Genomic DNA, 57,671 nt, shown 5'->3' with positions numbered 1-57,671 from the left:
TGCGCGAGCGCGACATCCTCACGCCGGAGACCGCAAACACGCCCGCCAAGCTCGTCTATCTGGCGGTCCAGCTCATGTATATCTCGCCGGATCCGCAGACCCAGCACGGCACCTATTTCAACCTCGTGCGGGACATCGTCACCGCGGTGCCGAGTGCCTGGCCGATCATCGAAGGCATCAACAACAACATCCTGAACGGCGACCTCTACCGGGCGCTGAAGGATGCCCGCAAGCTGATCGCCTATGAGGAAAAGCTGCGAGGCCAGTACGAAGCCACGCATCCCAAGGCGGAAGCGGACAAGGACGACGTCAGCACCGCTGCCTGACCACGCGCGTTCGCGCGAACGACAACGCCGCGCCAACGACAACGGCCCCGGATCGCCTCCGGGGCCGTTGTCGTTTCAGCCATGCATCGATGCTACTGCGCCGCGAGCGGCGGCGCCTCGATCTCGATCACTCCCTCGCCGACCCGCCGTGCGCCAAAATCAAGTATGGCCGCAATCAGCGCATCGATGTCCGTCTCGTCGGTGCGGTGATTGACGATCGCGGCGCGGATCGCGAACTTGCCGTCGAGCGTGGTGCCTGATGGCGCAGCGATGCCGGACTCATGGACATCGGCGACGATCTCGCGATTGAAGGCATCATCGGCGCGGTAACGGAAGCAGACGATGTTGAGGTTTACCGGCGCCAGCAATTCCAGCCGCGGCTCGGCGAGCACGCGCGCTTCCAGATATTTTGCCAGCGCGCAGCTTCGCGCGATCCCCGCACCCAGCCGGTCGGTGCCGAATGTCTTCAGCGTGAACCAGGTCTTCAGCGCGCGGAAGCCGCGCGACAAATCGGGACCGAGATCGCAGGGCCAGACCGCGCCTGCGGCAAGCCCCCTCGCCTCGCGGCTCAGATAGGCAGCCGGCTGCGCAAAGGCCTGCCGATGCTGCTCGCCGTCGCGCACCAGCAGGAAGCCGGCATCGTAGGGCACCTGTCCCCATTTGTGGAAATCGAGCGCAATGGAATCCGCAAGCTCGATGCCGCCAAGCACCGGCGCAAGCTCGGGCGCCAGGATCGCGAGCGCACCGAACGCGCCGTCGACGTGAAACCAGATTCCCTCCTCGCGGCACAGCTCCGCGATGGCCTTGAGGTCGTCGATCGCGCCGATATCGACCGTGCCTGCGGAGGCGACGACGAGGAACGGCTTGAAGCCGACCTCGCGATCGACCGCAATCTGCGCACGCAGCGCAGCGACGTCGATGCGATGATCGGCATCGACGTCGATCTTGCGCAGCGCATCGGTGCCGAGCCCGGCAATGTCCATCGCCCGCGAGACGCAACCGTGCGCGGCACGTGACGTGTAGGCGGTCAGCAGCGCGCCGTCGTTGCCGATGCCGTATTGTCGCGCCAGCGTGCCGAGCGCGCTGGTACGCGCCACCAGCACCGCCATCAGGTTGGCCATCGACGTGCCCGTGACGAAGATGCCGCTCGCACTCTCCGGGAAGGCGAAAAGGCGGCGCATCCAGTCGACGATCTGACGCTCGACCTCGATCGGCATGTGGTCGCGCCCGCCGAGATTGGCGTTGAGGCCGGCGGCGAGCATTTCCGCGAGCATGCCGACCGCAGTGCCGCCGCCATGCACCCAGCCCATGAAGCCGGGGTGGACGTTGCCGGTCGCATAAGGCGCGACATGCTCGGCGAATTCGCGATAGACATCGGCGAGATCGCTTGCCTCGCGTGGCACGTCGGCCTTGAATGCGGCGCGAACGTCATCGGGGATCGGCTGCCACACCGGACGCGCACGAATGTTGGCGATGCCGTCGATCGTCTCGTCGAGCATGCGATGGGCGAGCGCGCGAAACGCGTTCCAGTCCTGCGGATCGAGCGAGGTGTCGGTGGCGGCGGCTTGCGTCTTGCGGACCATCTCGTTCATGCGGCACTCCCCTCGCCGGCTTCTGCGTGTCGCGACAGCATCGCGGTGAATGCGGCAAAGATCTTGCGCATCTGTGGCGGCTTGTAGGGAAACACGGCGGGCGGATCCATGTTGTGGACGACGGCGGTGTTGTCGGCCTCGAACACCAGCAGCTCGCCGTCCCGGTTCTCGGCGCAATCGACGATGAAATAGTCGAGGCCGACACGCTTGCTCATTTCGTCGAGCGCGTTGCGATGACGCGCGGCGAAAGCGCTGTCGAAGTCGAGCATGAAGGCGGCTTCTTCAGCTCGCTTCTCTTCGCTGAACGCCATGTAGGCGTTGAGATACCAGATGTCCCAGCGGTCGGCGATCGCCATGTGGCAGGCGTAGGGCTTGCCGTCGACCATGGTGAGACGATATTTGCGGTAAAGCCCGTCGGGGCTCGCATAGTCGACGAAGCGCGCGACGAAGAAATCCTGCTCTTTCCGTTCGGCAAGGTAGGCCGCAAGTGCCGGCGCATCGCCGATCTTGGCGAGCCCGACGCCCGCATGCGTGCCACGCGGCCGCACGATCATCGGAAAGCGCAATTCGCCCGCGACGTCGTGGCAGGCGATCTTACCTTCCGAAAGATCCAGCAATTGCGCACGCGTCGCATGGACGGTCGCTGGAATGTCGAGACCGGGAATGCCCGCCAGCAGCCGGTACAGCTTGTCGCGATCGAGGTTGCCGATGAGATGGGGGCGATTGAGCAACGGCCGCGGCCAGTGCGGCGCGGCCTGTTCGATGACAGCGAGCGCCTGCCGGCATTCCTCCGAATCGGACGCGACCACGATCGCGACGTCGTGCTCGGGCAACGTCTCCGGCAGACCGACGCCCTTGACCACATAGAGCGTCAGCAATTCGATGTCGGAGCCTTCGAGCAGGAATTCGATCGGGGTATTGCCGCCCATATCGATATCGGCCGCGAGCGCGAGCACGCGCAGGCCGGGTTTCGGAGCCGCGCAAGGCGTGCGAAACAATTGGTGGAAGGCGAGCACCTCGGTCTGGATCACGAGCCCGGCCTCCTTCTCGCCGAGAAGCTGGGCAATCAGCGACAGATCCAGGCCTTCGCCCGCCTCGGCCGTCCCCTCTTCGATCCGCGCCAGGAGCTTCTCGCGCAACGGATGCAGATTGCCGCCCTCGAAGGCGCGGCGCGTCAGTTGCGCAAAGCCGATGCGATCGGAATAATTCGGCGCGGTCGCGCCGCTCGGCGCTGAAACAGGATGCAGCATCTTAGACCTCGAGCACAGACTTTCCCGGCGCAGCCGCGGCACGGTCGAGCAGCAGCTCGATCTTCACCAGCACGTGGGCGATGCGATCGAGGATATGCTGCAAATTGCGTTGCGCCTGGGCGGCGTCCGCCGACCAGGCTTCGGTGACGAGCCGCGCGCCGACGCACAGCCGCAGCGCGGCCTGCGGCTTGCCGTCCGGCTGGTCAAATCGTACTGGCTGGCCGACGAGGCAGCGTTGCGCGGCAACCTGCCGGTCCGCCGCACTGCCGTCGATGTCGCCGTTCATGTCCTGCGCCAGGGCGCGATGCACGGCGCTGGTCTCGGCGATGGAAACCGGCTTGCCGTCGCGCAGCAGTGTGAACGGAAAGATCGTAGCGTGCGCGAATTCCTCGTCGTCCGTCCCGGACGCTTCGATCACGGCCGGAACAGCCCGAAGCGACGGAGACAGCGCGATCATGCTGTCGATGCCGGCCGCAAGCTCGGCCAGCGCCTTGGCGCGAAATGCACCGGACACGGCATAATAGCTGCCGATCTCGCTGAGCGCTGCCTCCCAGCGCAGCCATTGACCGAAATTCGGCCGGCGCTCGAAGCGCGAGCGCAGCCCCGTCCAGGCTTTCGGCCAGTCGCTGCGGCCGGCATAATCGAAGAAGCCCGGCGCGATCTCGCCGATCCGGCCGAGCGAGCGCGACAGGCCTTTCGGCACTAGCAGCGCGCCGCTGAAGGCGGGGCCGCCGAAGAACTTCGAGCCCGTCATCAGCACCATATAGCCGCGATCGAGATAGGAACGCAGCCGGCGACGGCCGAGCCGCGCCTGGCAGGCATCGACGACAACTTGGACTTTCCCGGGCCAGCGTCGCGCGATCTCGTCGAGGCAGGCCACGCTCGGCGCGCGCCAGCCGAGTTTCGAAGAATCCATGATCTGCAACAGAACCCGTCGACCTTGCGCGAGGCTGGTCTCGACCGCGCGCAGCACCGCTTCATCCGCATCCGGGCGCATCGCAATGCCGGGCGCCGCGTCGAGCAGCGGCACCGCGACGCTGTCGCCGGCGAGCCCGGCCACCGCGCCGTCCTTGCGCACCGCAAGGCCGCTCGCCGTCATCGTGCTGAAATGGTGCCCGCGTGCGGTATGGGGCGTCCCGCTTCCGGTCTGATCCGTGCCGACCACGATCGTCACCGGCACTGCGCCGAGCACCGCGCGCGCCAGGAACAAGGCGTGAAGCTGGGAGTCGGTGCCGGACGGCGAGAACACGACATCGACGCGCGGCGCGAGCTGGAGATGTCCGCGCAGCTCGTCACGCATGTCCTCGCAACGCGTGTCGAAGGCGACCTCGACCTCGTCGAACAGGCACTTGTGCATCAGCTCTTCGCGCGCCAGCGCGACGCGGTCATAGGCCGCTTGCGAGATCACGGACGCGGTCGAGGAAGCGAAATTCCAGATCTCCGGCTCCGGCGAGGCCGCGCAGCCATAGGCGTTGACGCGGTCCTTCGGATCGAGCGTCAGGCGCGAGTCTCCGCCGGAGACCAGCAGCGTGTCGAGCGGCGTGAACAGATCGCGCAGGCGGTAGCGCGAGCCGCCGTCGGGCGCTCGCCCCAGCTCTGGCAGACGGGATGCGCCGACGCTCATCCCGAAAGGCTCACGCCGCATCGGCCGCCGCCGCGGGCGCCGGCGCGAATTGCGAGGCGATATCGCCGTGGAATACCGACGGCCCGACATGGTCGAGCGAGCTCTGGATGTCGGCCCAGATCTCGCCGCCGATATCGGTCCAGCGCTTGCAGAAGGCGAAGTCCTCGGAGAGATACGTGCCGGTCGCCGGATCGATCATGCATTCGAACAGCGCGAACCGGTTCCGGCTCGCTGCCAGCGTATCATGCGAATGCTCGCGGAAGAATTGCAGGCTGGCGTAGTCCGGATGGCGGCACATCGCCTCCAGCACGTGGCGCCGGATCATCAGGAAGCCGGTGCCGGCGTAGCGCACGCGGGTAAAGCCGTTGACCACCACGATGCGGTCGGGGTCCTCGATCTCGAGCACGTAGTCGAGCGAGGCGGCCGGCACATCCGCCCGACCCGACTGGATCGCACGCGCGGCCTTGTCCCAGTTGACCCGCTTGATCGGATAGCAGCCGGCGACGACGTCGGCGCCGCATTCGATCAGCCGGAACACCTGCTCCGGCTTGAACCCGATATCGGCATCGATGAACAGGAAATGCGTCGCCTTGGGATCGTCCAGGAACATCGCGGCCAGGTTGGCCCGGGCGCGCGTGATCAGGGCGTCGCCGTCGCGCAGCAGCACCTTGAGCTCGAGATTGGACATGCCGTGCACGGCGCGCTGGAGCGCGAAGATCGAGCTCGCATAGATGCTCGACACCTGCCCGCCGAAGCAAGGCGTTGCCACCACCAGTTGCATCTTGTCCGACATCGAAAGCTCCGCCCCGCTCCAATCCTCACCAAGAGGTAAAGAGGCATGGTTAACGGCGCCTTAACGCATCCTTACAGGAACTTGACGAGCGAAAGCTGGGCAAGGTTCGAGGTCACCTGGTAGGACGCCTGCAGCGCATTCTGGAGCGACAGGATCTCGCTCGCGACCTGGTCGGGCGAGGCCGATTCCGCCTGGTCGATGATGGTCTGGAGCTGCGCCTTGGCCTGGGTCTGGCGCGTGCTCGCGTCCTTCATCGTGTTCTGGGCCATCGCAATGTCGGTCTGGATGTCCTCGATCCGCTGCTGCCCCGGCTGCTGGGTCAGCGCCTGCGTCACCCGCAGGCTCAGCGCCGAGACCTGCCCGCCCGAATACTGCCCGGTCGGCGAGGTCGAGAACGTCCCGAACACGGCGACCGCCTGCAACTGCCGCCGGATCGCATTCTCGTCGGCCTGCGCGCCATATTGCACCGTGACGGAATCGTCGACCCGCGCCATCGCGGTGGAGCGCGCCGAACCGGGCCCGTCATTGCCCTGGTACCATTTCACGGTGTTGGCCGAGCCGTTCACCAGCGTCGTCGCCGAGCTTGCCGGCGAAGAGCCGACGCGCAGCGGCGGCTGCGTCGCGGTGACCGGCGTTGCGCTGAAACCGAGCGAGCCCAGCGCACCCGTATTCGAGCTGGTGATGTTCAGGCTCGCCGCATCGTCCGTGTTGATCGTGATCGAGCCGCCATGGATGGTCGACGGCTTCGAAGTCCCCGTGATCGCGTCGATCTTGCTCAGCAGGGTCTGGATGCTGTCGCCGACATTGAGCTGGTTGCCGGTCGCGCCCGAGGCGACGAAAGTGAGCGTGGTGCCGTTGACGGTGATGGTGTTGCCGGCGACGAAGCCCGGCGAGATCGAGTCCGAGGGGCTCGCGCCGGACAGCGCCGTCGCACCGCTGATCGGTGCGGGTGGAACCGCCTGGTTGCTCTTGGGAGCGCCGATCGCCGAGCTGGCCGTGTTGAAGAAATTGTCGCCGGCGGTTACGGCGGACGCCGCCACCAGCGAGGTGTTGGCAAGCTTCTTGATCGCGGTGTTCAGCGTGGTGTTGAGATTCGCAGCGGTATTGTTCGGGTTGACCGGGACGCTTGCATCGATCGCAAAGCTGCCCAGCGGCGTCGGCGTCGCCGTCGACGCGGTCAGATTGATCTGCTCGGTCGTACCGTCCGGCAGCGTGAACTGGACGCTCAGCTTGTCGCCATTGCCGGGATTGGTCCCGTTGAGATCGACCGAGAAGGACACCGGCGAGCCGCTCGGGCCGGTGATGGTCGCGCCCGTCAACGTCGAGGAGACCGCCTTGATCTTGAGCCCGAACGGCGATCCCGCGACGTCTTCCGACACCTGCACCGAGCTGGGCGTCGGCTGCGTCTGCACCAGCCGGCCCATGCCGCTCGCGCCGAGATCGGCGGCCTGGCGCTCCGCCATGACGGTCTTGAAGCCCGCCTGCGTCGTGGTGCCGTTGATGATGTCGCCCGCATCCGCGACCGACTGCGTGTTGAAGGCGGTTCCGGAGAACAGGTAGCGGTTGCCCGACTGCGTGTTGAGAACGCCGACCATCGAGCCGAATTGCGCGGCCGCGGTGTTCTGCGCGACCGTCTGTCCGTTGACGTTGAGATCCTGCGCGGTGTTGGCGGAGCCCGTCTGCACCGTGTTGCGGATCGTCGTCAGCGCCTGGAGCGCGGTATTGGCGAGGTTGATGTTGACGTTGACGTTGGTGATCGTGTCGGTGTAGGCGGCGATGTTGGAGAGCTGCGCGCGCCCGGCGATCGCAAAGCCCTCGTTGGTGCCCATGCCGGAATAGTTCTGCGACAGCTTGCCGGTCGAGAGCTGCGTCGACAGGTCGGTGAGCTGCTGATTGATGTTGCGGATCTGCGAGCCGAGAACCGACGAGGAGTAGTTGATGCTGCTGATCGACATGTTTCAGAGCCCTGTACTGGTTACACTTGAGCCTGGAGCAACGTGTTCATCATGCCCTGCACCACCGACATCACGTGGGCGTTGGCGGCATAGGCATTCTGAAGCTGGATCAGGTTCGACATCTCCGAGTCCAGGTTGACGCTGGAGGTCGAGTTGAATTTAGCCTGGAGCGTCGAGACCACGACGCTCTGGCCCTGCTGGAGCTGGGTGGCCTGGGTCGAGGCGTTGGCCTGGATACTCAGGAACTGCTGCAGGTAGTTCGAGACGCTGCCGGTGAAGGGCTGGTTGGCCGAGCCGAGGCCGGTCGTCGGCGAATAGGAGAACACCGCGTTGGTGAGTTGCGAATAGAGATAGTCCGAACGCGTGGTGTCGCCCGCGGGCGTCACCGGCGAGGTGTTGTAGACCGACAGCCGCGTGGGATCGCTGGCCAGCTGCGTGTTCACCGCGATGCGCCCGGCAAGGCCGGTCATCTGCGAGCCCGACGCCGTGATCGCGCCGGTGTAGAGCGCCTGCCCGCCGTCGGTGAAGACCGCCAGTTGCGGGTTGCCCGAGGTCAGCGACGAGATCGTCTTGGTGGTCGAGGCCGAATTGACCTTGGCAAGGCCGGTGTTGTCGTCGGTCACCCGCAGCGTCGTGGCGGTTGCCGGCGCAGGAGCCGCGGAGAACGTCAGGTGCGAGCCTGACAGCGCGGAGTTGAGCGCGGAGGCAATCGCGGCCACGCCGCCGGAGAAGTTGACGCCCACCCGCATCGGATTGGCGTTGGTGGCATTCTGGAGCGGCAGCGCCGCCGGATCGGTCACGTTGACCAGCGTGACCTGGCGCTGGGTGTTGGTGGTCGTGTCCGTATAGGTGATGTTGACCGTATTGCCCGGTTGCGCGCCGGCAACGTCCAGGTCGAACCCGGCCGGCGGGCCCGAGACCGTGCTGCCGGCCGTGGTCTTGTCCGACAGCGCGCTCGACATCGTCGCGGCGAGCTGGTCGATCTGGGTCTGCGCCTGCACCAGCGTCTGGTCGCGCAGCTTCAGATCGGCCGCGATCTGGCCCGAGGAAACCACGTTGTTGGCGACGACGTCGACCTTCGAGCCGTTCGGCAGGACGATGTTGAACGCGCCGACGCCCGACTTGGCCGGATCGATGTTGTAGAGCGAGGTCGCCGACAGCGCGCCGGCGGACGCAAAGGAGAATTGCGAGGCGAGCCCGGCGCCAACGAGCTGAATGCCGGTCGTGGTGTAGATGTTGGCCTGGTTCGAGCCGTCGGTGGTGACGCGGACGTCGACATATTTCGACAGCGTGTTGATGGCCTGGTCGCGCTGGTCCATCAGCGTCGCGGCGGACGGGTCGGTGGCCGACAGGCCCTGGAGCTTGGTGTTGATGTCGGCGATCTGGTTCATCGCCGCGTTGGCCTGCTGCGCCGAGGTGCCGAGATCCTGCTCGACGTTGGAGCGCAGCGACTGGATGCCCTTGGTGGTGACGTTGAGCTGCTGCGCCAGAGCCTGCGCCGCGCCGAGGGCAACCGTCTGCGCCGACGACGAGCCCGCGCTGGTCGACAGCGCCTGCAACGCCGTGGTGAAATTGTTCAGCGAAGTTTCGAGCGTGCCGCTGTTGCCGGGCGTGCCATAGACATTCTGAAGCTGCTTCAGGATGTTGGCCATCTGGTCGGCGTAGCCGCTGCCGCCGGTCTCGGTGCGCAGCTGGTTCAGCACAAAGCTGTCGAGCTCGCGGCTGACGCCGGTCGTCATCGCCGTCGAGCCGAAGTCGCCGGTGGTGACCTCGATCTGGTTCGGCGTTTGGACGATGTAACCCGGCGTCTGCGAATTCGCGACGTTCGAGGAGACGATCGAGAGCGCGGCCTGGTTGGCACGCAGACCGCTCATCGCACTGGCGAGGGCTGAACTCAAACCCATATCACTGGCCGCCTTTGGTTACGTCACGCGCCGATCAGCGCAACACGTTGAGGAGGTCCTGCACCATCGAATTCGCCGTCGTGATCACCTTGGTGTTGGCCGAATAGGCCTGCTGGGTCACGATCAGCTTGGTGAACTCGTCGGCGATGTCGGTGTTCGAACCTTCCAGCGACGAGCCGCTGATGGAGCCCGAAGCGCCGTCGATCGCGGGCCCCGACTGTTCGGTCGCGGCATAGGCGCCGCCGTCGAGGGCCTTGAGATAGTTGGTGCCGTTGAAGTGCGACAGCGAGACCTGTGCGAGGTCGAGGTTCTGGCCGTTGGAGAAGGTGCCGACCACCAGGCCGTTGTTGTTGACGGCGACCGAGCGGAGCTGACCCGCGGCATAGCCGTTCTGGGTGATGGTGTTGATGGTCACCGCGCCGCTGGTGCTGGCATATTGCGTCAGCCCGCCGGAGGAGATGTTGAGGGAGAGCGAGCCGAGCGACTGGCCGCTGACGCTGACATTGTTGATGGTGATGCCCGAGCCGCTCGGCGAGGTCAGCGAGCCGTCGGCAGCGAAGGTGAAGGCCTGCCCGGTATTGACCCAGCCGACCGTCGTGCCCGTCGCATTCGGATCGGTCTGGTAGAACAGGTTCCAGGTATCGGAATGGCCGGTACCCAGCGAGGCGCTGTCAGTCTTGGCCCAACGCATCTGCAGGTTCACCGGCGTGCCGGCGGCGTTGTAGGCGGTGACCGCACCGCCACTGATCGATTCCTTGGTGAACGTGGCGATGTCGTTGCCGATCACGCCGCCAGTGCCGGCCGTGCCGCCACCGCCGCGGTTCTTGGAAATGGATGACGTGAAGCCGAGCGCAGCGAAGGCGCTGCTGTTGTTGCTGGTCACCGTCAAGGTGGGATTGGCGATACCGGTATTCAGCGTGATCACGCCGTTGCTGACCGAAGAGCCGCTCGCACCGCTGAGGTTGTCGATCTTCTGGAGCAAGGTCGCGATGTCGTCAGTAACGTTGACCAGGTTCGGGGTCGCACTAGTAGCGCCGGAGTTCACGAAGGTGATCGTATTGGCGCCTGCCGTGCCGTTGACCTGGATCGTGTTGCCGGCCACGAAGGGCGTCGAGAGGACCTCCGCCAGGCCGGGCTGCGCGGTGCCGCCGAGCTGTGTCGCACCCGTAATCGCGGGGGTGGACAGCACGTTACCGCCGCGCGTCACGCTGCTGATACCGAGCAAGCTTGCCGCAGTGCCGCCGATCGTGACGTCGGATGTGGTGTTGGTCGTGATCTGGATGTTACCGCCCGCGGTCATTGTCGCGGTGGCGGCGCCACCACCGGCGCCCAGGGTGATCGCATTCAGGATGTCCGACATCTTTGCGCCGGTCGGCGAGAGCAGGCCGATCGTGGTGGTGCTGCCGCTCGTCGAGGCGCCGGAAACGGTGGCGTCGAAGTTGATGGTCTGGCCGTTGACCGTCAACGACTTGCCGGCCAGGTTGGTGAGAAGGCTGGTGTTGAGATGCGGGGACACGCCGGAATCGAGAGACGTGGTACCGCTTGCCGCCGCCGAGGCGCTGTCCAGCAGCGCCACCGTGCCGGTCGCGGTCGTCGCCGTATAGGCCGAGCGCAGATTGCCGGTCGCGGCAGCGCCGGAGATCGTCGCATTCGTATAGGGCGGCGGCGGTGTGCCGACGATCATCGGGTTGGCGGCGAAATCCGACGGGTTCAGGCCGCCGGCGGCCAGCAGCGTGCCGCTCGCCGCGGTCGAGCTCGCCGCCGTGTTCGGCACGCTCGGCAGGTTCGCGGCGTACTGGATCGAGGTGGTCGCCTGGGCCGGGATGAAGTTGTTCTGGAATTTCAGGACTGTCGCCACGTTACCGGTCGGGTTGCCGGTCTTGGGATCGACCGTGGTGCCCATCAGATAATAGCCGGCGCCGTTGACCAGATTGCCATTGGCATTGAGCTGGAAGTCGCCGCGGCGGGTGTAGTAGGTGACGCCGCTGAACACCGGAACGTTGTCGACGACGCCGGTCGCCTTCTGGATCGAGAAGAAGCCGTCGCCGGTGATCGCCATGTTGGTGGCAACGGTGGAGGACGAGATCGTGCCCTGCGTGGTGATGGTGGCCTTCGCATTGGCCGTCACGCCGCCGGCGACCTGCTTGCTCGGCACCGAGGCGTCGGGAATGAGATCGACGAAGCTGGTGCCGATGCCCTTGTAACCGGTGGTGGATGAGTTCGCGATGTTGCCGGAGATGTTCTGAAGCGCGTAGGACTGCGCCTGCAGGCCACCCACCGAGGTGTTCATTGCATCGAAGATACCCATAACTTTGTCTCCAAATCCGATCTCGGCGGCCGGTCGACCAGGGCCGCAGTCGGAGGAGACAGTCGCAAGGGCTATGCCAATGCGGGTTTCTTCAGAAAATCAATGACTTAAACGAATAGGCCCCGGTCGGATGACCGGGGCACAATTGCCGGGCCGGCAACAATTGCCGGGCCACATCGTCGTTCCGGAGCGATGCGTTAGCATCGAATCCGGAACCTCGAGATTCTCAGGTGCGCAATTGCGCACCATAGTTCGGTCCTGCGGACCGCCCCGGAATGACGGCGAAAAAGACCTACGTCGCGGACGCGGCGGCCGGATGGAAAACCAGCCCGAACCCGTCGATGCAGTAGCGCAGTCCGGTCGGCTTCGGACCGTCGTCGAAGACATGGCCGAGATGGCCGCCGCAGCGCCGGCAATGCACCTCGGTGCGGAGCATGCCGAAGGTGCGGTCCTCGGTCTTGCCGACATTGCCCTCGATCGGCTGGTAGAAGCTCGGCCAACCCGTGCCGCTCTCGAACTTGGTATCGGACGCAAACAGCGGCAGGTCGCAGCCGGCACAGGCGAAGATCCCCTTGCGGTGCTCCTTCAACAGCGGGCTGGAGCCCGGCCGCTCGGTGCCGTGATTGCGCAGGATCTCATATTGCTGCGGCGTGAGCTGGGCACGCCACTCGGCCTCCGTCTTCACGATCTCGAACTTTTCCGCGGCCCTCTCGCCGGCCTCGGCAGGCGTTCCTCTCAGCCAGCGGAAGGCCGAAACGCCGAACAGGCCGGCGACAGTCGTTAGCAGGATGCGGCGGTCAAACATCTCATTCTCCGTGCGGGAGGAGTCCACGCCCTGAGATACGGGTTCTAACGGCCGACGTTACACGTCCGGGCGGAGTTTTTCTCAACTTATTGCGAGATGCCGCCGTTGTGCGAGGCCGGTTCCAGGGCTTCAGTCGCGGGTTTCGGCGGCGGGGCCGGCCGCGGCCGCACACCGGGCGGCGGCCGGCGGGGACCGGTGCCGGCGGCCCGGTTGGCTTCGGCCAGCCGCGCCTCGCGTTCCCTGTCCTTGACCCTGGCACGCTCGCGGTAGCGGGCGAGCGTGCCTGCGGCGGCGGAGCTCGTCCTGCCCCAGATCCCGACCAATTGGCCCGCGACCCGTCCGGTGGCGCCGCCCGCCCAGACCAGCTCGAACGGCGAAAACAGCCGCCAGCGCTCGTCGCCCCACAGGATGCTGCGCGCGATCATCTGCCCGGCCATGGCCGAGGTGTTCATGCCCTGGCGGCCGAACCCGCTCGCCACCCACAGGCCTTTGCGCAACTGGCCGATCTGCGGCATGCCGTGCACGGTCTGGCCGGTGGCGCCGCCGAACGTGTCGGTGATCTCGACATCGCCGAGCTGGGGGAAGATCGACCGGATCCGTCGCTTGACGCCGCCTGCAAAGCGCTGCGGCCGCGCGGCCCAGGTGGTCTCCGGGCTCTCCCACATCAGCCGGTCGCCGTCGACGATACGAAAATGATCGACGCCGTCGGAATCCATCACCGATCCCTTGAAGGCGATGATCTCGTGCACGCGCTCGCCGAGCGGCGCGGTGATGCCGGCATAGCGCCAGACCGGCAGCAGCGTCTCCGACAGGCGCCTCAACGGCGCGCCGAGATGAATGTTGCCGGCAAGCACGATGTGCGTCGCGCGCAGCCGCGCCGAGGGCGTGACGATCCGCTTGCGGATGCCGGAATGGTCGATGCTGACCACCGGCGTATCCTCGAAGATGCGGGCGCCGGCCCGCCGCGCCAGCGTCGCAAGGCCGTGCACATATTTGCGGCCGTCGACCTGGAATGCCCTGGGATAGTAGACGCCGTGGAAGTAGCGATCGGTCTTGAGCACCTCGCGGACGCGATCGACCTGCCAGCCCTCGACCTCGGTGTCGAAATCCTCGTGCAGCATCTGCAACCGGCTGATCAACCGGTCGCCGGTATCGACGTTGGAGACCTCGAGCACGCCGTCGCTCGGGGCGATTCCCGGCATGTTCTCTTCGGTGGCGTTGACGCGGACGAACTCGGCGCCCTCCTTCGACAGCGTCCACAATTCGCGCGCGTCCTCGAAGCCGATGCGCTCGATCAGCTCGGTGAGCGGCAGCGCAAAGCCCGGCATCACGGTGCCGAGCTGGTTGCCGGAGGCGTTCCAGCCGATATGCCGGCCCTCGAGCACCGCGACGCTGGCCCCGAGCCGGGCCGCCTCCAGTGCGACGGAGAGCCCGGCAAGCCCTGCCCCGATCACGCAGATGTCGGCGTCGAGATCGAACGACAGCCGCGTACGTTCGCGAAAGCCGGCTTCTTCCTGGGGCACGCTTGTGAAAGTCTCGCTCATATCGTTTTCTTAGAGCATGATCCGGAAAAGTGTGCAGCGGTTTTCCGAAAAGATCATGCTCAAGACAAAATTTAAAGCGCGATAAGGGTTTGTCCAAATCTCATCGCGCTTTAAAGGACCGATCGGGCGCTTGTCACCTTGTCCTCAAGCGGTGCCTGTAGATTATTCTGGACGTGTAACGATTCGAGAGTGCCATGCGCCGTTTGATGCTGCTGCGTCACGCCAAGACCGAGACCGACGCGCCGAGCGGCCGTGACCAGGATCGCCGGCTCGACGACCGCGGCCACAAGGATGCCGCCGAGATCGGCGACTGGATCGCCTCCCATCCCCCCTTCCCCGACACCGTGCTGGTGTCGCATGCCGTCCGGGCACGGCAGACCTGGGACATCGCCTGGCAGACGATGAAGGGCCGCGTCGCCGCGCCCGAGGTCGAGGTCCTGCCGGAACTGTACGGTGCTGACCCCGCGCAGATCCTGGAATCCATTCGCACTGCAACCAACCCGGGCAACCCGAAGCGGCTGCTGCTGGTCGGCCACAATCCCGGCATGCACGAGGCCGCCTTGATGCTGATGGGCGGCGGCGATCCGGCCGGCGCCAAGGCGCTCGCCCACAATCTGCCCACCGCGGGGCTTGCGATCTTCGACTTTGACGTGAAGGATTGGGGGGACGTGGCCTACCGCCGCGGCAAGCTGGTGCTGTTCGTCAGCCCCAAGCTGCTTCGATCGGGATGAGACGCGCGGGCGCCGTCTCGACCGGTCGACGCAGCCTGATCACGGGCTGACTGGAAGATTTGGAGGCGCAGATGTTCAAGTCCATCCTCGTGCCCATCGACCTCGCCGACACCGATCTGGCCAAGCCGGCGATCGCAACCGCGGCAACGCTGTCGCAGACCTGGAGCGGCACGGTGCGTCTGCTCAACGTGCTGCCGATGACGCCGGTGATGCTGGCAGAATACGTGCCGGCCGACTTCGACGAACAGCAGCGCCAGACCTCGGAGGAAGCGCTCGCCATCGTCGCGCGCGAATCCGGCATCGAGGCTTCCCACATCTCCAGCGTGGTTCGCCAGGGCGGCATCTACCACGAGATCCTGGAGGAAGCCGTGCACATGAAGGCCGACCTGATCGTGATGACCTCGCACCGGCCGGCGATGCGCACCTATTTCCTCGGCTCCAATGCCGGCCACGTCGTGCGCTACGCGAAGTGCTCAGTGCTGGTGGTAAGGCACTGAGCTCGGAGCAATGTCGTGAAGCAATGGTGGCGGAGATGGACTTACGAGGTCCCGCTCGCGATCGGCGATGCATTATGGGAGGTGCTCGTCGTGCAACTGGCCGCGCTGCTGGACAGACTGACGGTGCGGAAGGTGATTGCCTTCATCCCCGTCGTGATCCTTGTGCTGGCCTACTACCACAGGATCCCGATTCCGCCGGAACTGGTGCTCATCGGCGACTTCCTCGCCTATATCGACATCTTCTCGGTGCTGATCCTGCTCGGCATGCTGAGCCGCGTCACGACGATCCTGTTCGTCGTCAAACAGGCCGCCGCGCGCATCGCCACGTTCGTGGGCAATGCGGCTGCGCAACTGCGGCGCCTGGATATCCGGCATCGGCGCCAACGCGGCGCCGCGACAAGGCCTCACCGCACGCCCGACCGCTCCGACGACGATCGAGCTCCCCACGGAGCGTGGGGCCAGGCCGCCTTCGCCTGATCCATCCAAGAGCTTGAAGCTCGTAGCCCGGGTGAGCGAAGCGATACCCGGGACCGCTCGATCTCGTAGGGTGGGTTAGCCGAAGGCGTAACCCACCACTGTCTCTCTCCGCGGAAGCAGAAGAGGTGGATTACGCCTTCGGCTAATCCACCCTACGCATCTACAATCCCTTGCGTTGCCCGTCGGGCAAGACACGCAAGATGCCGGTCAACGCGCGGCCGCTAAAATATTCCACTTTACCGAAATTCGGAATTGGCGGATAGTGCGCGCACTCCGGCCCAAGGAAGAGGGGCGTATCGCGATCGTCACGAACGCGGGCCGGGCGGCGGTGGACGCAGGTCACATCGGCGCGAAAGGCATCGCAGGGCGGGCAACCGTGAGCGAGACCATCGCGCGCACGACCGGTGTGATCGGCGTACGGCCAAATCGTGTCGTCCTGGCGCCCGGGGTCTGTGCGCCAAGTCTTGCGGTGATGGGTGTGGCCCGACCGGACCGCGCGCATCAGCCATCCGCAAGGCGACGGGGGCAATAGTGCATCGCTCCCCGGGGAGAGCACGACATAAGCCGTTCCAACCATCGCGCAGGGAAGGCCGGGATGTCCCCGGTTGCCCTGTTTCCCCGCTGTGCATCGTAGCCCAATCCGCGTTTGGCATGGCGGCCAATGGGAGCCAACCGGCTCCCGGCCTTCCCTGCGCCCTCTTTCATCTGAGGGTGAGGCGACGAAGCAAAGCTCGGGCGAGATGAGCCGCGAGGATGTGAAGGTGTGTCTGTCGCTCAGAAACCGAATACCGAATGCTGCCGCAAGCACTATCCAAGACCGTCACCCTGAGGTGCGAACCATGCGACGCCCCCGCGTCGCGTGGAGAGCCTCGAAGGGCGACGGCCCGGCTGCATGTCGGCCGTTCATCCTTCGAGGCTCGACTTGCGATGCCTTCGCATCGCAAATCTCGCACCTCAGGATGACGGAATGGACATGGTCGCCGCGGCGCGACTCTGGATTGCTTCGCTGCGCTCGCAATGACGATGCGGAGATATTGTGCGTCCATCGCGAGGTCACCGCGCCCAGATCTACCGGGCGCGGCGGACGTCAAAACACGTTACAGATACCGCGACAGCTCGGCTTTGAACTGGCCGTAGACCGCGTCCTCGATCTGGCTGCGGTTGATCCCGATGTCGCGCAGGGCGCGGTCGTCGAGTTCGTTCAGCGTCTTGACGGCGGAGCGGCGCTCCAGGCGGTCGAACAGCGCTTGGGTGGCGCCGGCGAGCGCACGGAAAAATCCGCTCGACGAGGATGGGCGTAAACTCCGCCCGGCAGTCTGCGAGATCGTGGTCATTTTTCTTCTCCGGACTTCTGTCCACGCGGCGAAACGGATGCCGTTGGCGCAGACGCTGGGAGCGCCTGCACCTCATTTGCCATCGGATTGCTCTCGCTCTCCTCGGCTCAAACGCGGACCTTGATGGAACTTAAATGCTCCAGTACATTACTCGGAGCAAGGAAAACATTGCTCTCGGTGCAATAATGTCCAAGTTCGAGTACGTGAAGCTTGCCGATGCCATTGCCTCGGATATCTCTAACGGCACGTTAAGGCCCGGCGACCGGCTGCCGCCGCAGCGCAATTTTGCCTATGACCGCGGCATTGCGGTCTCGACCGCGAGCCGGGTTTATACGGAGTTGCTCCGCCGCGGCCTCGTGGTCGGCGAGGTCGGCCGCGGCACCTTCATCTCCGGCGACATCAGGCGCGAGGTCGAGGCGCTGAGCGAGCCGCGCGACGCGCGGATCGACTTCGAGGTCAATTATCCGCTGCTGCCGCAGCAATGGGCCATGATCGCCAAGAGTCTTGCGGGGCTCGAGCGCGTCGACGCGCTGGAATCCGCGCTGCGCGTCTCGACCAGCACCGGCACCAAGAGCGCGCGCAATGCGGCCGCCGCCTATCTCGCGCGCAAGGATTTTGCGCCGCAGGCCGAGCAGATCGTCTTCACCGCCAACGGCAAGCAATCGCTCGCGGCCGCCCTCGCCGCGCTCGTCCCAACCGGCGGCCGCTGCGGCGTCGAGGCGCTGACCTATCCATACGTCAAGAGCATCGCGGCGCGGCTCGGCGTGACGCTGGTCCCGATTCCGATGGACGAGCACGGCGCGCGGCCCGACGCGATCCAGAAGGCGCATCGCGAGGCGCATCTGTCGGCGCTGTATCTCCAGCCCATCATCCAGAACCCGCTCGGCGTCACCATGAACGCGACGCGGCGCGCCGACATCATGCGCGTCGCCGAGAAGCTCGATCTCACCATCATCGAGGACGCCGTCTACGGCTTCCTCGCCGACGACACGCCGCTGGCCGCACTCGGGCCGGACCGCTGCATCGTGATCGACAGCCTGTCCAAGAAGGTCGCGCCGGGCCTTGCGCTCGGCATCCTCGTCACCCCGCCGCATCTGCGCGAGGGCGTGATGAGCGCGGTCCGCACAGGCGGCTGGATCGCCTCCGGCCATGCACTCGCATCCGGGCAGCGGCTGATGGCCGACGGCACCGTCGCCGAGCTGACGCGCCTGAAGCGCATCGACGCCGCGCGCCGCCAGCAGACCGCGGCAAGGCTGCTGGCCGGCTACCAGTTCGCCGCCGACCCGCGCTCCTATCATCTCTGGCTCACGCTGCCGCCACACTGGCGCTCGCAGACCTTCGTTGCCGCCGCCGCCCGGCGCGGCATCGCGCTGACGCCGTCCTCGACTTTTGCAATCGCGCATGGGCACGCGCCGAATGCAGTGCGGCTCGCGCTCGCCCCGCCCACGTTCGAGCAGCTCGATTCGGGCCTGCGCACCCTCGTCTCGCTGCTCGGCACCAAGGAAGAGGATTTTGACTCGACGGAGTAGCCAGAGCGTTTTCGAGCGAAGTGGATACCGGTTCGCGCAAGAAAACACGTCAAAACCGGAGTCCTGCCCGTCAGCCCTGCGGCCATTCCGCAATAAAGCCCCTCGCCTTGTACGGCTCGATCTTGTCCCATTCATGCAGGACACGACGACGAAATTCGACATCGGTGTGCCAGAGCGCGCGCGGCGTCGCAAAGCTATCGACGGTGAGCAGCATCTTCTCGACCTCGGGCCAGTGCCGGTGCAGCGTCATCGGGTAGCGACGCGCGGTCCAGGTGTTGCCGAGGCAGATCACGCTGCGGAGATTTTGCAGCCCAAGCGCCGCATCGATCACCGGCAGCGAGAAGATCACGTTCTCGCCGGTGTTCGTCGCGCCATGTTCCTCGAGGATCCGGTCCGCCGGAATGCCCGCCGCGGCCATCGCCGCCTTGATGATGGTGCACTCAGATTGCTCCGAGCCCGGGGTCACGCCGCCGCTGACAATCGACCAGCGGAACAAGCCCTCGCGCCACAGCCTTGCGGCGGTGTCGGCGCGGAGTGCGACGTCCTCGCGGGTGCCGAACATGAACAGGAGGTCGGCCGGCCGGAGGGCCGTGTCGACCAGATGCGTGCGGTTGATCCTGGCGATCTCGTCCGCCGCAGGCAGACGCGTGCTGCGATCCGGGGCTGGCATGGCAGCACGATGCGACACCGCCGCCGGGGCGCGAAGTCACGTTTGATTGCGGCCGATTGCAGCTAAGGCAACAAGGATCTCGGCACGCGATCGAAGCTGTAGCTCTGCGGCTGGTTGCGCCGCACGAAGCCGCCGACCTGCCAGGCGAACAGCGCGGCAAAGCCGAGGATGAACAGCGCGCCGGCGAACGCGCCGATCATGAGCGCGCGGACCAGGAGCCCGGTCATCGCCACCGTCAGCACCGCCATGAACGCCAGCACCGCGGCATAGGTGTTGCGGCCGAGGCCCGCGGTCAGCACCGCGCGGCTGCCTGCTTTCGCCATCCGCGCATGGAGCTCGATGATGAAATCGCGAAAGCCATTGTCCTGCGGCGCCATCAGCGCCGCGGTCTGCCAGCTCGTCGACAGGATCGCGATGCGGCCGCCACCGCTGTGGCTGACATCGGCGCGAAAGCGATGCTGCTGCATCGACACCGGGCGGAACGACAACCTGACAGCGCTGATCTCGTCATAGCGCCACAGGCCGGAACGGCCGCCGATGTGCCAGGACAGCCCGGCATCGGTCAGCTCGAAACGATGCGCCGAGCCGATCAGCGACGCCTTGTAGGCATAGCTCGCACCTGGGGCGCCTTGCGTGTCCGAAACCTGCATCTCGACAATCGACCCCGTCCGCGCAATCCCGCCTGCGACCCGCTTGCGCGGTCGCCCTCGCCCATCCTACAAGCGGGGCATGGCTGAGACGACCTTTTTTCCGCGCCGCCTGATTCTCGGTGCAGCCGTGATCTGCGGCGTGCTGCTCGCGCTCGCGGTGCACATGCTGGGCGCGCGCTACGGGCTCGACCTTGGCGGCCTCTGGCGCTCCGACACGCATGAGTTCATTCCGGCCGGCGCTGCGATCGCCTGGTGGCTCATCGCTACCGTCGGCTTTTCCGGCGGCTATTTCACGGCGACATTGATGCAGAGCGCCGCGGACGGCCAGATCCCGCAACGGATGCGGCAATTCCTGATCGCGGTCGGCGTGCTCCTGCTTGCGGGTGCCGGCCAGGTGGCCTCGGCCCCGAGCCCGATCCCGACGGTCTCGGGCGTGCTCGCCGGGCTCGCCGCGCTGTGCCTTGGCGCCGTGATGGCATTCTGCGGCGCGCATTTCGCCCTGCGCCGCGGCTGACCTTTCTACGCCGACGCGCGCAGCCGCGGGCGCTCCAGCATCAACGCCACGTCCGAGGCAGGCCGCGGCTTGCTGAACAGGTAGCCCTGCGCCTGGGTACAGCCCTCGCGCCTGAGCAGCTCGAGCTGCGCGTCGTTCTCGACGCCTTCGGCGGTGGTCACGATGCCGAGGCTGCGGCCGAGCCCGGTCACGGCGCGGATGATCGCCATGGAATCCTCGCGCGTCGCGAGCTCCGACACGAAGGAGCGGTCGATCTTGATCTTGTCGAACGGAAAGCTGCGCAAATAGCTCAGCGACGAATAGCCGGTGCCGAAATCGTCGAGCGAGATGCGCACGCCCATGGCGCGCAGCTCGTGCAGGGTGGTCAGCGTCGCCTCGCTATTCTGGAGCAGCACCGATTCGGTGATCTCGAGTTCGAGCCGGCGCGCCGCCAGTCCCGAGGCGATCAGCGCCTCAGTCACGGATGCGATCAGGTTCGGGTTCTTGAACTGCACCGGCGACAGGTTGACCGCGACATCGATATCGTCCGGCCAGGTGGCCGCGTCGGCGCAGGCGGAGCGCAGCATGAATTCGCCGAGCTGGACAATGAGTCCGGTCTCCTCGGCCAGCGGAATGAAGTTGATGGGAGCGATCAGGCCGCGCTGCGGATGGTTCCAGCGCAGCAACGCCTCGAAGGCGACCACGCCACCACTGGCGACGTCGCGGATCGGCTGATAGTACGGCTGGAATTCCTCACGTTGCAGCGCCGCGCGCAAATCCATCTCCAACAGACGCCGCGCCTGCGCGCGCGCATCCATGCCGGTCTCGAAGAAACGGTAGGTGCCGCGGCCATCCGCCTTGGCGCGGTACAGCGCGAGGTCGGCATTCTTCAAAAGCTCGTCCGGATCGCTGCCGTCCTGCGGCGACAGCGAGATGCCGATCGAGACACCGATGACGATCTGATGGCCGTCGATCTCGTAAGGCGCCGAGATCGCCTCGACGAGGCGGCCGGCAAGGGACCTCGCCGCAGCCTCCTCCGACCGTCCGATCTGGACCACGGAGAATTCGTCGCCGCCAAGCCGCGCGACCGTGTCGCTTTCGCCGACGGTCGCCCTCAGCCTGCGGCCGACCTCCTTGAGCAGCGCATCGCCGATGGGATGGCCGAGCGAGTCGTTGATATCCTTGAAGTGGTCGAGATCGAGACAGAGCACCGCGAGCTGGTCGCCCGAACCCGCCCGGCGCAGCCCCTGCTCGAGTTGCTCGTGGAACAGCACGCGGTTCGGCAGACCGGTCAGCGCGTCATGACGCGCCATGTGCGAGATCTTCGCCTGCGCCTCCAGCCATTCGGTGATGTCCTCGAAGGTCGCGACCCAGCCGCCGCCCTGCATCGGCTGGTTGACGACCCGGATGGAGCGGCCGAACCGGTTGACGATCTGGCTGGTCGTGCGGCCCTCGCGCGCGTCGGCCACGAGGCGCGAGAAGAATTCATCCGCGTCGCCTTGCCACTGGCCCTTGGCCTGCTCTTCCCGCAGCACGTCGACCAGCAGGCGGCCGGCGAGCGCGATATCGGTGCGACGAAGCATCGCCGCGTAGCGCTCGTTGAACAGCATGATCTTGCCGTCCGCGTCGAACATGCACAGCCCCTGCGACATATTCTCGAGCGCGGTATCGAGCACCACCTGCTGGCGTCCCAGCTCGCCCTTGGCACGGCGGTCGAGCACAGCTGCTGCGAGCGCGATCGCGATGATCGCAACTGCAGCGCTGGCGGTGAGGATTGACAATGAGGCCGGCGGAATCGACAGGCCGCTGACGACGATCGCAGGATCCGGCGTCAGCTCCACGGCGCCCATGGCGGTGAAATGATGCGAGACGATGGCAACGGTCAGCAGCACCGTCGCGCCGAGCGCATTCGCCAGGCTGTCGCGCCGCCCCGCGACGACCAGCGCAAGCGATCCAAAGATAATGCCAAGAACGATCGAGACCGTCACGGTGGCGGTCTCCCAGCCGATGCGCGCGGGAATCTCGAGCGCCATCATGCCGGTGTAATGCATTGCGGCAACGCCGCCACCAACGACGGCGCCACCGAGCGCGACCGGGATCGCCCGCGTCGCCGACACCGAGATGCTCAGCCCGACGAAGGTGACCGCGATCGCGAAGATCAGCGACAGGACGGTCACGGGAATGTTGTAGGCGCCGCCGGCGCCGGGCCCGTAAGCCTGCATCGCGATGAAATGGGTTGCCCAGATGCCGCAGCCGGCGACGATGGCGTCGAGCGCGATCCACGAGACGCGAGCACCCCCGCTCGCCGCCCGCGCGCGGTAGAACAGGCTGATCGCCGCCGCGCTCGCGAGCAGGCACACCGCCCCGCCGAGCGCGACCAGACGCCAATCATGCTGGTCCGTAAGACAGTAGAGAACTTGATACATTGCCGGCACCTATCGGACCTGCACTTAGAACCGGCAGAGGTGGACAGTCGGTAACCGGCTATGTCCTCGTTCCGGGGATGGTGAACGGAAGATGTGCGCCTTTACTCATATTGTTCATCCTCGCGAGGGCGCGCCGGTCCAGATCACGGTGGCAGCGAGCAGCAGGACGGTGGCCGATACGACCAGCGATGCGTGCAGGCCGGCCATGAACGCACCATCCGAGGCCACCAGCGAGCCGAACAGCGCAACGCCGAGCACGCTGCCGGTCTGCCGCGTCGCGTTCAGGACGCCCGCCGCGATGCCGGAGCGCGCCTTCTCCACGCTGCCCAGCAGGGTCGAGGTCAGCGGCGGCACCAGCAGCCCGAGTCCGCCGCTGATCGCGATCATCTGCGCGCAGATCATCCAATAGCTCGTGTCAGCCTCGATCCACAGCAGGCCGAGACAGCCGAGCGCCGAAATGCAGGCGCCGACGACGATGGTCGGGCACGGACCGATGCGCTCGGCGAGGCGCGGCGCCAGCAGATTGACCGGGAGCACCGCGGCCATCATCGGCACGAAGGCTATTCCGGTCCACCACGCCGACAGCCCGTTGATCCTCTGGAAGTACAGGCTGAGCACGAAGATCAGGCCGTAGATCGCGATGTTCACGAGCAGGCCGACGAGCGCAGTCAAGGTGAACAGCCGGTGACCAAACAGGGACAGGGGCAGCATCGGCTGCGCCGCGCGGATCTCGCGCCAGACGAACAGCACGGCCAGGACGAGGGCTGAAGCGAAGGCCGCGAGCACGGCCGGATCGTCCCAGCCAAGCGCGCCGCCCTCGATGATCGCGCCGGCGAGCGCCCCCAGCGCGCCGATTGCCGCAAGCTGGCCGGGCAGATCGATCTCACGCGATGGCGCGCGCGTGGTCTCCGTTGCATAACGCCAACTCAGCCAAAGGCCCATGAGGCCGATCGGAAGGTTGACGAGAAAGATCGCGCGCCAGCCGACGAGCGTGATCAGTGCGCCGCCGACGAAGGGGCCCGCGGTGAGCGCAAGGCTGGCTCCGGCGGCCCAGATCGCGACGGCGCGGCCGCGCGCGCGGTCGTCCGCGTAGGCATGATTGAGCAACGCCAGCGAATTCGGCACCAGGATCGCCGCCGCCAGGCCCTGGACCAGTCGTGCCGCGATCAGCACGATTGCATTGGGCGACAACGCACAGGCGAGCGAGGCTGCGGTGAAGATGGCGAACCCGGCCATGAAGACGCGCTTGGCGCCGATCCGGTCGCCGAGTGCGCCGGCCGTCAGGATGAAGGCGGCAAAGGCAATGGTATAGGCGCTGACGACCCATTGCAGTTCGGCAATACCGCCGCCGAGCGTCCTGCCCATCGCATCGAGCGCGGTGTTGACGATGGTGACGTCGAGCTGCACCACGCCATAACCGAGGCTCATCGCGGCCAGCGTCAGCGCGGTTGCAGGACGCGACGAGGCGCGCGGCGCGCCGGCTCCGTCGTCGAAGGCTTCGTATTTGATGATGCTTGCTCGCATGCTGCCCTCCGATGCAGCCCCATGCGAAATATAGGCCGCCGATCCGCCGTCATGCTTCGACAATGGACGAAGGATGGATGTGGAGCGATACACTGACTCCACATTCGGTGTCATCGCCCGCGCAGGCGGGCGATCCAGTACTCCGCGGCGGAAATTGTGCAAACGAAGTCCCGCTGCGGAGTACTGGATGCCCCGCCTTCGCGGGGCATGACAGCAGATGAAGCGGGAAACAACGCGCCGCGCGGGACCACCGCGCGGCGGTCGTCGGCTAAACCGTCATCAGCTTGCCGCGCGCAAATTCACCTTGCTCTCGGCAAGCGTCGTGAGCTTCTTGTCGGTCGCCTTCTCTTCCTCGAGCGTCTTGGCGAGCACGGCGGCGCAATCGGTCCGGCCGAGCTGCTTGGCCCAGGCGATCAGGCTGCCGTAACGCACGATCTCGTAATGCTCGGCGGCCTGCGCCGCATTGATCAGCGCCGCGTCGAGCACCGCCTTGTCGGCGACTTCGCCGGCGGTCTCGTCGGCCTCCTCGATGATGCCGTCGATCGCCGGGCAGTCGACCGCCTTCACCTGCGCGCCGTGCATCTTGAACACTTCCTCGAGCCGCTTGACGTGCTGCTTGGTTTCCTCGAGGTGCGTCAAAAAGCCCTGTTTCAGCTGCGGGTCGGTGGCCTTGTCGGCCATTTTCGGCAGCGCCTTGGTGAGCTGCTGCTCGGCATAGTAGATGTCCTGGAGCTGGTGCACGAACAGGTCGTTCATGGTTTTGATGTCTTTTGTGAACAGTCCCATCGTTCCGATCCTCTTGGGTTTCGGGAACACGGAGGCACCGGCTTGCACGAATAGCCGCATATTTCCGCCATGTTCGATTGCTGATGAGGCGCTAACGGGCACGCGGCATCGGCGTTCCTAAAAGGCCGGCATCGCTTGCGCTGGAACAATGCAGCGAACGGCACGATATGAAACCATGCCAACATACGAACGCGCGGGCCGGGCCGGTCTGACGATTCATATGCTTAACGCGCGTCCGATGTGAACCACATATGACAAAAGTCGCCGGTCCGGCACAGAACCTATCCTTGTCAAGGGCTGCACAAGTCACCGTTTTTGCCTTAAATGATCTGGATCATGCCTAGCGATCGACGCCTGCCTTTGGCAACCATCGCGCCCGACTGGCCAATACCTGGCCTTGTCGGTCTTGCCCCCCGCCGGGAGGATGAATGCACGGACTGCTGCCCGCGTTGAAGCGCGGCTTCAAGAGATGGATTGGCTGGCGACGGCTCGGAATTGCCGCGAGCGTCTTCATCATTGCCTTCGCAATCACCACCCTGGTGCGGACCCTCAAGGGTATCGACACCGGCGTCATCCTGACGGCATTGACCGAGATTCCCCGCGGGAATATCGGGCTGGCGGCCATCTGCGTGTTCTTCGCGTTCTGTACGCTGACCTTCTACGACTTTTTTGCACTGCGAACGATCGGCAAGAAGCACGTGCCCTATCGCATTGCAGCGCTCTCCAGCTTCACGTCCTATTCGATCGGCCACAACATCGGCGCCACGGTGTTCACGGGCGGAGCGATCCGTTTCCGGATCTATTCGGATTATGGGCTGAACGCGATCGACGTTGCGAAAATCTGCTTCCTGTCAGGCCTGACCTTCTGGCTCGGTAACATCTTCGTGCTCTCGATCGGCATGGCCATCCATCCCGATGCCGCCTCCTACATGGATCAGCTCCCGTCGCCGATCAATCGGCTGATCGCGCTCGGCGGCCTCGCCTCGATTGGCGCCTATCTGGTCTGGCTGTGCATGGGCGAGAAGCGCCGCGAGCTCGGCCAGAAGGGCTGGAAGGTGGTGTTGCCCTCGGCACCGCTGACGCTGGTGCAGATCCTGATCGGCGTGGTCGATCTCGGCTTCTGCGCCACGGCGATGTACCTCTTGATGCCGGCCAATCCGCCGATCGACTTCCTGTCGCTCGCCGTCGTGTTCATCCTGGCGACGCTGCTCGGCTTTGCCAGCCATGCCCCCGGCTCGATCGGCGTATTCGACGCCGCCATGCTGGTGGCGCTGCCGGAATTCGGCCGCGAGCAGCTTCTGGCGACGCTGCTGGTGTTCCGCCTGCTCTATTTCGTGATCCCGTTCGGCCTCGCCATCTCCATCATGGGCGCACGCGAGCTCTGGATGAACGTGGTCGAGCCTTGGCAGGAGCGACGGCGGCTGGCGGAGGCCTGCGCCCAGACCAACCTGCCCAAGCAGGTGGCGGCGATGGAGCGCGAACGGTCGCTGCGGCAGGCCAGCAAGCGCTGAGGCGCTGGACGGCGGCCCGCAAGATCGTCAGACAAAGGTTGCGGGCGGGGGAGCAATCCTCTCTTATTTCCGCCTCAACTTTGCCGTTGAACACGCGGGCCATGATCCGATCATCTCTTCGCACCTTCTTCGCAGGCGCCCTGCTGCTTGCCGGGATTTTGACTGCGTTGCCGCCCGAGCGCGCAGCCGCGCAGGACGCCGGCGCCATGCAGATTTCCTGGGAGGTGCGCAACCGCTTCCGCCTGTTCCGCGAGGAGCGCGACTTCCTGCTTCATGTGGAGAACGCGCGCAACCGCAGCATCCTCGCCGCCGAGCAGTCGCTGGAGCTCCAGAGCGAGGGCCGCGGCTGGGCTCGCAACATGGTCAACCGGCTATGCATCGACCTCCAGGGCCGGGTCAATCAGCCCTGCACCCGCGACAACACCAAGGAAGACTACATCACCCCGGTCGACCACCCCGTCACCGTGCGCCTCGTCGGCGCGGTGCCGGTCGGCGCCACCTGCGCCTGGTCGTTCGACGACGGCGACGGGCCGCGACAACAGACCTTCGACTGCGCCGAACCGGTCAACCTGCGCGTCCGCTACGGCAAGCAGACGGTCGCGAGCGTCGACGTCTCCTCTGGCTCCGATCCGACCCAGCGCGTTCAGGCCGAGATCCAGGTCCGCGACATCTTCGTCGCCGGCCTCGGCGACAGCATCGCCTCGGGTGAAGGCAATCCCGACCGGCCGCTGGCGCTGTCGGACGAAGGTTTCTGCTTCCGCTCCTATCTCGGCACCGCCGGCGGGCAGTACTACCGGCCGAGCCGCGCCAGCTATAAAGGCGGACGCGCCTGCGAGGCGCCGGATACGCTCGCCAACTGGCAGCGCTACGGCGCGCTCTGGTTCAACTCCCCCTGCCACCGCTCGCTCTACAGCTATCAGGCCCGCACCGCGCTGGCGCTCGCGGTGCGCTACACCCACGTCGCGGTGACCTTTCTGCCGCTCGCCTGCACCGGCGCCAGCATCGGCGACGGGCTGCTCGGCTCGCAGCGCGCCCGCGAATGCGCGCCCAGCAAGAACGGCAGTTGTCAGACCAGCGTGAACGCGCAGGTCGCCGAGCTGCGAGAGGCGCTCACCGCGGCGAAGAAACGCCAGCCGGACCGCACGCTCGACCTCGTGCTGCTCTCGGTCGGTGCCAATGATGTCTACTTCTCCGGTCTCGTCGCCGACGTCATCGTCGACACCGCGACCGAGCGCGCGCTGTTCCGCCGCTCCGGCGTGATGGCGAGCGTCGACGAATCCCGCGATGCGCTGGCGCGCGAGCTGCCGCAGAACTTCGTCAAGCTGCGGGAGGCGCTGAAGCCGCTCGTCGGCGGCGACCTCTCGCATGTGGTCTACGTCTCCTACGCCAATCCGGCGCTCGCCGGCGGCGGCGTGCCCTGCCGCGGTGGGCGCGCCGGCTTCGACATTCATCCGTCCTTCAACGCCGACCCGCAGCGCCTCGCCCGCGTCTCGACCTTCGTCGACACCGAATTCCTGCCGCAGCTGAAGGGGCTCGCCACCTGCACCCGCGGCGCGCTGTGCCGCGATCCCGAAGCCGACCGCATGACCTTCGTCGACGCGCATCAGGCAGCGTTCGCAGACCACGGCTTCTGCGCCCATTCCGGCAACGATCCCGAATTCGACCGCACCTGCTTTGCCGAGAACGGCCAGAGCTTCAATCCGGACATCGTGACGGCGGCGAGCCAGCCGATGCTGTGCGGCCGCGGCGCCTCGGAGTATCGCGCCTATCTGCCGCGCGCCCGCTGGATCCGCGACGCCAACGACAGCTACTTCGCGGCGATGACCTATCCGCAAGGCCTGCCAGCCGCGAGCCAGCCGACCGACATCCACGACGCCACCTGGGGGGTGCTCTCCGCCGTCTATGGCGGCGCCGTGCATCCAAGCGCCGAAGGCCACGCCGCAATGGCGGATGCGGCGTTTCCGGCCGCGAGCGCCGTGCTCGGCCTCGATGCCGTGCCGCCGGGCGTGACGCGGGGACTATTGGCGCCGCTGTTGCCGGGCGCACAGCGGTAGGAAGCGAGAGCGAGCTCTCTCCACGCCGCCATTGCGAGCTCGTGGCTCGCCCTCCCCACACACCTGCTGTCATCGCCCGCGAAGGCGGGCGATCCAGTACTCCGTGACGGCTGTGATTGAATCGAGAAGCCGCGGTGTACTGGATTCCCCGCCTTCGCGGGGAATGACAGTTGAGTGCGTGGCGCCATCTTGCCTACGCATGCTCGTCAGCCCACAATCGTTCCCTCCCACCTGCCGTTCCATCAATCCAAAATCGGCATCGATCGATACTCCCTTCAACTTGGACACTCTGCTGCGCGCGCCTCTAGGAGTCGTGGTGAGGAAACATTTCGAGTTCTAAGGAGGCGCGTGATGAGCGCAGTGGTGTCCGCAGCGGACGTGAGGAGGTCTCGCGTCAGGCTGTTCATCGTGACCATGTTGTTCCTGGTCACGACCGTCAATTACGCCGACCGCGCCACGCTCTCGATCGCAGGCCCCGCGCTCTCCAAGGAGCTGCATCTCGATCCCGTCGCGATGGGCTACATCTTCTCGGCGTTCGGCTGGTCCTATGTCATCGCGCAGGTGCCGGGCGGCTGGCTGCTCGACCGCTACGGCTCGCGCCTCGTCTATGCCTTCAGCATCATCGTCTGGTCGCTGTTCACGATGATGCAGGGCTGGGTCGGCTTCTTCAGCGCCGGTACCGCGATCGTCGTGCTGTTCGCACTTCGCTTCCTCGTCGGCATCGCGGAGGCGCCCTCCTTCCCCGCCAATGCCCGCATCGTCGCGGCCTGGTTTCCCGGCAATGAGCGCGGCACCGCGTCCGCCTTCTTCAACTCGGGACAGTATTTCGCCACCGTGATCTTCGCGCCGCTGATGGGCTGGATCGCACACGCTTACGGCTGGCGCTTCGTGTTCTTCGTGATGGGCGCCCTCGGCATCGTCATGGGCCTCGTCTGGATCAGGACCATCTACGGCCCGAAGGAGCATCCCGGGATCAACGAGGCCGAGTTCGACTACATCAAGGAAGGTGGCGCGCTGGTCGATCTCGACGCACCCAAAGACGATCTGAAGCAGGCGCGCGCGCCAGAGGCCGGCTCCGGGTGGGACCATATCCGCCAGTTGCTCTCCAACCGCATGATGCTCGGCGTCTATCTCGGCCAGTACTGCATCAACACGCTGACCTATTTCTTCCTGACCTGGTTCCCGGTGTACCTCGTCAAGGAGCGCGGGCTGTCGATCTTGCAAGCCGGCTTCGTCGCGACGCTGCCCGCACTGTGCGGCTTCATCGGCGGCGTGCTCGGCGGCATCATCTCGGACGCGATCCTGCGCAGCACGGGCTCGCTGACCATGGCGCGCAAGATCCCGATCGTCGGCGGCATGTTGCTGTCGATGTCGATCATCGCCTGCAACTATGTCGACGGACAGGCGCTGGTGGTCGGCTTCATGGCGCTCGCCTTCTTCGGCAAGGGCATCGGCGCGCTCGGCTGGGCCGTCGTCTCCGACACCTCGCCGAAGGAAGCCGGCGGCGTCTCCGGCGGCCTGTTCAACACCTTCGGCAACCTCTCCTCGATCACCACCCCGATCGTGATCGGCTACATCCTGGCCGCGACCGGCTCCTTCAACGGTGCACTGCTGTTCGTCGGCGCCAACGCGATGGTCGCCGCGTTCGCCTATCTCGTCGTGGTGGGCAAGATCGAGCGCGTGGTGCTCAAACGTTCCTCCTGAGGGCTCCCACGGGAGCTTGACCAGGCAACTCAACGGCGGCTCAAAAAGCCGCCGTCTTTGTTTTGGGGATGATCGATGCTAGAAGCGCCGGGGAAACGCCTTATTCATCTAAGGCATGTATCGATGTTCGACCTCAACCAGCTCCGCTGTTTCGTCACGGTGGCGGAGGAACTGCATTTCGGCCGCGCCGCCGCGCGGCTGAACATGACCCAGCCGCCGCTCTCGCGGCAAATCCAGGTGCTCGAGCACATCATCGATGCGCCGCTGCTGGAGCGCACCAGCCGTTCGGTGCGCCTGACCCCTGCGGGCCGCAGCTTCCTGCCGGAGGCGCGGCGCATCCTGAAGCTTGCGGAAAGCGCCTCCCAGGTCGCCCGCCGTATCGCGCTGGGCAAGACCGGCTCACTCAAGATCGGCTTTACGGCAGCGGCCGCCTACGGCTTCCTGCCAGAGCTCGTCGCGGCCTGCCGCGCCAAGCTGCCCGAAGTCGATTTCTCGCTGAAGGAGATGGTCTCCGGCGACCAGTTCGAGGCGCTCAGCTCCGGCCAGATCGACGCCGGCCTGCTCAGGCCGCCGATCGCGCGCCCTGAAGTGGCCAGCCGCCGCGTCGTCGCCGAGCCCCTGCTTGCCGCAATCCCGAAGAAGCACCCGCTGGCGAGCGCCGACAGCATCACCATCAAGGATTTCGACGACCAGCCCTTCGTGATGTATTCGCCCTATGAGAGCCGCTACTTCCACGATCTCCTGGTGGCGCTGTTCACTCGCGCCGACGTGCTGCCGCGCTATGTCCAGCACCTGAGCCAGATCCACTCGATCCTCGCCATGGTCCGTGCCGGCCTCGGCCTTGCCATCGTGCCGGCCGCGGCCGCAAGCCTGAAGATCTCCGACGTGCGGCTGCGCCCCCTGAAGCTGCGCACGCGCGTCCCGGTCGAGCTGTTCATGGTCTGGCGCCGCGACGACGAGAATCCGCTGCTGTCGGCGCTGGTCAAAATCGCAGGTGAGTTGTCCTCGGCGGAGACCATGGAAGATTGATGCTGATTTCGCATCAGTCGATATAGGCTTTGGCTTGGACGCGCATCGAACGGTCTCCTAAACCACGGCGCATGGACGCGCAGGCTTGCGTCCTCCACAACACGCAATTAGGGAGCCGCGCCCATGAGCAAGATGACCCCGCAGGAAATGGCCCAGAAGATCGGATCGGGCCTCCTGTCTTTCCCCGTCACGCCGTTCAAGGCGGATTACTCCTTCGACGAGGCGACCTACCGCGCCAACATGGACTGGCTGTGCGGCTATGACGTCGCAGGCCTGTTCGCCGCCGGTGGCACCGGCGAGTTCTTCTCGTTGACGCCGACCGAGGTTCCGCAGATCGTCAAGATCGCCGTCGAGGAGACCAAGGGCCGCGTGCCCGTGCTCGCCGGCACCGGCTATGGCACCGCGATCGCCCGCGAGATCGCCATTGGCGCCGAGAAGGCCGGCGCCGACGGCCTGTTGCTGCTGCCGCCCTATCTCACCCATTCCGAGCAGGACGGCCTTGCCGCCCATGTCGAGGCGGTCTGCGCCGCCGTGAAGATCGGCGTCATCGTCTACAACCGCGACAATGCCATCCTCCAGCCCGACACGCTGGCCCGCCTCGCCGAGCGCTGCCCGAACCTCGTCGGCTACAAGGACGGCATCGGCGACATCGAGCTGATGACCCGCGTCTACACCAAGCTCGGCGACCGTCTCACCTATATCGGCGGCCTGCCGACCGCGGAAACCTTCGCGCTGCCCTATCTCGACATGGGCGTGACGACCTATTCCTCGGCCGTGTTCAACTTCGTGCCGGAATTCGCGACCAATTTCTACGCCGCCGTGCGCAAGCGCGATCACGCCACGATCCAAGCCGGGCTGAAGGATTTCATCCTGCCGCTGATCGCGATCCGCAACCGCAAGAAGGGCTATGCGGTCTCGATCATCAAGGCCGGCATGAAGGTGATTGGCCGCGACTCCGGCCCGGTCCGCCCGCCGCTGACCGATCTCACCGAGCAGGAGATTGCGGAGCTCACCGCGCTGGTCAAGAACCTGCCCGCCATCCGCTCGTCACAACAGGCTGCAGAATAACGACCGAACACAGCAGGGAGGAGCGCGCGATGGCCCAGACTGAAATCTCCGGCGCGCCAGTCGCCGGCGCACCGGTCGTTACGGCGATGCAGGTGATCCCGGTCGCGGGCCGCGACAGCATGCTCCTCAATCTGAGCGGCGCGCATGCGCCGTTCTTCACCCGCAACATCGTCATCCTCACCGACAATGCCGGCCACACCGGCGTCGGCGAGGTGCCGGGCGGGCAGAAGATCTGGCAGACGCTCCAGGATGCCCGAGATCTCGTCATCGGCAAGACCGTCGGCGCAATGAACAACATCCTCGCCGACGTCCGCACGGCCTTCGCCGATCGTGACGCCGGCGGCCGCGGCAAGCAGACCTTTGACCTCCGCGTCATGATCCATGCAGTCACGGCGATCGAGTCCGCGCTGCTCGACCTGCTCGGCCAGCATCTCAACCTGCCGGTCGCCGCGCTGCTTGGCGAAGGCCAGCAGCGCAAGAGCGTCGAGACGCTCGGCTATCTCTTCTTCGTCGGCGACATCAGCAAGTCCAGGCTCGACTACGTCACCGGCGAGACCGGCAAGGCGGAATGGTTCAACCTCCGCCATCAGGAAGCGATGACGCCGGAGACCGTGGTGCGGCTCGCGGAGGCCACCCACGACCATTACGGCTTCGCCGACTTCAAGCTCAAGGGCGGCGTGCTCCGCGGCGAGCAGGAGATCGAGGCCGTCACCGCGATCGCCAGGCGCTTTCCCGACGCGCGTGTCACGCTGGACCCGAACGGCGCCTGGTCGCTCGACGAGGCCGTCAGCCTCTGCAAGGACATGCACGGCATCCTCGCCTATGCCGAGGACCCCTGTGGCGCCGAGGCCGGCTTCTCCGGCCGCGAGATCATGGCCGAGTTCCGCCGCGCCACGGGCCTGCCGACGGCGACCAACATGATCGCCACCGACTGGCGCCAGCTCTCCCACGCGCTGCGCCTGGGGGCGGTGGACATTCCGCTGGCCGATCCCCATTTCTGGACCATGCAAGGCTCCGTGCGCGTGGCCCAGACCTGCCGGGACAACGGCCTGACCTGGGGCTCGCACTCCAACAACCATTTCGACATTTCGCTCGCCATGTTCACCCATGTCGGCGCCGCCGCCCCGGGCAAGGTCACCGCGATCGACACCCACTGGATTTGGCAGGACGGCCAGGCGTTGACCAGGGAGCCGCTCCAGATCAAGGGCGGCAAGATTGCGGTCCCCGACAGGCCGGGCCTGGGTATCGAAATCGACAGGGCGGCCATCGACGCCGGGCATGACCTCTACAAGCAGCATGGACTCGGCGCCCGCGATGACGCTATTGCCATGCAGGACCTGATCCCCGGCTGGACCTTCGACGACAAGCGTCCCTGCCTCGTGCGTTAGAAAACTTCCCTGGAGGAATGAGATGACTGCGATCCTGAAGAACTTCATCGGCGGCGAATGGGTCGATGGCTCCGGCGTCACCAAGAACATCAACCCCTCCAACACCAACGACCTCGTCGGCGAGTACGCCAAGGCCGACAAGGCGCAGACCGAGAAGGCGATTGCGGCAGCCAAGGCCGCCTTCCCCGCCTGGGCGCAGTCGACGCCGCAGGTGCGCTATGACGCGCTGAACAAGATTTCCCTCGAAATCCTCGCCCGCAAGGAAGAGCTCGGCCGCCTGCTCGCCCGCGAGGAAGGCAAGACGCTCCCCGAGGGCATCGGCGAGGTCGCCCGTGCCGGCCAGATCTTTGCATTCTTCGCCGGCGAAGCGCTGCGCCTGATCGGCGAGAAGGGTGCGTCCGTCCGTCCCGGTCTCGATGTCGAGCTCACCCGTGAGCCCGTCGGCGTCGTCGGCATGATCACGCCCTGGAATTTCCCGATCGCGATCCCCGCCTGGAAGATCGCGCCCGCGCTCTGCTACGGCAACACTGTCGTGTTCAAGCCCGCCGAGCTGGTGCCGGGCTCCGGGCATGCGCTGTCCGAGATCATCACCCGCTCCGGCATTCCGGCCGGTGTCTTCAACCTCGTCGTCGGCTCCGGCTCCGTGGTCGGCCAGACCCTGCTCGATCATCCCGACGTCGCCGCGATCTCTTTCACCGGCTCGGTGCAGACCGGGCGCAAGATCGCGCAGGCCTGCGTGCTGTCGCATCCGATGAAGAAGTTCCAGCTCGAGATGGGCGGCAAGAATCCGCTGGTCGTGCTCGACGACGCGGACCTCAAGACCGCCGTCGAAGTCGCCGTCAACGGCGCCTATTTCTCGACCGGCCAGCGCTGCACCGCCTCCTCGCGCCTGATCGTCACCGAAGGCATCCATGACCGCTTCGTCGCCGCGGTGGCCGAGCGACTGAAGGGCCTGTCGGTGGACGACGCACTCAAGGCCGGCGTGCATATCGGCCCCGTTGTCGACCAGAGCCAGCTCGACCAGGACCTGCGCTACATCAAGATCGGCCAGGACGAAGGCGCAAAGCTCGCCTTCGGCGGCGAGCTGCTCAAGCGCGAGACGCCCGGCCACTATCTCCAGCCGGCGCTGTTCACCGAAGCCAACAACAACATGCGCATCGCGCGCGAAGAGATCTTCGGCCCGGTCGCCGCCGTCATTCGCGCCAAGAACTACGAGGAAGCGCTCGCGATCTCCAACGATACCGAGTTCGGCCTCGCCTCCGGCATCTGCACCACCAGCCTGAAATACGCCTCGCACTACAAGCGTAACAGCGAGTCCGGCATGGTGATGGTCAACCTGCCGACCGCCGGCGTCGACTATCACGTGCCGTTCGGCGGCCGGAAGGGTTCGAGCTACGGCGCCCGCGAGCAGGGCTCCTATGCGCGCGAGTTCTACACGACGGTGAAGACGGCCTACACCTATCCGGGTTGATAGGCCGGTATCGTACACATCGTAGGGTGGGTTAGCGCAGCGTAACCCACCCCTTCTGCTTCCGCGGACAGAGACATTGGTGGGTTACGCTGCGCTAACCCACCCTACAAATCCCGGAGTCCTCGATGGACCAGGACGTCGCAGCGAAAGAGCAGCCCCGCTACATCAAGCTCAACGAGCGCGACAATGTCGCGATCGTCGTCAATGATTTCGGGCTTCCCGCCGGCTCCCGCTTTGCCTGCGGACTGACGCTGCGCGCCTTTGTGCCGCAGGGGCACAAGACGGCTCTGGTCGATATCGCGCAGGATGCGCCGATCGTCCGCTATGGCGAGGTGATCGGCTACGCACTCTCGCCGATCCTGGCCGGCGAATGGGTGGATGAGGCACGCATCCGCATGCCGGAAGCCCCCGCCCTCGACAAGCTCGAGATCTCGACCGCCGTGCCGGCTCCGTTGCCGCCGCTGGAAGGCTTTACCTTCGAAGGCTTCCGCAATCCGGACGGCTCGGTCGGTACCAAGAACATTCTCGGCATCTCCTCCTCCGTGCAATGCGTCAAGGGCACGATGGAATACGCCGTGAAGCGCATCCGCGCCGAGCTGCTGCCGAAATATCCGAACGTCGACGACGTCGTGCCGCTGACGCATGCCTATGGCTGCGGCGTCGCCATCAACGCGCCCGACGCGGTGGTGCCGATCCGCACGCTGCAGAACCTGGCGCTCAACCCGAATTTCGGCGGCGAGATTCTGGTCATCAGCCTCGGTTGCGAAAAGCTTGCGCCCGAGCGGCTGGTGCCGGAAGGCATCAGCGACGCCATTGTCCGCATGCAGGACGAGGCCTTCGACGGCTTTGGCGCGATCGTCGATGCCATCATGACCCAGGCAGAAGCACGCCTGAAAATCCTCAACAAGCGCACCCGCGAGACCTGCCCGGCCTCCGACCTCGTCATCGGCCTGCAATGCGGCGGCAGCGACGCGTTCTCCGGCGTCACCGCGAACCCCGCGGTCGGCTTCGCCGCCGACCTCCTGGTGCGCGCCGGCGCCACCGTGATGTTCTCGGAAGTGACCGAAGTGCGCGACGCGATCCAGCTCCTGACGCGACGCGCGATCAACGAGGACGTCGGCCGCGCGCTGGTGCGCGAAATGGCCTGGTACGATTCTTATCTCGCCCGCGGCGGCGCCGACCGCAGCGCCAACACCACGCCCGGCAACAAGAAGGGCGGCCTCGCCAACATCGTCGAGAAGTCTCTGGGTTCGATCGTCAAGTCCGGCTCGTCCGCCATCACCGGCGTGCTCTCGCCCGGCGAGAAGGCGACGCAGAAGGGCATGCTGTTCGCGGCAACGCCCGCTTCCGACTTCATCTGCGGCACGCTTCAGCTCGCCTCCGGCATGACGCTGCAGGTGTTCACCACCGGCCGCGGCACGCCCTACGGCCTTGCGGCTGCGCCCGTGATCAAGGTCGCAACCCGCAGCGAGCTCGCGCGGCGCTGGAAGGACCTGATCGACTTCGATTCGGGCAGCATCGCCACCGGCGAGAAGACCATCGAGGAATGCGGCTGGGACCTGTTCCGCCTGATCCTCGACGTCGCCAGTGGCCGCACCAAACCGTGGTCGGACCGCTGGGGCATCCACAACGACCTCACGCTGTTCAATCCGGCGCCGGTGACCTGAGGGGTCACTGACTTTCCATCAGGTGCATGTCGCTCAGCGTGACCGGAAGGCTGCGCGCGACGAGATCCACAATCGCCGTGCGCAGCCGTTCCCCCGACGCCGGACCGTCAAACGTCTCGTCGACCGGCCCGCTCGGACCGGCGAGCCGCATGGTCCCGGTGTTGTCGAGCGGCGCGGCCGCCCGCTTCTCGATCACGTCAAACGACTTGCCGTCGATCACGCGCACCTCGTAGAGCGCGTGGATCAGGCCGTAGTCTGCGAGCAGCGTCCGGTATTGGACGAGCCCGATGCCCTCGACGTTGCGGCCACTGCCGAGCTTGGATCTTGCCCTTGTAATGACGATGTAGGCATCCAGCCCCTGCGGAGCGACATCGCTGCGAACCAGCTCCTTGAACGGATCGCTGCGCAGCAGATTGACGGGCGCGACCGCCGAATCCCTGATCGCGGCGAACGCGGCGCGCCTATAGCTTACCGGCTGCACGCGAAAGCGTGGGCTCAAGAGCTTCGTCGCCTGCTGGACGATCATCTCGTCGAGCCCCCAGGCGCTGATCGAGGCGCTCTGCCCGGCACTGCCGAGCGCGGTCAGCCCGGCCTGCGTCAGGCTCATCTCCTCGCCGATGGCCGAGACGATGCCGACGGTCTTGATCGCCTGGAGCCGGCTCGCGCGCGTCTCGAACGCCGCGGCGGCACCGAGGGCGACGGAAGCGACCGCGAGGGCAATCCATAGAACAGCATGACGGCGCATGGCGACCTATCGAATCCTGAAGTCGAATGAATAGGACGCGCCCAGGCCGATCGTGGTCTGGTTCGACGATCCCCGCAGCTTCACCAGCGGGCTGTCCGCGGCGTCGCCGAGCAGCTTCTCGTATTTCGACATAGGCATGGACCTCCCACTGCGGGTTGATGCGATAGGAGATCTGGCTGCCGAAGCCGACCGAGTGCGCACCGCCCCTGGCATCATACATCGGCAGTCCCGACGCCAGCGTCTGCGTGGCATCGACACCGAAATACGGTGCGGTCGCCTTGGTGCTTTTCCAGGTGAAGCGCGGGCCGGCCGAGATCGTGAGCCTTTGAATCAGCGGCACGATAACGTCGGCGGAAACGTCGGCCACCGTGCCGGTATGGCCACCCACGCCCTGTCGCAGTTCGCTGCGCAGGCGCAGCCAGTCGACCGGATAATATTCGACGAAGCCGCCGAGCTCGTATGCGGCCTTGACGTCGCCAAGGCCGGTCAACTCGGAATATTTGTCGCTCTTGCGCGACGAGACGTATTTGAACGCAGGCCCAGCGCGAAAATTGCCGACGTCGAGCAGCGCAATGCTGGCGCTGCCGCGGGGGCCGCGAAACTGGTCGACCGATCCGGCGCGGCGAATGGAGAAGATCGGAATCGGGCGGAATTTTCCGTTCTTCGACCCGACGAAGTCCGGTGTGTATTCGCCGCCGATGCCGACCATGACGGTCCAGTTGCCGGAGGGCGAGGGCAGCATCGGCAGGTCGAACGGCGGGGCCGGCAGCGTGAATGCGGTCTGCGCGGATGCAGACTGAGGGATCGCCATGATCACGCCAAGTGCGGCAAGGAATGCGCTCAGCAAGCTCTGCTGCGCGCCCGCCGCACGATCGAGAGCGGCTTCGTCAAATTGCTTCATTACGGGGCCCCGGACCGGACCCTGCTGGGCCTGGTCGACTGGTGTGGTTGGAGCCACAGCATGTGGTCCGGCAAAATTGCCCCAAGATTGCAACGGCCGACCGCCCCTGCGACATTCCGCGCCAGGCGCGCCGCCGGACCAACATTGCCCGAACATTGCCCGGGACGCGTTCACGCTCCGAACTTTGACCGCGCGCGAGGTGAGCGCCCTCGTCCCTGCCTTTTATTCGCCAAGCTCGCTGCCTTAAAGGGAACCTCGCGCACGAACCGAAATGCCGGAATTCGGCCAGGGAGCGTCAAGGTCGGGGTGTTATTGCCCCAGCAGAGTCAAGGACGATCCGCGTGCGCTCCCTCGTGATCGAAGACGAACCGCAGATCGGCGCCTATGTCAGTCGCCTGCTCGGCCAGTTGCACGGCGTCGTCGACCTCGTCGGCTCGATTGCCGACGCCCGCCAGGCGCTGGACAATTTCAAATACGATCTCGCCATCGTCGACCGGATGCTGCCGGACGGCGATGCGCTCGAGGTCGTCACGGCATTGAGCCGGTCGCCGGAGCGCCCCGCGATCATCATGCTGACGTCCAAGGACGCCAAGGAGGATGTCGTCGACGGCCTCAACTGCGGCGCCGACGACTATCTCGGCAAGCCGTTCGAGCCGCAGGAGCTGATCGCGCGGGTGCGCGCCGTCTTGCGGCGGCCTCGCCTGCTCGCGCCCGCGGTGCTGTCGCTCGGCAATGTCGAGCTGCATCTCGGCAGCAACGAAGCGGTGGTCGCCGACACCAAAATCCTGCTGCGGCGGCGCGAGGCGCTGATCCTCGGAGCGCTATTGATGCGGCGCGACCGTGTCATCACACGCGCCGCCCTGATCGAGGAGATCTACGGCTTCGACGACGAGATCGAGTCCAACACGCTCGAAGCGCAGGTCTCGCGGCTGAGGAAGAAACTGGCCGCGCTCGGCGGCGACGTCGAGATCCGCAGCATGCGCGGCATCGGCTACATCCTGCGGCTGGCAACACCGCGATGACGTCGATCGCCCGGACGTTTGCACTGTCGCTCGGCATCGCCGCGACGACGATCTTCCTGATCATGCTCGGCCTCTTCATCTGGCGCTATCCGATGGAGGAGCGCGAGTTCAGGGCTTGCCGGGTCGTGGCCGCCGTTCTCGACCGCGCCACCATAGTCGAAGGGCAGAACCTGACGGTGCGCCCGACGCGCGCCCTCGAAGAGCTGAAAGCGGACAGCCCGAACCTCTGGTATGTCGTGTCCGCGGGCGAGCTGGTCAGCGAGTACGGCAGCGAACGCCGGCCCGCCCTCCCCTTTGCGTTTCCCTATCACGGGCCCGTCGGCTCATCGGTCTTCAGCACGCTCGACCAGAAGAGCACCTTCTGCCTCGCCGTCGTGCAACGGGGGGCGTTGCAGCTCGCGATGATGGTCGGCGAGCCTCAAGTCCGCTTCGGCCGGATGGCGAGAAACTTTCTCATCCGCAGTGTCTTTTCGATCACGCTGCTAGCGCTGGCCTTTGCCGCGACCGTTGCCGCCGGCGCGGCGCTGGCCGCGCGTTTCGTCTCACGCGGTATCGAACGTGTCGCGCTTCGCGCGCTCGCGATCGATCCTGCAGCACCGCAAGGCCTGATATCGCTGTCCGAGGTCCCCCGCGAGCTGAAGCCGCTTGTGAAGGCGCTCAACCGTGCCTTCGGCGAGATCGACGCCTATATCAGGATGCAGCGCCGCTTTCTCGGCAATGCCGCCCATCAGCTCCGCACGCCGCTCACGCTGCTGCGCGCGAAGATCGAGGACGTGTCCGAACCGGCCCTGAAGGCCGAGCTGGTGCGGGACGTCCGCCGCCTCACCTCGCTGGTCTCCGCCATGCTCGACCTCGCGCGCCTGCAAAATCACGCGATCGAGAAGCGGCCGATCGAACTAGCCGAGATCACGCTGGACGTGCTGGCCGATTTCGGTCCGTCGGCGCTGGACGCCGGCATAGAGCTTGCGCTGGAGCGGGCCGACCAGGGACCGCTCCTGGTGCAGGGCGTGGACGCGGCCATTCGCAGCGCGCTCGCCAATCTCGTCGGCAACGCACTCATCCATGCCCGCGGCGCGCGACGCATCACCGCCACGCTCAGCCGCGATGGCGTCTCGATTCACGATGACGGCGCGGGCCTGCCCGATGGCGCCGAACACGGGCTGACCGAGCCATTTCAGACCGGCAACAGCGCGTGCGATGGTGCGGGCCTCGGCCTGTCGATTGTCCGCGAGATCATGGCCGCCCACGGCGGCGAGCTGGTCATCTCTTCCGCGCCGAGGCTTGGCACGACGATGCGCCTGCACTTTCCCGCGGCCAACGCGGCGGTCAAATCTCCGCAGCTTGATCTGCAAGAGCGCTAGGCGAGGCGCATCGGCTCTTCCCGCGAAACCGTCCGGAAACATTGGCGCGAAAAACTTCTTCCTCGTTTCGTCCCTTCGCATCAAGCAACCAATATATTCGCCGAAGGCGACAGGAATGTGCGCACGCAAGCGAACCTGTTGCGGCATCGACGCGACCAAACCTCCGATTGCCATCTTCCACGGAGATTTTCCAATGCGTGTTCTCTCGATGATTGCCATTGCCGGCGTGATGATTGCGAGCTCGGCCGGGGCGCTCGCCGGCGAGCTTCCCTCTTACGAAGTGAAGTCGTTTCCGATCTCGGCAACGCAGGTGCAGGTGCTCGGCGGCGCCGGCGTCGAGGAGCAGTCGGCAGCGCCCGCGATGACCGTCGCCAGCATGCCCGCCTCGCCCGCGCAAGTCTCGGTGCTGTCGCCCCGCGTGAAGCGGCTCGCGAGCGCGGGCTCGGAGAGCGAGGCGCGCTAAGCGTCCACCACCCGACGACGATTTCATCGTGTGCGCTGAAGTTTCCACAACGTCATGGCCGGGCTCGTCCCGGCCATCCACGTCTTGCGCAGGGCACAATCGTAGGTGCCCGGGACGGGCCCAGGCAGGACGAACCTCTTCCGCACCGTCAGGAATTCGGCGCTCGCACGCTTCTACGTCATGCTGCCCGGCATGAAGCAGCGCACGCGCGGATGGCCGTCGATATAGTGCTTCCACACCATGGTGCGGCCGATCTTGTTCGGCTCGGTGATCACGGCGCCGTCGGGCACGACCACCCATTCGTCATCGAGATGCACACGATAGCGGCCCTTGTCGGATTCCCAATCGACATCGGCGACCACGTAGCCGTCGGCATCCGAGCAGCATTGTCCGTATTCGCTGTGCAGGCTCTCGAACCAGGGCTTGAGTGGCGAGTTGGCGTAGCGGCCGTCGTCGCGCGCCAGCGCCGAGGTCGCAAGCGGCGCCATCAGCCCCAGCAGCGCCGCCGCACATAGTCTTGCAAGTGGCATGTCGTCTCCGCGGATCGCAATCAGCGCCGCGAGGGACAGACGCCGCCGTCCGCCTTCCGCGCGGTGGCGGCAGGCGTGGAGACGGCGACTCGCTCCCCAGCGGCTTTGCGACAGCTATGCAAATCCGGCGCCAGCGCGCATTCCGGGGAACTACTGCCGCAGGCTCTTGTGTGCACATTCCGCATGTTCGGCGCACCGGCGATCTGCCGTGGCCATTTTGGAGGCTTTCCTTGTCGCGCCGGGACGTGTACGAACGTTGCCGCGAACTTTATCGCATTGCTTAAACGACTGTTTCGATTAGAGAAATCGGGTGTTGGCGTGACAGGCCCTGGACCGTCAGCGCTATGAGTTCGAGAGAGTTGCTCCCTGGCCAGCAGGACGCGACCGATTTGCCCGCAAACGAGGTGCAGTTTGCGCTGGTGATTTCGCGCATGCTCGAGACGGTGAAGAACGATCCGGAGTTCAGGCGGCAGCTCGTCTACGATCTTGCCCGCTACAAGCTCCAGGAGCAGTTCACCTACGCCGACGCCAAGAACATCGACCAGATGAAGCGGGCGCTCGAGGTCGCAATCGAGGAGGTCGAGAAGTTCTCGCGTGAAGAGGCGCCGCTGGAGCGGTTGCCGCAACATCAACTCACATCGTCGAAGGCGGGTGAGACAAGCGGCCCACTTCTGTCCGCCGACGCTCCGGTCCTGCGATCGGGGATCGAGACATCCAGGCGGCCTGCGATCTCAGGCCCGCTCTGGCCCGTGATCAAGCGTACAGGGGCCATCCTGCTTGCCGCCGGCGCCATCGTCCTTCTCATCTCGCAGCGAGACCATATCGCCGCGTTGCGCCGGCTGGTTTCGTCGCAGGCGCAGGAGATCGCGCTGGTCCCGCCCAAACCGGAGACGACGATCGCGGTCAGCAAGCCGGAAATGGTGACCGCCGTCGCGCCGCCGGCGAAACCGGCGCGCGTGCTTCCGACCGACTACGGCGTCTACGCCTTGATCGACGACAAATCGCTGGCGGAGTTGAATGCGACCGGCATCATGGCGCCGGACATGCGCGTCGCGATATCAACGGAGTTCAGGAAGCCTGACCGGCCGCACCTGCCGAACGGCCGCGTCAAATTCATCGTGTTCCGCCGCGACGTCGCACACGCGGTTCCCGAACGCGTCGAGGTTCGGGTCGTGGCGAAGATCGTCAGAGAGTTTACGACCGACGCCGCAGGCAAGACGCTGAGTGGCGGAGACGACGTCGGCGTCATCCGCAATTTCGCCTATCCGTTCCGGGTGTCGCCGATTCCCGGGACACCCGAGATGCACGAGCTTCACACTGGCGATTCAGGGCTCGAACTTCCGCCAGGACATTATGTCCTGAGCCTCGGCACGCAGGCCTATTACTTCCAGGTCGACGGCGAGATCACCGATCCCCACCAATGCCTCGAGCGGGTCGTCGCCGGCAGCGGCACCTTCTATGCGCCGTGCAGGAAGGAGCGGACGCATTGACTATTCCGTAGCCCGGGTGAGCGCAGCGGCACCCGGGACAAGTGGTCCCGCATATCGCTTCGCTCATCCGGGCTACAAGAGAATGCGGGAGCAACCTAACTGGATTGCTTCGCTACGCTCGCAATGACGAGATGAGGCGCGCACGTGCCACACACTCAGCTGTCATCGCCAGCCTTGTGCGCACTTGCGCACTGGGGCGGGCGATCCAGTACTCCGTGACGAACGTGATTGAATCGAGAGGCTGCGGCGTACTGGATTCCCCGCCTGCCGCCTACGCTAAAGCTTCGGCGCCCCTCGACCTCAACCCCGGCGAAGCCTTGGCGTAGCCGGGTCGCGGGGAATGACGGCGGCGTGTGAAGCAACGGCAGTAGAGCCTACTGCTTCGGCGCCGGCGCCATCATTGCGCCGCCCTTCTTCGCCGCGGGCGCGGGAGCCGGCTTGGTCGCTACGGCCTGTGCGGGCAGATATTTGGCGACGATGGCGGGATCGACCTGCGCGATGTTGGCGTCCGGCAGGCGCGTCCAGGTCTCGTCCTTGCCGAACAGGGAGATGCCGAGGAAGCCGCGCATGGTCAGGGTCTGGCCATCGGGGCTCACCGTCATCTTGGCCTTCCAGATATTGCCGTCGCGCGGATTGACCACGTTGCCGCCGTCATATTTCAACCCGTCGCGCTTCATGTCGCGGATGAAGGAAAGGCCGAGCACCGGGGAGTTCTTGCGATCGTCCGTGCACTTCGCGCAGACCTCGTTCGGATCGTCGCCGGGCCGCGGGAACGTCTTGGCGATCACGCCTTCGAACACACCGTTGTGGTCGATGAAGAGGAACCATCCTACCGTCTTGCCGTCCTCGACCTTCTGCCAGAGGCCCGCGGCGGTTGGCTGGGCCGACGTCGCAACCTGGGCTTGCGCCGCAGCCAGGCTCACCGCGCCGAACGACAGCGCGAGCGCGAGGAGCGAGAGCAGCCGAAAGCTGGAAAACGGATTCCGCATTATGATCACCTTGCTATTCCACGACTGGAATGGCCGAAGACTACGGCGATTTCGCGAACGGTTCCAGCACCAGAAACATGCGGCATCGCGCTCCAGCCCCGCTCGCGGTCAGCCGACTCCGAGCTTCTTTTGCAGGCTGGAGGATGAGGTCGTGTACTGGAACACGAGGCGCTTCTCCGGATAGACGTAGCGATGGGCTTTTTGCGACATCAGCGCGCCCTCGTGGAAGCCGCACAGGATCAGCTTGATCTTGCCGGGATAGGTGTTGATGTCGCCGATGGCGAAGATGCCTGAAACGTTGGTCTCGAACGCGGATGTCTCGACCGGCACCAGATTGTTCTCCAGCGCAATGCCCCAGTTCGCGACCGGACCGAGCTTCATGGTCAGCCCGAAGAACGGCAGCATGGCGTCGCAGGCGATCTCGGTGACGTTGTTGTCGTTGCCCTTGATCGTCGCGCCGGTCAGCTTGCCCTCAGTGCCGGCCAGCGAAGTGACCTGGCCGAGCCGGAGATCCATCTTGCCGCCTGCGACCAGCGCGCGCATCTGCTCGACGCTGTGAGGGGCTGCGCGAAATTCGTCGCGACGGTGCAAGAGCGTGATGCGCTTGGCCACCGGATGCAGATTGAGCGTCCAGTCGAGCGCGGAATCGCCGCCGCCGACGATCAGCACGTTCTTGTCGCGGAACGTCTCCATTTTGCGCACTGCGTAATGCACCGAGGTGCCTTCATAGGCTTCGATGCCCGGCACCGGCGGACGCTTGGGCTGGAACGAGCCGCCGCCGGCCGCGATCACCAGCACCTTGCATTCGAACACCTTGCCGGCGTCGGTGGTGCAGCGAAATGCGGGATCGCCGATCTTCTCCACCGTCTCGACCATCTCGCCGAGATGGAAGGTCGGATGGAACGGCTTGATCTGCTCCATCAGCGCGTCGGTGAGCCCCTGCCCCGAAACATGCGGAATGCCGGGAATGTCGTAGATCGGCTTTTCCGGATAGAGCTCGGCGCACTGGCCGCCGACCTTGTCGAGGATGTCGACGAAATGCGTCTTCATGTCGAGAAGGCCGAGCTCGAAGGCGGCGAACAGGCCGCAGGGGCCGGCGCCAATAATCAGCACATCGGTTTTGATCACGTCGCTCATGTCGTCTCTTTATCGGTCGTTATCGGTTGGACGGCGCCCTTTGGGCAGAGGTGACCCTGCCTGTCTAGCCAACGGGGATGGATCAGGGAAGGCATAAAAGCGGGAGCGCCCCGCAGCCGCGCCCACTTGCCGGGTCAAAATAACTGGGCTGTAACGAGGCTGGATATGACGGAGATCAACCGGTGAACGCACCAAGCCGCCTCGATACGACGCCGCGCCTGGAGGACTACCCGTACCGCCTCAGCGACAACGTCCGCTTCGGCGATCTCGATCCCAACCAGCACGTCAACAACGCGGTCTATGCCACCTATTTCGAGACCGGCCGTGTCACGCTGATGAAGAGCCCGGACTACGGGCTGACGCCGCCGGGCCTCGCCTGGATCATGGTGCGGCTCGACATCCATTTCCGCGCCGAGCTGCACTGGCCGAACACGATCGAGCTCGGCCTCGGCGTGGTGAAACTGGGACGGACGTCAGTGACCTTCGAGCAGGTCGTGTTCTCGCAGGGAAGAAAATGCATCGCCTCGGCGATGTCGGTCGGCGTCATGCTCGACGAGGCGACGCGGCGTCCGGCGCCGCTGACCGCGGAGATCGTCGAGAAGCTCAAACCCTGGCACAAGCGCGGCATCGAGGTCGCGCCGCCGAGCACCTGACGGAGCGGGACGGTCGGATCAGGCCTGGCGTTCCGGCGTCGCCACGACCAGCCCGTCGAGCTCGTCGGAGACCTTGATCTGGCAGGACAGGCGCGAGTTCGGGCGCACGTCGAAACCGAAGTCGAGCATGTCCTCTTCCATCGGCGTCGGGCTGCCGACCTTCTCGCGCCAGGCTTCGTCGACATAGACATGGCAGGTCGCGCAGGCACATGCGCCGCCGCATTCGGCCTCGATGCCGGGGACGCTGTTGCGGATGGCGGCTTCCATCACGGTTGCGCCGTTCTCGATTTCCACCGTACGGGTTTCGCCCTTGTGGTCGACAAAGTGGATCTTGGCCATGTGTGCTCGTGCTGCCGCGATGTTGGGAATGAAGGAGGGTCCGGGCTGTCCTATAACGGGTCGGTTAGCCCGGCGCCATAGCGTTTTGATGCAAGCTGGATCCCGGTTTGCGTGCAGAAAACGCGTCAAAACAAAAGACTAGGGACACCGCCGTTTGCGGGGTTGCCGGCCTAGTGTTTCAGGATCGCCTCGATGGCGGCGCGGGCCTCGGCCACGGCCTCCTTCAGCGCGGCGAAGGCGGGGAGCCGGTCGTGGCCGGTCCGGATCGCGGTCTCCAGGTGAGCGGCGGCGTCAGCTACGGCAAAGGCGCCGATTCCGCGGGCCGAGCCCTTGAGCTTGTGCGCGAGCGCGCCGGCCTCGGCCGGCAAATTGGTCATCGCGGCAAGCAGACGAACCGCCTGCTCGGCGAACATCGCCAGCACTTCCTGTTCCAGCTCGGCGTCGCCGAGCGTCATGCGGGAGAGGTGGTCGAGATCGAGCGGGCTGTCGACGGGCGCAAGCGGGGGCGAGGGCATCCATTCCATCCGTTGCAGTTCAGGCGTCATGGCGCAGGCCCCGGCATCGCGACGGTTCCGCCGGTTCGGCGGCGCGGTTCCTCCCACCCAAGCATGGAAATGGTTAACGAAATGTTTGGGTCGTTTGACGTAACTACGCCCGTTTATTGACAAAAACTTGCCTCAATCGGCCGAGTCCGGTGGAGAATTCCATTTGTTGCTAAGGCGTTAGGGCGCGATCCTGTTAACGATGATTAAGATTGTCTTAATCGCAGGCATTTCATTCGCGACGCTCTGCCAATAGGATGTTGCAGAAATTGGCGGACAAGCCGTCCGGGTGGGGACGGCTCGATGATCCGCGCAAGCGGCATGATCCGGTCTGTGGGCTTGCGTAGCGCGCGGGGCTCGCGGGGGGACGCGTACAAGTAACGAGGGCTCGGACTGAACATGGCGAACACTCCGAAAAAGGTCAAAGACCCGACAGAAGTTGCGCTTTCTGCGATCCAGGAAGCCCTGAACATCAGCGACACCGCTGCGGACACCAGCCGCAACGCCTCGATGCGCAACGAAACGGCGTCGTCGGTGTCCCCCCCGGAGCCCCCGATCTTTGACGAGCCGACCTTCGAGCCGCGCCCTGCCGCGAACGAGCGGGCCACCGTGTTCGATACGATCGAGGAGCCGCGCTCGACGCGCCGCGCCGCCAATGACGATCGCGAGACCATCGGCCAGCTGCTCCAGGCGCTTCAGAAGGGCCGCCCTGCCCGCAGTGTCTATACCTTCGCCACCATCTTCGCCGGCGTCTGGCTCGCCGCCTGCGCCGCGCTGACCGTCGGCTTCCTGCCCTCGATCCAGGCCGCCATGGGCCAGAGCGGCGGCGTCCTCGTCGTCGCCGGCCTGATCGCGATGTTCTTCGCGCCGATCATGCTGTTCTATTTCCTCGCGAGCCTGGTCTGGCGCGGCCAGGAAATGCGCATGATCGCGCAGGCGATGGCGCAGGTCGCGATCCGCTTCTCCGAGCCCGAGGGCTCGGCCTCCGATTCCATGGTCACCGTCGGCCAGGCCATCCGCCGCGAAGTCGCGGCGATGGGCGACGGCATCGAGCGTGCGATTGCGCGCGCCGGCGAGCTCGAGACGCTGGTGGCCAACGAGGTCGCCGCGCTCGAACGCGCCTATTCCGACAACGAAGTGCGCATCCGCGCCCTGCTCCAGGACATCGCGCATCAGCGCGACAACCTGGTCGGCCAGGCCGAGCAGGTCCGCAGCGCCATCTCCGGCGTGCAGATCGACCTGCGCCACGACATCGCGCTAATCTCGGACGCGATCGCCTCGCGCGTCGACGAGGTCGCCAAGAGCATCACCGGCGCTCTCGAAGAGCGCGGCGCCCACATCACCGGCGCCCTGAGCAATGCCGGCGACAACATGATCCTCGCGCTCGGCGAGCGCGGCGGCGACCTGCTCGACCGCCTCGAGGAAGCCAGCAACGAGACCACGCGCGCCGTGCTCGATGCCAGCGAGCGGCTGACCACCAGCCTCAACTTCAAGACCGGCCACGTCCACGACGAGTTCGTCGACCTCGCCGACCGCGTCCACGAGATGCTGAACGAGCGCATCGACCGCATCACCGGCGAGTTCGAGCAGCGCTCCGCCGCGATCGTCGACGGCATCTCTGAGCGCACCGAGCAGGTGCACGATAGCCTGAAGAATTCGTCGGACTCCCTGCTGCTCGAGCTCGAGCTGCGCTCCAACGACATCTCCGCCAAGATCGACGACGCCGGTCACCGGCTCGCCAACCAGATCATGACCTCCGGCGATAAGGCGAGCGAGGCGCTCGACGCCACCGTCAACACCCTCGTCGCCAAGGTCGTCAGCCAGACCGAGACCGCGCACGACTCGCTGTCGCTCCAGATGAGCGCCTTCGACGAACTGGTGAAGAACCAGGGCACCGAGCTGGTCGAGAAGTTCGCCCGCGACTCCGGCACGCTGGGCGCGCTGATCACCCGTCACATCTCCGAGTTCGACCGCACCGTGAAGACGTTCGGCGGCGAAGTCGTCGAGCGCATGGGCCAGCGCACGCAGGACATCGCCGAGACGCTGAAGACCTATGTCGACAATTTCGACACCCGCTTCACCTCGAACGGCGGCCAGATCACGGCCGTACTGGACCAGCGCCTGATGCAGTTCGAGACCACGGTCGGCGAACGCGTCACCAACCTCGATGCCTCGCTGAACGGCAAGATCGCCAGCCTCGACAGCACGATCGACGGCCACATCAAGACCTTCGACGCGCAGCTCGGCGGCCGTGTCACCGCACTCGAACAGTCGTTCGACACCCGCGCGAGGTCCGTCACCGAGACCATCGACGGGCGTCTCAACACGCTCGCCACGTCGCTGACCGACGGTGCTACGCAGGCGATCCAGTCGATCGACTCCCGCCTCACTCATCTCACGACGTCGCTGACAGGAGGCGCCTCGCAGGCGCTCGAGTCCATCGACTCCCGCCTCACCAGCCTCACGACGTCGCTGACCGACGGCGCCTCTCAGACGATCCAGACGATCGATACGCGCCTGACGCACCTCACGACGACGCTCACCGGCGGCGCCTCGCAGGCGCTCGAGTCCATCGACTCCCGCCTCACCTACCTCACCACCGCGCTGACGAACGGCGCGTCGCAGGCCGTGCAGTCGATCGACACGCGCCTCACGCTCCTGACCTCGACGCTCACCGACGGCACCGCGCAGGCGATCGAGGCGGTCGACCGCCGCATCACCGGCGTCGCCGAGATCATCGACGGCCGCAGCATGCATCTGACCGACACGGTCACGGCGCGCTTCCAGGACATCCAGCAGGCCATCGAGACCAAGGTGGGCTCGGTCGCCAGCGACATCGACGTGCGCGTGGCGCAGTTCGAGGACCTGCTCGGCTCGCGCGTCGAGGCCGTCGCCGGCCGCATCGAGAGCAGCGGCCGCCAGGCCAGCGAGGACATGATGTCCCGCGCCGAGATGATCTCGACCGCGATCCGCTCGCATGTCGAGGACGCCGAGCGCTCGCTCACCAACCTCGTCGTCAACACCAGCGAGACCATCCAGACCGGGGCGCGCACCGCCCAGCAGTCGCTGATGACGGTCTCCTCCGACGTCAACGCCCAGCTCAAGATGACCTCCTCCGAGGTCGAGCGCGCGCTGACCGCGGTCGGCACCGGTGCTGCGAACTCTATCCTGACCAGCGCCCGCGAAGCGCAGTCGACGCTGGTTGCCGCCTCCGGCGATGCCTCCAACCAGATCAAGGGGCTCGCATCCGACGTCGAACGCACGCTGTCGGCGGCCGGTTCTGCGACCGCAGCCTCGATCCTGGCCGGTGCCCGCGATGTGCAGACCACGCTCGTCACCGCATCTTCGGACGCGGCCAACCACGTCAAGACGCTCACCGCCGACGTGCAGCGCTCGCTGTCGATGGCCGGCGCCACCACAGCGGAATCCATCACCGCCGGCGCCCGCGATGCGCAGAGCACGCTGATCGCGGCCTCGAGCGAGACCGCCAACCAGATCAAGGCACTGTCCTCGGATGTGCAGCGTTCGCTCTCGATGGCGGGCACTGCGACGGCCGAGACCATCACGGCCGGCGCCCGCGAGGCGCAGAACACCCTGGTCACGGCGTCCTCGGATGCGGCGAGCCAGGTCAAGTCGCTCGCGGCCGAAGTGCATCGTTCGCTCTCGCAGGTCGGCCAGTCGACCGCCGAGACGATCACGACCAGCGCCCGCGACGCCCAGAGCACCCTGCTCGCGGTCTCGGCCGAACAGACCAGCCAGGTCCGTTCGCTCGCGGCCGAGATGCAGCGCGCGCTGGCGACCGCCGGCGGCGCCACCATCGAGGCGCTCACCAGCGGCGTGCGCGAGGCCCAGGGCACGCTGATCTCCGCTTCGACGGACGCGGCAGGCCAAATCAAGTCGCTGACCACGGACATCGAGCGCACGCTGACCGCGGTCGGCGCCGACACCGCCTCGACCATCCTCAACAGCGCGCGTGAGGCCCAGACCTCGCTGACCTCGACCTCGGCGGATGCCGCGAGCCAGATCCGCACGATCTCGACCGAGATCGAGCGTGCGCTGAGCGCGGCCACCGCGAACGCGACCAACGACATCCAGACCAGCGCGCTCAACGCCCAGAACGCGCTGATCTCCGCCTCCAACGAGGCGAGCTCGCGGGTCAAGTCGAGCTCTGCCGACGTCGAGCGCTCGGTGCTCGCCGCCAGCAGCAGCTTCGGCCAGGCCATGACCGGCAAGACCGACGAGATCGTCACCTATGTGCAGCAGCAGGCCGACCGTCTGTCGAACATGATCGACGCCAAGCGCGGCGCCCTGGTCGATGCGATCGGCTCCAAGACCAGCCAGCTCACGCTCGACATCGACCGCGTCACCTCCGACGCGCTGAAGTCGATCGAGACGCGCGGCCATGCGTTCTCGCAGACCATGATGGGCAACGGCTCGGAAGTCGCCCGCACCATCAACGCGGCGAGCGAGATCGCCACCGGCGCGGTCGGCAAGTCGCTCAAGGACCTCGAGCAGGCCTCGCGCGCGGCGATCGACCAGTCGCGCCAGGTCTCGATCGCGGCCGTCACCGAGATGCAGGAGACCAGTAAGATCCTGCGCACCGACACGGTCGCCCTGTTCGAGCGTCTGCGCGAAGGCAACATCCTCCTCCAGGAGGTGCTGACCGGTGCGCACGACAACCTCAACTCGCTCGAGCGGGCGCTGGTGACCCGTGTTGCCGACTTCGTCTCGGCGATGAACGACGTCACCTCGCGCAACGGCGCTGCGACGCAGAACCTGGAAGACCAGCTCAACGTCTTCAACACGAAGACCACGCGGGCGCTCCAGGATCTCGGCGAGCTGTCGACCCAGTTCGACGCGCACGGCAAGGCGCTCGTCGAGGCCGCCCAGGTCGTCGAGGTGAGCAACAAGAACACCACCGCCTCGCTCGCCGAACGCAAGCAGGCGCTGGAATCGCTCGTCACCACGATCGACCTGCGCACGGCCGATCTCGACCAGCGCCTGTCGCGCTTCACCGGCCTGCTCGATGAATCGCTGGCCGCGGCCGAAGAGCGTGCCCGCGACATCGCCCGCGTCGTCGCGGAGACCGCCGGCGCAGGCTCCGCCGCAATCACCCGCCAGTTCGAGGCGGTGCGCGCGGCATCCGAGGAAGAGCACCGGCAGACCCTCGACGCCATGCACGACATCTACCGCCAGACCACGGACGAGGCGGATGCGATGTTCAAGCAGTCGACGGAGAAGTTCTCCAACCTCGTCTCCAGCATGAAGCAGATGGCCTTCGAGATGCACAACGAGCTCGAAGCCACCCGCAACGAGCTGCGCCGCGGCGTGCTCGAGATGCCGCAGGAGGCCGCCGAGAGCACTGCGCAGATGCGCAAGGTGATCGTCGACCAGATCGAGGCCCTCGCCGAGCTCAACCGCATCGTGGCCCAGCATGGCCGTGGCCTCGACGTCTCGACGGCGGGCCGCGCCAGCGTGCAGCGCCAGGAAGAGCCGATGCTGGCGGCCGTCGGCGCGCGCAGCACGGAGACCCGCATCCGCGACACCGGCAGCGCCTCGACGCTGCCGCCGCCGGACCTCGGCATGCCGGCCACCTCGCGCCGCACCGAAGCCCCGCCGGTTGCACCTGGCGGCAACGACCAGGGCCGCGACGGCTGGCTGTCGGACCTCTTGAACCGTACGGACGCCAACCAGGGCGCTCCGACCGGCCGTGAGGCCCCGCGCGGCCGCCCGGCTGCACCGGCTCCGCAGCCGCAGGCTCCGCAAGGTAACGGCAATCCGCTGGAATCGCTGTCGCTCGACATCGGCCGGCTGATGGACCGCAACCTCGCCGCCGAGATGTGGGACCGCTACCAGCGCGGCGAGAACAAGGCCTTCACCAAGCGCCTCTACACGCCCGCCGGCCAGAAGGCCTTCGACGAGGTCGCCCGCAAGTATCGCGCCGACCGCAACTTCAAGGGCACGGTCGACCGCTACGTCGCCGAGTTCGAGCGCCTGCTCGACGAAGTCGCCCGCGACGGCCGCGGCCCGCAGGAGCTGCGCAGCCACCTGACCTCGGAGACGGGCCTCGTCTACACCCTGCTCGCGCATGCGGCGGGCCGGCTGGGGTGAGCGGCAGGTAGCGACAACGAATAGCGAATGAAAACGGAGGCCTCGCCGCCTCCGTTTTTGCTTTGAGCTCGTCATCGGGCCAACCATTCGATGCGGGTCGGTGGATCGCGGAGTCCCTACAAGCACGGTCATTGCGAGGAGCTCTTGCGACGAAGCAATCCAGACTGTCTCCGAGGAGGCAGTCCGGATTGCTTCGCTGCGCTCGCAATGACGAGGTGAGGTCCGTGTACTAAACGCCTACTGCCTCTTGCGCTCGCTCGCCGCCGGCTTCGGCGGCTCGGGCTGCGGAGCGGCTGCTGGCGCGCTGTTGCTGGCACCGAACAGCACGCGGGTCGGGTTGCGGTCGAAATTGTTCACGGCGCGGCTGATGTCGCCGAGGGTGCGGCGGCCGTCCGAGATCAGCAATCCGGAGCGCTTGTCGAAATCGTCAGCGAGTTCGCGGATCGACTTCACCGCCTGGAACAGCTCGCCGCCATCCTTGCCGCCGGCGAGCGTGTTGAGGCCGAGCATGAGGCTGTCGGCCTTGAGCATCACGCCGTCGACCTTGGCCATCACGCCGTCGATCTTCTCGGAGTTGCGCGCCAGCGAGTTGGTGAAGGTCTCGAGGTTCTTCAGCGAGTTCTTCACCGATTCCTGATTGTCGGCGACGATCTTGTTGATGTTCTGGAGCGTGCCGCGGATCGCCTCGGTGACGTCCTGGAGCTTGTTGGGATCGGCGGTCAGCGACGGGATGCCGTCCTCGTCGAGCGGCGGCGGGGGCGCGGCCTCCTCGCCGCCCTTGAGCGAGATCGCGGCGACGCCGGTCAGGCCCTGGAATTCGAGGCCGACCAGGGTGTCCTTGCGGAGCGGGGTGTTGTTCTCGACCATGGCGAGTGCGACAACCCGTCGCGGGTTGTCGAGCTTCACCGAGACCACTTCACCCACCCGGATACCGTTGAAATTGACGCTGCCGCCGTTGCGCAGGCCGGCCGCCGGGCCTTCGAACACGACGCGCAGCGGGCTGCGCTGCTTGGTGGTGTGCAGCGACTGAAACCACAGCACGAAGCCGATCGCCGCGGCAATCACTGCCAGCGTGAACGACCCGATCAGTACGTAATTCGCCCGCGTTTCCATCAGGTGCTCCGGCTACCACTCAGCCCATGACCGCGCGGGCGCGCTTGCCATGGAAATATTGCCTCAGCCAGGGATGCTGCGAGGCCTGCATGTCGGCGATCGACCCTGCCGCAATGATCTTACCGTTCCCTAAAACGGCGATGCGATCGCAAGCGGTGTAAAGGCTGTCGAGGTCGTGCGTTACCATGAAAACGGTCAGGCCCAAAGTGCGCTGGAGCGTCCTCACCAGCTCGTCGAAGTCGCCGGCGCCGATCGGGTCGAGGCCCGAGGTCGGCTCGTCGAGGAAAACGAGGTCCGGATCGAGCGAAAGCGCGCGTGCGAGCGCGACGCGCTTGATCATGCCGCCCGAGAGCTCCGACGGGAAGCGCTCGGCGACCTCGGGCTTCAGACCGACCATGGTCAGCTTGGCCATGGTGATCTCGTCCATCAGCCGCTGCGAGACGCGCAAATATTCGCGCATCGGAAACTGGATGTTCTGCCGCACGGTGAGCGAGGAGAACAGCGCGCCCTGCTGGAACAGCACGCCCCAGCGCCGCTCCACGTTGCGGCGCTGCGACGTGTTGGAGGAATCGAGGTCGACGCCGAATACCTCGATGGAGCCTGCCACCTTCGGCACGAGGCCGATGATGGTGCGCGTCAGCACCGATTTGCCCGCGCCCGATGGGCCGACGAAGCCGAGGATCTCGCCGCGCTTGACGTCGAGGTTGAGGCCGTCGAGGACGCGCGTGCTGCCGAACTGCACGGTGATGTCGCGGACGCGGATGATGGGGTTTTGGATCTCGCCAGCCATCGTCACATTCCGATCGAGGCGAAGAAGATGGCGAACACGCCGTCCATGACGATGACGAAGAAGATGCCTTTCACCACCGACGCGGTGGTGTGCTGTCCGAGCGATTCCGCGCTGCCCTGCACAGCGAGCCCTTCGACGCAGGCGACGATGCCGATCACGGCGGCCATGACCGGCGCCTTGACGATGCCGACGATGAAATGGTCGATCGAGATGGCATCGCGCAGGCGGAGCAGGAAGGCTTCGGGATCGACGCCGCCGTAGAGCCAGGCGACGAGCCCGCCGCCATAGAGCGCGGCCATGGCGCCGAGGAAGGCCAGGATCGGCAGCGCCAGCACCAGGGCCAGCATGCGCGGCAGCACCAGCACCTCGATCGGGTCGAAGCCCATGGTGCGCAGCGCGTCGATCTCCTCGCGCATCTTCATCGAGCCGAGCTCGGCGGTGTAGGCGCTGCCCGAGCGGCCCGCGACCATGATGGCGACCAGGAGCACGCCGATCTCGCGCAGCACCAGCACGCCCAGCATGTCGACGACGAAGATGTCGGCGCCGAACCTGCGGAAATGGAAGATGCCTTGCTGCGCGATGATGCAGCCGATCAGGAAGGTGATCAGCACGATGATCGGCACCGCGCGCCAGCAGACCTGCTCCATGTGGTGCACGGTCGAGGTCAGGCGGAACGAGCGGGGATGGATCAGCACGCGGCCGCCCGCCGCCAGCACCGCGCCGAGCATGTCGATCAGGCCCGCAACCGTGCCGGCGACCCCCGCCACGGCGCGGCCGATCTGCTCCAGCATGCCGGTGATGGTGATCGTGCCGGCATCGACCACCGGCGTCGCCCTGACCCGCCGGACCTCGTCGACGAGGCTCGAATAATTGGCGGAGAGGCCCGCGATCTGCGCCTCGACCGCGCCCTGGGTCAGGCTGCGGCGGAGCCGCTCGATCAGCCAGGCGCCGAACGTATCGAGCTTGGCGACCTCGGAGACGTCGATGAAGATGTTTTGCGAACCGCCGGCCAGCTTCTCGGCATCCGCCACCATCCGCTCCAGGACCGGCGCGAAGCTCGCGGTCCAGGTTCCGGTGGCGCAGAGTGCCAGCGCGTTGCCCTTCGCAATCCGTTCCAGCTTCGGATCGCTAGTCAAGATGTCCGCTCCCGTGCCGGGGCGGAGGAAATCAGATAGTTGCGCACGCGCCCTTACCCGGAAAAGGTATCCCCAACTGGTTAACGTTAGTTGCTAGAGGTAACTAGCAGGTTCAGATTTCGCCAGAGTTCAAAATGACTTCCAGCAAAGTTCCGGCTCTTCGGGCGCGAATCGAGCGCTTTCCCATCGCCGGCAGTTTCACCATCAGCCGGGGCGCCAAGACCGAGGCCGTGACCGTTGTGGCCGAAGTGAGCCGGAATGGCCTGACCGGCCGGGGCGAATGTGTGCCCTATCCCCGCTATGGCGAGACCCCCGAGGCAACCCTGGCCGCCATTGAGGCCATGCAGGCGGCCGTGGCGGGCGGTATCACCCGCCAGGCGCTGCAGGCCGCCATGCCGCCGGGCGCGGCCCGCAACGCGCTGGATTGCGCCCTGATTGACCTCGAGGCCAAGGCGGCGGGCCTGCGGGCCTGGAACCTGCTCGACCGCCCGGTCCCGGGCGAGCGCACCACCGCCTACACGATCTCGCTGGGCACCCCCGAGGCCATGGCCGCGGCGACCGCCAAAGCGGCGCACCGGCCGCTGCTCAAGATCAAGCTCGGCGGCGACGGCGATCCGGAGCGGATCGCGGCGGTGCGCAAGGCGGCCCCCGAATCCGAGCTGATCGTGGATGCCAACGAGTCCTGGACCGAGGCCAATCTGGAGCACAATCTTGCCGCCTGCGACGCCGTCGGCGTCACCCTGGTCGAGCAGCCGCTGCCATCAGGCAAGGACGACGCGCTGGCGCGGATCAAGCGGCCGCTCGTGGTCTGCGCCGACGAGAGCGTGCATGACCGCATCTCGCTCGCTCCCTTGCGCGAGCGCTACGATGCCGTGAACATCAAGCTCGACAAGACCGGCGGCCTCACCGAGGCGCTCGCGATGGCGGATGCGGCGCAGGCGCTCGGCTTCGAGATCATGATCGGCTGCATGGTCGCGACCTCGCTGTCGATGGCCCCCGCGATGCTGGTGACGCCGCAGGCTCGCTTCGTCGATCTCGACGGCCCGCTGCTGCTGGCGCACGACCGCGATCACGGCCTGCGCTATGATGACAGCCTGGTCTATCCGCCCGATTCCTCGCTGTGGGGATGAGCCTTGAGCCGGTGCCGCGCCGACCAGATCAGGACCGCGCCGGCCGCGGCCATCGCGGTCATGACGTAATACAGACCCTCGCCGATGCGGGCGTAGATCGCGCCTGACG

The 57,671-nt window shown here is 66.0% G+C and carries 47 protein-coding genes and 1 pseudogene (2 of these 48 cut by a window edge); 21 read left to right on the top strand and 27 right to left on the bottom strand.

The window, feature by feature from the left end; translation table 11 throughout:
* Window positions 1-326 carry the 3' portion of a flagellar biosynthesis repressor FlbT gene (gene flbT / locus XI08_RS33000; protein WP_271577607.1) on the top strand. Its footprint begins 115 nt before the window's first position, so 326 of the gene's 441 nt are visible here — the last part of the coding sequence; the start codon falls outside the window, past its left edge; it ends in the stop codon at window positions 324-326.
* A 92-nt stretch (window positions 327-418) separates the two neighbouring features.
* On the opposite strand, the gene XI08_RS32995 is transcribed toward flbT, so the two are convergent.
* The 9 genes from XI08_RS32995 to XI08_RS32955 all read right to left on the bottom strand — a co-directional run bounded on the left by XI08_RS32995 (window position 419) and on the right by XI08_RS32955 (window position 14,101).
* A complete protein-coding gene (locus XI08_RS32995; protein ID WP_271577606.1) occupies window positions 419-1,918 on the bottom strand; it encodes a pyridoxal phosphate-dependent decarboxylase family protein in 1,500 nt (499 codons plus the stop codon).
* Window positions 1,915-3,168 (bottom strand): ATP-grasp domain-containing protein, encoded by a 1,254-nt coding sequence (locus tag XI08_RS32990; RefSeq protein ID WP_271577605.1) that lies wholly within the window; start codon window positions 3,166-3,168, stop codon window positions 1,915-1,917. Before XI08_RS32990 ends, XI08_RS32995 begins: the two co-directional genes overlap by 4 nt.
* Window position 3,169: 1 nt before the next feature.
* Window positions 3,170-4,813 (bottom strand): hypothetical protein, encoded by a 1,644-nt coding sequence (locus tag XI08_RS32985; RefSeq protein ID WP_271577604.1) that lies wholly within the window; start codon window positions 4,811-4,813, stop codon window positions 3,170-3,172.
* Window positions 4,803-5,585 carry a hypothetical protein gene (locus XI08_RS32980; protein ID WP_271577603.1) on the bottom strand — a complete coding sequence of 261 codons (783 nt, stop codon included), beginning with the start codon at window positions 5,583-5,585 and terminating at the stop codon, window positions 4,803-4,805. The genes XI08_RS32985 and XI08_RS32980 overlap by 11 nt, the downstream gene beginning before the upstream one ends.
* A 71-nt stretch (window positions 5,586-5,656) precedes the next feature.
* Window positions 5,657-7,540, bottom strand: coding sequence for a flagellar protein (locus XI08_RS32975; RefSeq protein WP_271577602.1), 1,884 nt, complete (start codon window positions 7,538-7,540; stop codon window positions 5,657-5,659).
* Window positions 7,541-7,560: 20 nt separating this feature from the next.
* A complete protein-coding gene (gene flgK / locus XI08_RS32970; protein ID WP_271577601.1) occupies window positions 7,561-9,444 on the bottom strand; it encodes a flagellar hook-associated protein FlgK in 1,884 nt (627 codons plus the stop codon).
* Between the two features lie 34 nt (window positions 9,445-9,478).
* Complete coding sequence (locus XI08_RS32965; protein WP_271577600.1) at window positions 9,479-11,752, bottom strand: flagellar hook-basal body complex protein; 2,274 nt, start codon at window positions 11,750-11,752, stop codon at window positions 9,479-9,481.
* Window positions 11,753-12,044: 292 nt separating this feature from the next.
* Window positions 12,045-12,557 carry a peptide-methionine (R)-S-oxide reductase MsrB gene (gene msrB / locus XI08_RS32960; protein WP_271577599.1) on the bottom strand — a complete coding sequence of 171 codons (513 nt, stop codon included), beginning with the start codon at window positions 12,555-12,557 and terminating at the stop codon, window positions 12,045-12,047.
* A gap of 86 nt (window positions 12,558-12,643) precedes the next feature.
* Entirely contained in the window at window positions 12,644-14,101 is a 1,458-nt protein-coding gene (locus tag XI08_RS32955; RefSeq protein WP_271577598.1) for an NAD(P)/FAD-dependent oxidoreductase, read from the bottom strand.
* A 194-nt stretch (window positions 14,102-14,295) separates the two neighbouring features.
* Here XI08_RS32955 and XI08_RS32950 point away from each other — a divergent pair, with 194 nt between their 5' ends.
* The 3 genes from XI08_RS32950 to XI08_RS32940 all read left to right on the top strand — a co-directional run bounded on the left by XI08_RS32950 (window position 14,296) and on the right by XI08_RS32940 (window position 15,806).
* A complete protein-coding gene (locus tag XI08_RS32950; protein ID WP_027548397.1) occupies window positions 14,296-14,832 on the top strand; it encodes a SixA phosphatase family protein in 537 nt (178 codons plus the stop codon).
* A gap of 71 nt (window positions 14,833-14,903) precedes the next feature.
* Complete coding sequence (locus XI08_RS32945) at window positions 14,904-15,329, top strand: universal stress protein (protein ID WP_011088599.1); 426 nt, start codon at window positions 14,904-14,906, stop codon at window positions 15,327-15,329.
* Between the two features lie 15 nt (window positions 15,330-15,344).
* Window positions 15,345-15,806 carry a hypothetical protein gene (locus XI08_RS32940; RefSeq protein WP_271577597.1) on the top strand — a complete coding sequence of 154 codons (462 nt, stop codon included), beginning with the start codon at window positions 15,345-15,347 and terminating at the stop codon, window positions 15,804-15,806.
* A 1,097-nt stretch (window positions 15,807-16,903) separates the two neighbouring features.
* On the opposite strand, the gene XI08_RS32935 is transcribed toward XI08_RS32940, so the two are convergent.
* Window positions 16,904-17,140 (bottom strand): DUF1127 domain-containing protein, encoded by a 237-nt coding sequence (locus tag XI08_RS32935; RefSeq protein ID WP_027548061.1) that lies wholly within the window; start codon window positions 17,138-17,140, stop codon window positions 16,904-16,906.
* Between the two features lie 185 nt (window positions 17,141-17,325).
* On the opposite strand from XI08_RS32935, the gene XI08_RS32930 reads away from it, so the two are divergent.
* The gene (locus XI08_RS32930; RefSeq protein WP_271577596.1) at window positions 17,326-18,669 is read left to right on the top strand and encodes an aminotransferase-like domain-containing protein; all 1,344 of its coding nucleotides are present in this window, start codon (window positions 17,326-17,328) and stop codon (window positions 18,667-18,669) included.
* A 70-nt stretch (window positions 18,670-18,739) separates the two neighbouring features.
* On the opposite strand, the gene XI08_RS32925 is transcribed toward XI08_RS32930, so the two are convergent.
* Window positions 18,740-19,339, bottom strand: coding sequence for a YdcF family protein (locus XI08_RS32925; RefSeq protein ID WP_271577595.1), 600 nt, complete (start codon window positions 19,337-19,339; stop codon window positions 18,740-18,742).
* A 62-nt stretch (window positions 19,340-19,401) separates the two neighbouring features.
* Complete coding sequence (locus XI08_RS32920) at window positions 19,402-19,989, bottom strand: hypothetical protein (protein WP_271577594.1); 588 nt, start codon at window positions 19,987-19,989, stop codon at window positions 19,402-19,404.
* 79 nt (window positions 19,990-20,068) lie between these two features.
* On the opposite strand from XI08_RS32920, the gene XI08_RS32915 reads away from it, so the two are divergent.
* Window positions 20,069-20,503 carry a hypothetical protein gene (locus XI08_RS32915; protein ID WP_092193320.1) on the top strand — a complete coding sequence of 145 codons (435 nt, stop codon included), beginning with the start codon at window positions 20,069-20,071 and terminating at the stop codon, window positions 20,501-20,503.
* 5 nt (window positions 20,504-20,508) lie between these two features.
* Here the strand turns inward: XI08_RS32915 and XI08_RS32910 are convergent, their stop codons facing one another.
* From XI08_RS32910 to XI08_RS32900, 3 genes are all read right to left on the bottom strand, one after another.
* Window positions 20,509-22,908 (bottom strand): bifunctional diguanylate cyclase/phosphodiesterase, encoded by a 2,400-nt coding sequence (locus XI08_RS32910; protein WP_271577593.1) that lies wholly within the window; start codon window positions 22,906-22,908, stop codon window positions 20,509-20,511.
* A gap of 114 nt (window positions 22,909-23,022) precedes the next feature.
* Entirely contained in the window at window positions 23,023-24,432 is a 1,410-nt protein-coding gene (locus XI08_RS32905; protein WP_271577592.1) for an MFS transporter, read from the bottom strand.
* 279 nt (window positions 24,433-24,711) lie between these two features.
* Window positions 24,712-25,218, bottom strand: coding sequence for a YciE/YciF ferroxidase family protein (locus XI08_RS32900; RefSeq protein WP_271577591.1), 507 nt, complete (start codon window positions 25,216-25,218; stop codon window positions 24,712-24,714).
* A 428-nt stretch (window positions 25,219-25,646) separates the two neighbouring features.
* On the opposite strand from XI08_RS32900, the gene XI08_RS32895 reads away from it, so the two are divergent.
* From XI08_RS32895 to garD, 8 genes are all read left to right on the top strand, one after another.
* Window positions 25,647-26,729, top strand: coding sequence for a lysylphosphatidylglycerol synthase transmembrane domain-containing protein (locus XI08_RS32895; protein ID WP_271577590.1), 1,083 nt, complete (start codon window positions 25,647-25,649; stop codon window positions 26,727-26,729).
* Window positions 26,730-26,830: 101 nt separating this feature from the next.
* Window positions 26,831-28,783 (top strand): hypothetical protein, encoded by a 1,953-nt coding sequence (locus XI08_RS32890; RefSeq protein ID WP_271577589.1) that lies wholly within the window; start codon window positions 26,831-26,833, stop codon window positions 28,781-28,783.
* Between the two features lie 351 nt (window positions 28,784-29,134).
* Window positions 29,135-30,487, top strand: a complete 1,353-nt coding sequence (locus XI08_RS32885) for an MFS transporter (protein ID WP_271577588.1) — start codon at window positions 29,135-29,137, stop codon at window positions 30,485-30,487.
* A gap of 123 nt (window positions 30,488-30,610) precedes the next feature.
* Window positions 30,611-31,516, top strand: a complete 906-nt coding sequence (locus tag XI08_RS32880) for a LysR substrate-binding domain-containing protein (RefSeq protein ID WP_011088611.1) — start codon at window positions 30,611-30,613, stop codon at window positions 31,514-31,516.
* 123 nt (window positions 31,517-31,639) lie between these two features.
* On the top strand, window positions 31,640-32,584 hold the full coding sequence (gene kdgD, locus XI08_RS32875) for a 5-dehydro-4-deoxyglucarate dehydratase (RefSeq protein WP_271577587.1): 945 nt from the start codon (window positions 31,640-31,642) through the stop codon (window positions 32,582-32,584).
* 29 nt (window positions 32,585-32,613) lie between these two features.
* Window positions 32,614-33,972, top strand: coding sequence for a glucarate dehydratase (gudD, locus tag XI08_RS32870; RefSeq protein WP_271577586.1), 1,359 nt, complete (start codon window positions 32,614-32,616; stop codon window positions 33,970-33,972).
* 22 nt (window positions 33,973-33,994) lie between these two features.
* Window positions 33,995-35,443: an aldehyde dehydrogenase family protein gene (locus XI08_RS32865; protein ID WP_271577585.1), complete on the top strand. Its 1,449-nt coding sequence runs from the start codon at window positions 33,995-33,997 to the stop codon at window positions 35,441-35,443.
* A 125-nt stretch (window positions 35,444-35,568) separates the two neighbouring features.
* Window positions 35,569-37,110 (top strand): galactarate dehydratase, encoded by a 1,542-nt coding sequence (gene garD / locus XI08_RS32860; RefSeq protein ID WP_271577584.1) that lies wholly within the window; start codon window positions 35,569-35,571, stop codon window positions 37,108-37,110.
* Between the two features lie 4 nt (window positions 37,111-37,114).
* On the opposite strand, the gene XI08_RS32855 is transcribed toward garD, so the two are convergent.
* The 3 genes and pseudogenes from XI08_RS32855 to XI08_RS32845 form a co-directional block, all read right to left on the bottom strand.
* Window positions 37,115-37,855: a hypothetical protein gene (locus tag XI08_RS32855; protein WP_271577583.1), complete on the bottom strand. Its 741-nt coding sequence runs from the start codon at window positions 37,853-37,855 to the stop codon at window positions 37,115-37,117.
* Window positions 37,856-37,861: 6 nt separating this feature from the next.
* Entirely contained in the window at window positions 37,862-37,993 is a 132-nt protein-coding gene (locus XI08_RS32850) for a MipA/OmpV family protein (RefSeq protein WP_271577582.1), read from the bottom strand.
* A gap of 49 nt (window positions 37,994-38,042) precedes the next feature.
* Window positions 38,043-38,564, bottom strand: a pseudogene (locus XI08_RS32845) (MipA/OmpV family protein); the annotation flags it as partial.
* 533 nt (window positions 38,565-39,097) lie between these two features.
* On the opposite strand from XI08_RS32845, the gene XI08_RS32840 reads away from it, so the two are divergent.
* From XI08_RS32840 to XI08_RS32830, 3 genes are all read left to right on the top strand, one after another.
* Window positions 39,098-39,778: a response regulator transcription factor gene (locus tag XI08_RS32840; protein ID WP_271577581.1), complete on the top strand. Its 681-nt coding sequence runs from the start codon at window positions 39,098-39,100 to the stop codon at window positions 39,776-39,778.
* Window positions 39,775-41,139 (top strand): sensor histidine kinase, encoded by a 1,365-nt coding sequence (locus tag XI08_RS32835; RefSeq protein WP_271577580.1) that lies wholly within the window; start codon window positions 39,775-39,777, stop codon window positions 41,137-41,139. Before XI08_RS32840 ends, XI08_RS32835 begins: the two co-directional genes overlap by 4 nt.
* A 193-nt stretch (window positions 41,140-41,332) precedes the next feature.
* On the top strand, window positions 41,333-41,602 hold the full coding sequence (locus tag XI08_RS32830) for a hypothetical protein (RefSeq protein ID WP_271577579.1): 270 nt from the start codon (window positions 41,333-41,335) through the stop codon (window positions 41,600-41,602).
* A 173-nt stretch (window positions 41,603-41,775) separates the two neighbouring features.
* On the opposite strand, the gene XI08_RS32825 is transcribed toward XI08_RS32830, so the two are convergent.
* Window positions 41,776-42,132 carry a hypothetical protein gene (locus XI08_RS32825; RefSeq protein WP_271577578.1) on the bottom strand — a complete coding sequence of 119 codons (357 nt, stop codon included), beginning with the start codon at window positions 42,130-42,132 and terminating at the stop codon, window positions 41,776-41,778.
* Between the two features lie 389 nt (window positions 42,133-42,521).
* Between XI08_RS32825 and XI08_RS32820 the strand changes: the two genes are divergently transcribed.
* Complete coding sequence (locus XI08_RS32820) at window positions 42,522-43,622, top strand: hypothetical protein (RefSeq protein WP_271577577.1); 1,101 nt, start codon at window positions 42,522-42,524, stop codon at window positions 43,620-43,622.
* 374 nt (window positions 43,623-43,996) lie between these two features.
* On the opposite strand, the gene XI08_RS32815 is transcribed toward XI08_RS32820, so the two are convergent.
* A complete protein-coding gene (locus XI08_RS32815) occupies window positions 43,997-44,611 on the bottom strand; it encodes a DUF2147 domain-containing protein (protein ID WP_271577576.1) in 615 nt (204 codons plus the stop codon).
* 108 nt (window positions 44,612-44,719) lie between these two features.
* On the bottom strand, window positions 44,720-45,748 hold the full coding sequence (locus XI08_RS32810) for an NAD(P)/FAD-dependent oxidoreductase (protein WP_271577575.1): 1,029 nt from the start codon (window positions 45,746-45,748) through the stop codon (window positions 44,720-44,722).
* 182 nt (window positions 45,749-45,930) lie between these two features.
* On the opposite strand from XI08_RS32810, the gene XI08_RS32805 reads away from it, so the two are divergent.
* A complete protein-coding gene (locus tag XI08_RS32805) occupies window positions 45,931-46,401 on the top strand; it encodes an acyl-CoA thioesterase (protein WP_271577574.1) in 471 nt (156 codons plus the stop codon).
* 18 nt (window positions 46,402-46,419) lie between these two features.
* Here the strand turns inward: XI08_RS32805 and XI08_RS32800 are convergent, their stop codons facing one another.
* Window positions 46,420-46,740 carry a 2Fe-2S iron-sulfur cluster-binding protein gene (locus XI08_RS32800; RefSeq protein ID WP_074121684.1) on the bottom strand — a complete coding sequence of 107 codons (321 nt, stop codon included), beginning with the start codon at window positions 46,738-46,740 and terminating at the stop codon, window positions 46,420-46,422.
* A 170-nt stretch (window positions 46,741-46,910) separates the two neighbouring features.
* A complete protein-coding gene (locus XI08_RS32795; protein WP_271565442.1) occupies window positions 46,911-47,285 on the bottom strand; it encodes an Hpt domain-containing protein in 375 nt (124 codons plus the stop codon).
* Between the two features lie 396 nt (window positions 47,286-47,681).
* Between XI08_RS32795 and XI08_RS32790 the strand changes: the two genes are divergently transcribed.
* Window positions 47,682-53,393, top strand: a complete 5,712-nt coding sequence (locus XI08_RS32790) for a negative regulator of septation ring formation (RefSeq protein ID WP_271577573.1) — start codon at window positions 47,682-47,684, stop codon at window positions 53,391-53,393.
* A 237-nt stretch (window positions 53,394-53,630) separates the two neighbouring features.
* Here the strand turns inward: XI08_RS32790 and XI08_RS32785 are convergent, their stop codons facing one another.
* The 3 genes from XI08_RS32785 to XI08_RS32775 are packed head-to-tail and all read right to left on the bottom strand — an operon-like array spanning window position 53,631 to window position 56,432.
* Window positions 53,631-54,506 carry an MlaD family protein gene (locus XI08_RS32785; protein WP_271577572.1) on the bottom strand — a complete coding sequence of 292 codons (876 nt, stop codon included), beginning with the start codon at window positions 54,504-54,506 and terminating at the stop codon, window positions 53,631-53,633.
* Between the two features lie 19 nt (window positions 54,507-54,525).
* A complete protein-coding gene (locus tag XI08_RS32780; RefSeq protein ID WP_027545159.1) occupies window positions 54,526-55,296 on the bottom strand; it encodes an ABC transporter ATP-binding protein in 771 nt (256 codons plus the stop codon).
* A 2-nt stretch (window positions 55,297-55,298) separates the two neighbouring features.
* Window positions 55,299-56,432, bottom strand: coding sequence for an MlaE family ABC transporter permease (locus XI08_RS32775; RefSeq protein ID WP_271577571.1), 1,134 nt, complete (start codon window positions 56,430-56,432; stop codon window positions 55,299-55,301).
* 134 nt (window positions 56,433-56,566) lie between these two features.
* On the opposite strand from XI08_RS32775, the gene dgcA reads away from it, so the two are divergent.
* The gene (gene dgcA, locus XI08_RS32770; RefSeq protein ID WP_271577570.1) at window positions 56,567-57,562 is read left to right on the top strand and encodes an N-acetyl-D-Glu racemase DgcA; all 996 of its coding nucleotides are present in this window, start codon (window positions 56,567-56,569) and stop codon (window positions 57,560-57,562) included.
* Here dgcA and XI08_RS32765 read toward each other — a convergent pair.
* Window positions 57,532-57,671, bottom strand: partial view of an MFS transporter gene (locus XI08_RS32765; RefSeq protein WP_271577569.1) — the final stretch only. The gene runs 1,057 nt beyond the window's last position; 140 of the gene's 1,197 nt are visible here — the last part of the coding sequence; its start codon lies off the right edge, out of view; it ends in the stop codon at window positions 57,532-57,534. The two genes, dgcA and XI08_RS32765, sit on opposite strands and share 31 nt — an antisense overlap.

It is taken from the genome of Bradyrhizobium sp. CCBAU 11361, assembly GCF_028128935.1.
Classification (GTDB): Bacteria; Pseudomonadota; Alphaproteobacteria; order Rhizobiales; family Xanthobacteraceae; genus Bradyrhizobium; species Bradyrhizobium niftali.
Note: the sequence above shows the minus strand (reverse complement) of the source record. Positions and strands in the feature narration are given on the sequence as shown.

What these genes read in the sequence shown, in the direction of transcription:
- XI08_RS32800 (WP_074121684.1), bottom strand. Translation starts at nt 46,740, where the DNA reads ATGGCCAAGATCCACTTTGTCGACCACAAGGGCGAAACCCGTACGGTG.
- XI08_RS32890 (WP_271577589.1), top strand. Translation starts at nt 26,831, where the DNA reads ATGATCCGATCATCTCTTCGCACCTTCTTCGCAGGCGCCCTGCTGCTT.
- XI08_RS32790 (WP_271577573.1), top strand. Translation starts at nt 47,682, where the DNA reads ATGGCGAACACTCCGAAAAAGGTCAAAGACCCGACAGAAGTTGCGCTT.
- XI08_RS32995 (WP_271577606.1), bottom strand. Translation starts at nt 1,918, where the DNA reads ATGAACGAGATGGTCCGCAAGACGCAAGCCGCCGCCACCGACACCTCG.
- XI08_RS32945 (WP_011088599.1), top strand. Translation starts at nt 14,904, where the DNA reads ATGTTCAAGTCCATCCTCGTGCCCATCGACCTCGCCGACACCGATCTG.
- XI08_RS32865 (WP_271577585.1), top strand. Translation starts at nt 33,995, where the DNA reads ATGACTGCGATCCTGAAGAACTTCATCGGCGGCGAATGGGTCGATGGC.
- XI08_RS32955 (WP_271577598.1), bottom strand. Translation starts at nt 14,101, where the DNA reads ATGAGCGAGACTTTCACAAGCGTGCCCCAGGAAGAAGCCGGCTTTCGC.
- garD (WP_271577584.1), top strand. Translation starts at nt 35,569, where the DNA reads ATGGACCAGGACGTCGCAGCGAAAGAGCAGCCCCGCTACATCAAGCTC.
- XI08_RS32825 (WP_271577578.1), bottom strand. Translation starts at nt 42,132, where the DNA reads ATGCCACTTGCAAGACTATGTGCGGCGGCGCTGCTGGGGCTGATGGCG.
- msrB (WP_271577599.1), bottom strand. Translation starts at nt 12,557, where the DNA reads ATGTTTGACCGCCGCATCCTGCTAACGACTGTCGCCGGCCTGTTCGGC.
- XI08_RS32920 (WP_271577594.1), bottom strand. Translation starts at nt 19,989, where the DNA reads ATGCAGGTTTCGGACACGCAAGGCGCCCCAGGTGCGAGCTATGCCTAC.
- XI08_RS32885 (WP_271577588.1), top strand. Translation starts at nt 29,135, where the DNA reads ATGAGCGCAGTGGTGTCCGCAGCGGACGTGAGGAGGTCTCGCGTCAGG.
- flgK (WP_271577601.1), bottom strand. Translation starts at nt 9,444, where the DNA reads ATGGGTTTGAGTTCAGCCCTCGCCAGTGCGATGAGCGGTCTGCGTGCC.
- XI08_RS32785 (WP_271577572.1), bottom strand. Translation starts at nt 54,506, where the DNA reads ATGGAAACGCGGGCGAATTACGTACTGATCGGGTCGTTCACGCTGGCA.
- XI08_RS32915 (WP_092193320.1), top strand. Translation starts at nt 20,069, where the DNA reads ATGGCTGAGACGACCTTTTTTCCGCGCCGCCTGATTCTCGGTGCAGCC.
- XI08_RS32965 (WP_271577600.1), bottom strand. Translation starts at nt 11,752, where the DNA reads ATGGGTATCTTCGATGCAATGAACACCTCGGTGGGTGGCCTGCAGGCG.
- XI08_RS32990 (WP_271577605.1), bottom strand. Translation starts at nt 3,168, where the DNA reads ATGCTGCATCCTGTTTCAGCGCCGAGCGGCGCGACCGCGCCGAATTAT.
- XI08_RS32850 (WP_271577582.1), bottom strand. Translation starts at nt 37,993, where the DNA reads ATGCCTATGTCGAAATACGAGAAGCTGCTCGGCGACGCCGCGGACAGC.
- XI08_RS32880 (WP_011088611.1), top strand. Translation starts at nt 30,611, where the DNA reads ATGTTCGACCTCAACCAGCTCCGCTGTTTCGTCACGGTGGCGGAGGAA.
- dgcA (WP_271577570.1), top strand. Translation starts at nt 56,567, where the DNA reads ATGACTTCCAGCAAAGTTCCGGCTCTTCGGGCGCGAATCGAGCGCTTT.
- XI08_RS32910 (WP_271577593.1), bottom strand. Translation starts at nt 22,908, where the DNA reads ATGTATCAAGTTCTCTACTGTCTTACGGACCAGCATGATTGGCGTCTG.
- XI08_RS32905 (WP_271577592.1), bottom strand. Translation starts at nt 24,432, where the DNA reads ATGCGAGCAAGCATCATCAAATACGAAGCCTTCGACGACGGAGCCGGC.
- XI08_RS32895 (WP_271577590.1), top strand. Translation starts at nt 25,647, where the DNA reads ATGCACGGACTGCTGCCCGCGTTGAAGCGCGGCTTCAAGAGATGGATT.
- XI08_RS32855 (WP_271577583.1), bottom strand. Translation starts at nt 37,855, where the DNA reads ATGCGCCGTCATGCTGTTCTATGGATTGCCCTCGCGGTCGCTTCCGTC.
- XI08_RS32930 (WP_271577596.1), top strand. Translation starts at nt 17,326, where the DNA reads ATGTCCAAGTTCGAGTACGTGAAGCTTGCCGATGCCATTGCCTCGGAT.
- XI08_RS32975 (WP_271577602.1), bottom strand. Translation starts at nt 7,540, where the DNA reads ATGTCGATCAGCAGCATCAACTACTCCTCGTCGGTTCTCGGCTCGCAG.
- XI08_RS32795 (WP_271565442.1), bottom strand. Translation starts at nt 47,285, where the DNA reads ATGACGCCTGAACTGCAACGGATGGAATGGATGCCCTCGCCCCCGCTT.
- XI08_RS32900 (WP_271577591.1), bottom strand. Translation starts at nt 25,218, where the DNA reads ATGGGACTGTTCACAAAAGACATCAAAACCATGAACGACCTGTTCGTG.
- XI08_RS32810 (WP_271577575.1), bottom strand. Translation starts at nt 45,748, where the DNA reads ATGAGCGACGTGATCAAAACCGATGTGCTGATTATTGGCGCCGGCCCC.
- kdgD (WP_271577587.1), top strand. Translation starts at nt 31,640, where the DNA reads ATGAGCAAGATGACCCCGCAGGAAATGGCCCAGAAGATCGGATCGGGC.
- XI08_RS32935 (WP_027548061.1), bottom strand. Translation starts at nt 17,140, where the DNA reads ATGACCACGATCTCGCAGACTGCCGGGCGGAGTTTACGCCCATCCTCG.
- XI08_RS32830 (WP_271577579.1), top strand. Translation starts at nt 41,333, where the DNA reads ATGCGTGTTCTCTCGATGATTGCCATTGCCGGCGTGATGATTGCGAGC.
- gudD (WP_271577586.1), top strand. Translation starts at nt 32,614, where the DNA reads ATGGCCCAGACTGAAATCTCCGGCGCGCCAGTCGCCGGCGCACCGGTC.
- XI08_RS32780 (WP_027545159.1), bottom strand. Translation starts at nt 55,296, where the DNA reads ATGGCTGGCGAGATCCAAAACCCCATCATCCGCGTCCGCGACATCACC.
- XI08_RS32985 (WP_271577604.1), bottom strand. Translation starts at nt 4,813, where the DNA reads ATGCGGCGTGAGCCTTTCGGGATGAGCGTCGGCGCATCCCGTCTGCCA.
- XI08_RS32925 (WP_271577595.1), bottom strand. Translation starts at nt 19,339, where the DNA reads ATGCCAGCCCCGGATCGCAGCACGCGTCTGCCTGCGGCGGACGAGATC.
- XI08_RS32835 (WP_271577580.1), top strand. Translation starts at nt 39,775, where the DNA reads ATGACGTCGATCGCCCGGACGTTTGCACTGTCGCTCGGCATCGCCGCG.
- XI08_RS32815 (WP_271577576.1), bottom strand. Translation starts at nt 44,611, where the DNA reads ATGCGGAATCCGTTTTCCAGCTTTCGGCTGCTCTCGCTCCTCGCGCTC.
- XI08_RS32950 (WP_027548397.1), top strand. Translation starts at nt 14,296, where the DNA reads ATGCGCCGTTTGATGCTGCTGCGTCACGCCAAGACCGAGACCGACGCG.
- XI08_RS32980 (WP_271577603.1), bottom strand. Translation starts at nt 5,585, where the DNA reads ATGTCGGACAAGATGCAACTGGTGGTGGCAACGCCTTGCTTCGGCGGG.